At 64.4% G+C, this 56465-nt stretch carries 53 protein-coding genes and 1 pseudogene (1 of these 54 cut by a window edge); 30 read left to right on the forward strand and 24 right to left on the reverse strand.

From position 1 onward, the window contains the following. Positions 1 to 1018, reverse strand: partial view of a LysR family transcriptional regulator gene (locus AWB65_RS12010; RefSeq protein ID WP_087667377.1) — the 5' portion only. It extends 230 nt beyond the left edge of the window; 1018 of the gene's 1248 nt are visible here — the first part of the coding sequence; its start codon is at positions 1016 to 1018; the stop codon falls past the left edge of the window. A 471-nt stretch (positions 1019 to 1489) separates the two neighbouring features. Here AWB65_RS12010 and AWB65_RS12015 point away from each other — a divergent pair, with 471 nt between their 5' ends. Both AWB65_RS12015 and fae read left to right on the forward strand, forming a co-directional pair. Next, positions 1490 to 3400 carry an AAA family ATPase gene (locus tag AWB65_RS12015; protein ID WP_087667378.1) on the forward strand — a complete coding sequence of 637 codons (1911 nt, stop codon included), beginning with the start codon at positions 1490 to 1492 and terminating at the stop codon, positions 3398 to 3400. 60 nt (positions 3401 to 3460) lie between these two features. After that, positions 3461 to 3994 (forward strand): formaldehyde-activating enzyme, encoded by a 534-nt coding sequence (gene fae / locus AWB65_RS12020; RefSeq protein WP_087656447.1) that lies wholly within the window; start codon positions 3461 to 3463, stop codon positions 3992 to 3994. A gap of 359 nt (positions 3995 to 4353) precedes the next feature. On the opposite strand, the gene AWB65_RS12025 is transcribed toward fae, so the two are convergent. After that, entirely contained in the window at positions 4354 to 5220 is an 867-nt protein-coding gene (locus AWB65_RS12025) for a LysR family transcriptional regulator (protein ID WP_087667379.1), read from the reverse strand. A gap of 120 nt (positions 5221 to 5340) precedes the next feature. Here AWB65_RS12025 and AWB65_RS12030 point away from each other — a divergent pair, with 120 nt between their 5' ends. From AWB65_RS12030 to ggt, 6 genes are read left to right on the forward strand one after another with little or no spacing between them, the layout of a single operon-like run. Continuing rightward, positions 5341 to 6366, forward strand: coding sequence for an ABC transporter ATP-binding protein (locus AWB65_RS12030; protein ID WP_087667380.1), 1026 nt, complete (start codon positions 5341 to 5343; stop codon positions 6364 to 6366). Further along, positions 6363 to 7433, forward strand: a complete 1071-nt coding sequence (locus AWB65_RS12035; protein ID WP_087667381.1) for an ABC transporter ATP-binding protein — start codon at positions 6363 to 6365, stop codon at positions 7431 to 7433. Before AWB65_RS12030 ends, AWB65_RS12035 begins: the two co-directional genes overlap by 4 nt. 30 nt (positions 7434 to 7463) lie before the next feature. After that, on the forward strand, positions 7464 to 8969 hold the full coding sequence (locus tag AWB65_RS12040) for an ABC transporter substrate-binding protein (RefSeq protein ID WP_087667382.1): 1506 nt from the start codon (positions 7464 to 7466) through the stop codon (positions 8967 to 8969). Between the two features lie 5 nt (positions 8970 to 8974). Then, positions 8975 to 9919, forward strand: coding sequence for an ABC transporter permease (locus AWB65_RS12045; RefSeq protein WP_087656452.1), 945 nt, complete (start codon positions 8975 to 8977; stop codon positions 9917 to 9919). After that, complete coding sequence (locus AWB65_RS12050; RefSeq protein WP_087667383.1) at positions 9919 to 10797, forward strand: ABC transporter permease; 879 nt, start codon at positions 9919 to 9921, stop codon at positions 10795 to 10797. The genes AWB65_RS12045 and AWB65_RS12050 overlap by 1 nt, the downstream gene beginning before the upstream one ends. Before the next feature lie 7 nt (positions 10798 to 10804). Further along, entirely contained in the window at positions 10805 to 12442 is a 1638-nt protein-coding gene (ggt, locus tag AWB65_RS12055) for a gamma-glutamyltransferase (RefSeq protein WP_087667384.1), read from the forward strand. A gap of 27 nt (positions 12443 to 12469) precedes the next feature. Here ggt and AWB65_RS12060 read toward each other — a convergent pair whose 3' ends face one another. Continuing rightward, on the reverse strand, positions 12470 to 13549 hold the full coding sequence (locus tag AWB65_RS12060) for a glycosyl hydrolase (protein WP_235007601.1): 1080 nt from the start codon (positions 13547 to 13549) through the stop codon (positions 12470 to 12472). Between the two features lie 183 nt (positions 13550 to 13732). Here AWB65_RS12060 and AWB65_RS12065 point away from each other — a divergent pair, with 183 nt between their 5' ends. Together AWB65_RS12065 and AWB65_RS12070 are read left to right on the forward strand one after the other, a co-directional pair. After that, positions 13733 to 14263, forward strand: coding sequence for a hypothetical protein (locus AWB65_RS12065; protein WP_087667386.1), 531 nt, complete (start codon positions 13733 to 13735; stop codon positions 14261 to 14263). A gap of 59 nt (positions 14264 to 14322) precedes the next feature. Further along, a complete protein-coding gene (locus tag AWB65_RS12070) occupies positions 14323 to 14976 on the forward strand; it encodes an HAD-IA family hydrolase (RefSeq protein ID WP_087667387.1) in 654 nt (217 codons plus the stop codon). Between the two features lie 5 nt (positions 14977 to 14981). Here AWB65_RS12070 and AWB65_RS12075 read toward each other — a convergent pair whose 3' ends face one another. The 3 genes from AWB65_RS12075 to AWB65_RS12085 all read right to left on the reverse strand — a co-directional run bounded on the left by AWB65_RS12075 (position 14982) and on the right by AWB65_RS12085 (position 17683). Next, positions 14982 to 16277 (reverse strand): SUMF1/EgtB/PvdO family nonheme iron enzyme, encoded by a 1296-nt coding sequence (locus AWB65_RS12075; RefSeq protein ID WP_087667388.1) that lies wholly within the window; start codon positions 16275 to 16277, stop codon positions 14982 to 14984. Between the two features lie 127 nt (positions 16278 to 16404). Further along, positions 16405 to 17121 (reverse strand): helix-turn-helix domain-containing protein, encoded by a 717-nt coding sequence (locus AWB65_RS12080; RefSeq protein WP_087667389.1) that lies wholly within the window; start codon positions 17119 to 17121, stop codon positions 16405 to 16407. A gap of 88 nt (positions 17122 to 17209) precedes the next feature. Further along, positions 17210 to 17683 carry a universal stress protein gene (locus AWB65_RS12085; protein ID WP_087667390.1) on the reverse strand — a complete coding sequence of 158 codons (474 nt, stop codon included), beginning with the start codon at positions 17681 to 17683 and terminating at the stop codon, positions 17210 to 17212. 228 nt (positions 17684 to 17911) lie between these two features. Between AWB65_RS12085 and AWB65_RS12090 the strand changes: the two genes are divergently transcribed. From AWB65_RS12090 to AWB65_RS12105, 4 genes are all read left to right on the forward strand, one after another. Then, the gene (locus tag AWB65_RS12090) at positions 17912 to 19471 is read left to right on the forward strand and encodes an MFS transporter (RefSeq protein WP_087667391.1); all 1560 of its coding nucleotides are present in this window, start codon (positions 17912 to 17914) and stop codon (positions 19469 to 19471) included. Between the two features lie 177 nt (positions 19472 to 19648). Next, a complete protein-coding gene (locus tag AWB65_RS12095; protein ID WP_087667392.1) occupies positions 19649 to 20821 on the forward strand; it encodes a hypothetical protein in 1173 nt (390 codons plus the stop codon). Between the two features lie 238 nt (positions 20822 to 21059). Next, positions 21060 to 22637, forward strand: a complete 1578-nt coding sequence (locus tag AWB65_RS12100; RefSeq protein ID WP_087667393.1) for an aldehyde dehydrogenase (NADP(+)) — start codon at positions 21060 to 21062, stop codon at positions 22635 to 22637. Between the two features lie 39 nt (positions 22638 to 22676). Then, positions 22677 to 23606, forward strand: a complete 930-nt coding sequence (locus AWB65_RS12105; RefSeq protein WP_087667394.1) for an SMP-30/gluconolactonase/LRE family protein — start codon at positions 22677 to 22679, stop codon at positions 23604 to 23606. Positions 23607 to 23610: 4 nt separating this feature from the next. Here AWB65_RS12105 and AWB65_RS12110 read toward each other — a convergent pair whose 3' ends face one another. Further along, positions 23611 to 24633 (reverse strand): DUF2891 domain-containing protein, encoded by a 1023-nt coding sequence (locus AWB65_RS12110; RefSeq protein ID WP_087667395.1) that lies wholly within the window; start codon positions 24631 to 24633, stop codon positions 23611 to 23613. 264 nt (positions 24634 to 24897) lie between these two features. Here AWB65_RS12110 and AWB65_RS12115 point away from each other — a divergent pair, with 264 nt between their 5' ends. After that, complete coding sequence (locus tag AWB65_RS12115) at positions 24898 to 26193, forward strand: MFS family transporter (RefSeq protein WP_087667396.1); 1296 nt, start codon at positions 24898 to 24900, stop codon at positions 26191 to 26193. A gap of 265 nt (positions 26194 to 26458) precedes the next feature. Next, a complete protein-coding gene (locus AWB65_RS12125) occupies positions 26459 to 27118 on the forward strand; it encodes a hypothetical protein (RefSeq protein ID WP_087667398.1) in 660 nt (219 codons plus the stop codon). 4 nt (positions 27119 to 27122) lie between these two features. On the opposite strand, the gene AWB65_RS36655 is transcribed toward AWB65_RS12125, so the two are convergent. Together AWB65_RS36655 and AWB65_RS12130 are read right to left on the reverse strand one after the other, a co-directional pair. Then, on the reverse strand, positions 27123 to 27269 hold the full coding sequence (locus AWB65_RS36655) for a hypothetical protein (protein WP_200821709.1): 147 nt from the start codon (positions 27267 to 27269) through the stop codon (positions 27123 to 27125). Positions 27270 to 27321: 52 nt separating this feature from the next. Further along, positions 27322 to 28302 (reverse strand): AraC family transcriptional regulator, encoded by a 981-nt coding sequence (locus tag AWB65_RS12130; protein ID WP_235007602.1) that lies wholly within the window; start codon positions 28300 to 28302, stop codon positions 27322 to 27324. Positions 28303 to 28519: 217 nt separating this feature from the next. On the opposite strand from AWB65_RS12130, the gene AWB65_RS12135 reads away from it, so the two are divergent. The 5 genes from AWB65_RS12135 (at position 28520) to AWB65_RS12150 (ending at position 33467) form a co-directional block, all read left to right on the forward strand. Further along, the gene (locus AWB65_RS12135; protein WP_087667433.1) at positions 28520 to 29653 is read left to right on the forward strand and encodes an acyl-CoA dehydrogenase family protein; all 1134 of its coding nucleotides are present in this window, start codon (positions 28520 to 28522) and stop codon (positions 29651 to 29653) included. A gap of 28 nt (positions 29654 to 29681) precedes the next feature. Next, entirely contained in the window at positions 29682 to 31388 is a 1707-nt protein-coding gene (locus AWB65_RS12140; RefSeq protein WP_087667400.1) for an AMP-binding protein, read from the forward strand. A gap of 11 nt (positions 31389 to 31399) precedes the next feature. Next, entirely contained in the window at positions 31400 to 31561 is a 162-nt protein-coding gene (locus AWB65_RS36325) for a hypothetical protein (RefSeq protein ID WP_159907618.1), read from the forward strand. Next, entirely contained in the window at positions 31558 to 32670 is a 1113-nt protein-coding gene (locus AWB65_RS12145; protein WP_087667401.1) for an enoyl-CoA hydratase/isomerase family protein, read from the forward strand. Before AWB65_RS36325 ends, AWB65_RS12145 begins: the two co-directional genes overlap by 4 nt. A 95-nt stretch (positions 32671 to 32765) precedes the next feature. Further along, the gene (locus tag AWB65_RS12150; protein WP_087667402.1) at positions 32766 to 33467 is read left to right on the forward strand and encodes a hypothetical protein; all 702 of its coding nucleotides are present in this window, start codon (positions 32766 to 32768) and stop codon (positions 33465 to 33467) included. Between the two features lie 66 nt (positions 33468 to 33533). Here the strand turns inward: AWB65_RS12150 and AWB65_RS12155 are convergent, their stop codons facing one another. Together AWB65_RS12155 and ydiK are read right to left on the reverse strand one after the other, a co-directional pair. Beyond that, complete coding sequence (locus AWB65_RS12155) at positions 33534 to 34151, reverse strand: DUF6572 domain-containing protein (RefSeq protein ID WP_087667403.1); 618 nt, start codon at positions 34149 to 34151, stop codon at positions 33534 to 33536. Between the two features lie 182 nt (positions 34152 to 34333). Continuing rightward, complete coding sequence (gene ydiK, locus AWB65_RS12160) at positions 34334 to 35461, reverse strand: AI-2E family transporter YdiK (protein WP_235007603.1); 1128 nt, start codon at positions 35459 to 35461, stop codon at positions 34334 to 34336. Between the two features lie 322 nt (positions 35462 to 35783). On the opposite strand from ydiK, the gene AWB65_RS12165 reads away from it, so the two are divergent. From AWB65_RS12165 to AWB65_RS12175, 3 genes are read left to right on the forward strand one after another with little or no spacing between them, the layout of a single operon-like run. Beyond that, positions 35784 to 37460 carry a pyrroloquinoline quinone-dependent dehydrogenase gene (locus AWB65_RS12165; RefSeq protein WP_374729742.1) on the forward strand — a complete coding sequence of 559 codons (1677 nt, stop codon included), beginning with the start codon at positions 35784 to 35786 and terminating at the stop codon, positions 37458 to 37460. 20 nt (positions 37461 to 37480) lie between these two features. After that, positions 37481 to 38065 carry a c-type cytochrome gene (locus AWB65_RS12170; protein ID WP_087667406.1) on the forward strand — a complete coding sequence of 195 codons (585 nt, stop codon included), beginning with the start codon at positions 37481 to 37483 and terminating at the stop codon, positions 38063 to 38065. Positions 38066 to 38072: 7 nt separating this feature from the next. Beyond that, a complete protein-coding gene (locus AWB65_RS12175; protein WP_087667407.1) occupies positions 38073 to 38723 on the forward strand; it encodes an ankyrin repeat domain-containing protein in 651 nt (216 codons plus the stop codon). Positions 38724 to 38726: 3 nt separating this feature from the next. On the opposite strand, the gene AWB65_RS12180 is transcribed toward AWB65_RS12175, so the two are convergent. The 7 genes and pseudogenes from AWB65_RS12180 to AWB65_RS12210 form a co-directional block, all read right to left on the reverse strand. Next, the gene (locus AWB65_RS12180; protein ID WP_087667408.1) at positions 38727 to 39629 is read right to left on the reverse strand and encodes a DMT family transporter; all 903 of its coding nucleotides are present in this window, start codon (positions 39627 to 39629) and stop codon (positions 38727 to 38729) included. Then, positions 39626 to 40543, reverse strand: a complete 918-nt coding sequence (locus AWB65_RS12185; RefSeq protein WP_087667409.1) for a LysR family transcriptional regulator — start codon at positions 40541 to 40543, stop codon at positions 39626 to 39628. Before AWB65_RS12185 ends, AWB65_RS12180 begins: the two co-directional genes overlap by 4 nt. 86 nt (positions 40544 to 40629) lie before the next feature. Continuing rightward, positions 40630 to 41920: pseudogene (locus tag AWB65_RS12190) on the reverse strand (NAD(P)/FAD-dependent oxidoreductase). A gap of 8 nt (positions 41921 to 41928) precedes the next feature. Next, positions 41929 to 42780, reverse strand: coding sequence for a 3-hydroxybutyryl-CoA dehydrogenase (locus AWB65_RS12195; RefSeq protein ID WP_200821710.1), 852 nt, complete (start codon positions 42778 to 42780; stop codon positions 41929 to 41931). Positions 42781 to 42837: 57 nt separating this feature from the next. After that, positions 42838 to 44628 (reverse strand): acyl-CoA dehydrogenase, encoded by a 1791-nt coding sequence (locus tag AWB65_RS12200; protein WP_087667411.1) that lies wholly within the window; start codon positions 44626 to 44628, stop codon positions 42838 to 42840. Between the two features lie 143 nt (positions 44629 to 44771). After that, the gene (locus tag AWB65_RS12205) at positions 44772 to 45770 is read right to left on the reverse strand and encodes an AraC family transcriptional regulator (protein ID WP_087667412.1); all 999 of its coding nucleotides are present in this window, start codon (positions 45768 to 45770) and stop codon (positions 44772 to 44774) included. Positions 45771 to 45828: 58 nt separating this feature from the next. After that, positions 45829 to 46299 carry a 2,4'-dihydroxyacetophenone dioxygenase family protein gene (locus AWB65_RS12210; RefSeq protein WP_087667413.1) on the reverse strand — a complete coding sequence of 157 codons (471 nt, stop codon included), beginning with the start codon at positions 46297 to 46299 and terminating at the stop codon, positions 45829 to 45831. A gap of 104 nt (positions 46300 to 46403) precedes the next feature. Between AWB65_RS12210 and AWB65_RS12215 the strand changes: the two genes are divergently transcribed. The 4 genes from AWB65_RS12215 to AWB65_RS12230 are packed head-to-tail and all read left to right on the forward strand — an operon-like array spanning position 46404 to position 49256. Beyond that, the gene (locus AWB65_RS12215) at positions 46404 to 47330 is read left to right on the forward strand and encodes an ABC transporter ATP-binding protein (protein WP_087667414.1); all 927 of its coding nucleotides are present in this window, start codon (positions 46404 to 46406) and stop codon (positions 47328 to 47330) included. Next, on the forward strand, positions 47327 to 48088 hold the full coding sequence (locus tag AWB65_RS12220; RefSeq protein ID WP_087656484.1) for an ABC transporter permease: 762 nt from the start codon (positions 47327 to 47329) through the stop codon (positions 48086 to 48088). Before AWB65_RS12215 ends, AWB65_RS12220 begins: the two co-directional genes overlap by 4 nt. A 56-nt stretch (positions 48089 to 48144) precedes the next feature. Beyond that, complete coding sequence (gene msrB / locus AWB65_RS12225; protein ID WP_087667434.1) at positions 48145 to 48651, forward strand: peptide-methionine (R)-S-oxide reductase MsrB; 507 nt, start codon at positions 48145 to 48147, stop codon at positions 48649 to 48651. 23 nt (positions 48652 to 48674) lie between these two features. Beyond that, positions 48675 to 49256: a hydrolase gene (locus AWB65_RS12230; protein WP_087667415.1), complete on the forward strand. Its 582-nt coding sequence runs from the start codon at positions 48675 to 48677 to the stop codon at positions 49254 to 49256. Between the two features lies 1 nt (position 49257). Here AWB65_RS12230 and AWB65_RS12235 read toward each other — a convergent pair whose 3' ends face one another. The 4 genes from AWB65_RS12235 to AWB65_RS12250 all read right to left on the reverse strand — a co-directional run bounded on the left by AWB65_RS12235 (position 49258) and on the right by AWB65_RS12250 (position 53234). After that, positions 49258 to 50586 (reverse strand): MFS transporter, encoded by a 1329-nt coding sequence (locus tag AWB65_RS12235; protein WP_087667416.1) that lies wholly within the window; start codon positions 50584 to 50586, stop codon positions 49258 to 49260. 183 nt (positions 50587 to 50769) lie between these two features. Next, on the reverse strand, positions 50770 to 51702 hold the full coding sequence (gene kce / locus AWB65_RS12240; RefSeq protein WP_087667417.1) for a 3,5-dioxohexanoate:acetyl-CoA acetone transferase: 933 nt from the start codon (positions 51700 to 51702) through the stop codon (positions 50770 to 50772). Positions 51703 to 51725: 23 nt separating this feature from the next. Beyond that, entirely contained in the window at positions 51726 to 52517 is a 792-nt protein-coding gene (locus AWB65_RS12245; protein WP_087667435.1) for an SDR family oxidoreductase, read from the reverse strand. Between the two features lie 30 nt (positions 52518 to 52547). Continuing rightward, positions 52548 to 53234, reverse strand: a complete 687-nt coding sequence (locus tag AWB65_RS12250; RefSeq protein WP_235007607.1) for a GntR family transcriptional regulator — start codon at positions 53232 to 53234, stop codon at positions 52548 to 52550. Between the two features lie 379 nt (positions 53235 to 53613). Between AWB65_RS12250 and AWB65_RS12255 the strand changes: the two genes are divergently transcribed. Next, complete coding sequence (locus AWB65_RS12255; protein ID WP_087667418.1) at positions 53614 to 54087, forward strand: hypothetical protein; 474 nt, start codon at positions 53614 to 53616, stop codon at positions 54085 to 54087. 264 nt (positions 54088 to 54351) lie between these two features. On the opposite strand, the gene AWB65_RS12260 is transcribed toward AWB65_RS12255, so the two are convergent. Then, on the reverse strand, positions 54352 to 55515 hold the full coding sequence (locus tag AWB65_RS12260; protein ID WP_087667419.1) for a metallophosphoesterase: 1164 nt from the start codon (positions 55513 to 55515) through the stop codon (positions 54352 to 54354). 158 nt (positions 55516 to 55673) lie between these two features. On the opposite strand from AWB65_RS12260, the gene AWB65_RS12265 reads away from it, so the two are divergent. Then, a complete protein-coding gene (locus AWB65_RS12265; protein ID WP_087667420.1) occupies positions 55674 to 56252 on the forward strand; it encodes a copper-binding protein in 579 nt (192 codons plus the stop codon). Between the two features lie 45 nt (positions 56253 to 56297). On the opposite strand, the gene AWB65_RS12270 is transcribed toward AWB65_RS12265, so the two are convergent. Continuing rightward, on the reverse strand, positions 56298 to 56465 hold a 168-nt coding region (locus AWB65_RS12270), incomplete at its 5' end, for an aldehyde dehydrogenase family protein (RefSeq protein WP_125474121.1).

The following is a 56465-nucleotide window of genomic DNA, read 5'->3' on the forward strand; positions in this document are numbered from 1 at the left end:
CGCCACGGATGACAGCGAGATCGGCGGTCTCGACGGTCGGCATCGGCGGTTTCAGGCGTGCCCGCCTGAAGAGCGCTTCGAATATGCCGCGCGCGGGAGCGTGGTTGCGCGGCAGAATCCATTGAGCAGACAATAGCTGCTTCAGCGACAGCCCGCTCGTGCCCACGAGCGGATGATCGCGACGCGCCAGTACGACCAGGTCCTCCGACATCAGCCGTTCGTTGGCGAGGCCGCTTGCGGCATCGTTGGCGCGCAGGGCGCCGAGCACGAAATCGATATCGCCGGAACGCAGGCCCGCGACGAGCAGGTCGTATGCGCTTTCATCGGTCACGACGCGCACGCCCGGATACTTCGCCGCCACGCGCGCGATCGCTTCCGGCAGGATTCGCGTACGGCCGAGCGGCAGCGCGCCGACGGTCACGTAGCCCTGGATGCTGCCGTGCAACGCGGCGATGTCATCGGGGATATGGCGCAGTTCGTTCAATGCGCGGCGCACGTGCAGCACGACCGTTTCTCCTTCGCTCGTCAGCAGCAGCCCGCGCGGACTGCGATAGAAAAGCTGCATGCCTGCGCCGCTCTCCATGATCCGGATCGCGCTGCTCACCGCCGGCTGGCTGATGCCGAGCGTCTGCGCGGCGCTTGGCATGTGCCGGTGCCGTGCAAGCGTCGAGAACAATTGCAATCGGCGGGTGTTAAGCAAGTACGCGGGCAATGCGTTGTCCGTGACCGAACGCCGCCGCGATTGACGCGCGGCGCACCACTTGGCGAGTTCTTCCAGCTCCGCAAAGATCCGTTCGCAACGCTGCAGCACGGCGCGGCCAGCGGGCGTCGGCAACATGCCCGATGGACGGCGCTCGAAAAGTGGCTCACCGACCGCCGTCTCCAGTTCCTGCAGCGAACGCGTGACCGCGGATTGCGCCCTGAACAGTGCCGCCGCCGCGCGCGTTGCGCTGCCGGTTTGCCCGACCAGCCGAAAGGCGCGCAGGTACGCGAGGTTGAGCAGTTCAGGGTTGTCCATTGCGGGCCTTGATAACTGGAATTTGCGATCGAGTATAGCGGTGAGGATGGCCCTGCGACATGTCGCACGGAGCCATCTGTTTGATTTATCGCGTTGCTAGCGAAACCCGCGTGCAGCATGCGCGCGGGCAATCGCAGCGCCCTCGTTTTTAAAGCACGCCCGATTGGTTTTATGCGTTAGCGAATTGGATTAACTCAGGCATCGATCAAAAGCCCTGAATTAACCGTGAATAAGGGCCTTTTCCCCAATTTGTAAACAAAACACGCGCGGGCATAATGCGTTAAATTCAGTAATCGGTAAGTGGACTATAGCGTTCAGGTTGTTTTTACCGAATTGAAACGGGCATTACGGCTGAGTCTCGCGCGCACGACATTCACATTTCGATGCCGCGCTGCGATCGGTGCGTCCCCTCACTCGAACACGCTGATCCAGCGTCCGGGCCCATGATGTGGCCCGCTTAAGGTATCGAATATGAAACCGGCTAAAAATTCCTTGTGGTCCCGATCTGCGCGGTATATCAAACTCGGCCTGGCAACCGCTGCCATCGCCGGACTCGTGAGCGTTCTGCTTTTGCGTCACGAGCAGAAGACCGGACTGATGCCCGCGCTGAACGGCGTCGCGAGCCAGATGCGCGATGACGCCGCCGCGTGGACACGCGAAGAACGCGACGCCTCGGAGATGCTGCGCGATATTCGCGCGCATGACGTGACGGCGATCGGTGTAAGCCCGAGCGCGATTCTCGTGTCGACGAAGAATGGCGCGAAGTATTTCGTCACCGATCACAACTCGTCGTTTTCGAACGCGCTCCTCCTGAGCGAAATGAAGACTGACGCACAATCGCAGTATCAGCTCGTCTGGCTACCCGATGCGAACATCCGTTCAGATTCCGCCCGCCTGATGGATGCATTCGACAAAACTCGCGACGCCCTTAGCCTGTTGCTGCCGCTGCTGTTGATCGGAGGAATGGTCTGGTTCATGCGCCGAGAAATGACGGGCGGCGCGCAGTTGCTCGGCAAGGCGCCCGCACTCACGTTCGACGACGTGATCGGCGCAGGCGAAGCGAAGGCCGCGCTCTCGGACATTCAGGCATACCTCACCGACCCGAAGCAATTCAGCGGCATGGGCCTGCGCGCGCCGTGCGGCATTCTGATGGTGGGCGGCCCGGGCGTCGGCAAGACGCGTCTTGCGCAGGCGCTCGCGGGCGAGTGCGGCGCGAACTTCATCTCGATCACCGGTAGCTATTTCAGCGCGAAGTACTACGGCGTCGGCATCCAGAAGGTCAAGCATCTGTTCGAAATGGCGCGCAAGAATGCGCCGACCGTCATCTTCATCGATGAAGCCGACGGCCTCGCGAAGCGCACCGATACCGGCGGCGGCCCCGCGGAATCGGAGAGCAACCGAATCATCAATCAGTTGCTCGCGGAGATGGACGGCTTCGAATCGAACGAGGGCGTGATCATCGTCGCGGCGACGAATCATCCGGACAATCTCGACGAAGCGCTGCGCCGTCCGGGCCGTTTCGATCGCACCGTGCAGGTTCGCCTGCCAGACCTCGAAGACCGCGCGGAGATCTTCCGCTTCTACGCGGACAAGCTCACGACGAAATCCGACGACATCGACTTCCGTCAACTCGCGCGCCTCTCGACGGGACTTTCGCCGGCCACGCTCGCGATGGTCGTCAATCAGGCGGGGCTCGTCGCGCGCAAGGCGGGCGAGATCGTGGTCGAGTCGAAGCACTTCGTCGAAGCGATCAAGATCGCGCGCATCGGAGACGTGAGCGGCGCCGAGCGCGCGCTCAACGAAGAGGAACGAACGCGCATCGCGGTTCATGAAGCGGGCCACGGACTCGTCGCGGCATTGCTCAACACGGGCGTGCTGGAAGAAGTGACGATCCTGCCGCGCGGCGGCGCATTGGGTGTCGCGTTGATCACGAAGATGCAGGACAAGCACCTCTATCGCGAAACCGAAATGCGCAACGAGATTCAGGTACTGCTCGGCGGACGGAACGCGGAAATGCTGACGTTCTCGGAAGCATCGAGTGGCGCCGCGCAGGACTTGCAGGAAGCCTCGCGAATCGGCCTCGACATGGTGTCGAAGTTCGGTTTCAACGCGGACGGCAATCTCTTCAGCCTCGCCGCGTTGCCGCAGCAGTACGCGGGCTTGCAGATGAAGGCGTCGATCGAGCATGCGAACATTCTGCTCAAGGAACTGAACGAAGCCTGTTACACACTGTTGCGCGACAACGAGCCGGTGTTGCAGGCCATCGCCAGCGAACTGCTCGAATCGGAGACGGTGCCGGGCTCGACCGTGTATCGGCTGATCGAGGAACACCGGGCGCGCAAGGACGGTTTGCATCTTGCCGAGGAGCGAGAAGCTGCTTGATTGGCATCGTCCTTGCGTCCGTCCGTCTCTTCGGTGCAACTCTTCTAAGGAGCTTGATCCATGAGTATCGATCTGACGTTCCGCGCAGGCGAAGCAACCGTCATGGCCGCCGAAGGCCAGGCGACCGACGCGATGCCCGAGATCCTGATCGGGCGCGTCGACGGCCCGGTCGGTCATGCGTTCGCGAACATGATGGCGCAAAGCAAGGGCCACACGGCGATGTTCGCGATCCGCGCCTGCAACCAGATGGTGCGGCCCGCGACGATGATCGTCCCGAAGGTCACACTGAAGGACATGGCGACCATCGACCTGTTCGGCGGCGTCGTGCAGTCCGCGACGGCGGACGCGATCGTCGATTGCCTGATCGAAGGCATTTTGCCGAAAGATCAGGCGAACGATCTGTGCATCATCAGTCTTGTCTGGATCGATCCGCGTTGCGTGAGCGATCCGAACCTCGACAAGAAGGACATGTATCGCACGAACTACGAAGCGACGAAGCTCGCGATCCAGCGTGCAATGAACAACGAGCCGAGCGTTGAGACGCTGATCGCGAACCGCCACACCATCAAGCACGATATGGACGACTGGAGCTGAACGTCCTTATTTGCGATTCACCCAATAGCAAAGCCCCGCCCGGCGAAGCCGGAGCGGGGCAGTGCGTCTTGCACTTGCTGCTGACAAACATCGATGAACATGGCGTTACGGCTACAGCGGAATAACTGTGCTGCGTTACGTCGCTACTGACATCGGATACGGCGCGGTTCGAATCGCACGTCACTGCTTTACGGTACAGGGTTAGGGTAAGTCCGTTTGCTCAGTCGACCTGGAGGTTCGCCGCGCGCGGTGCGTTGTTCTGCACCACGGAAACCAGTTTATCTCCGCGCCTTCAATTTCAATTGGCCGATGAGCCACCGACTTCACCCACAATTCGCGCGATCGGCTGCCACGACGCTTCAATCTGAATGCAGCATGGCGACGATTGCATCGGTGATACCCGTTTGCGCATACGAGGCGCGCTGGATCATGCCGACCGTACGCGTGATCGGCGGATACACGATCGGAATCAGCCGCAGTGAAGGATCGGCTTCCCAGTCGCCGCGATGCAGCTTCGGCAGCACCGTCACGCCGACGTTCTTGCGCACGAGCGCGACGATCGTCTCGATGGAGTTCAGCTCCAGATATTCCTTCACCTGAAGACCGAGCGTCTGCAACGCCTGATCGACGACGAGCCCCGTGCGCACGCGCCGGTCGAAGCGCAGAAAGCCGTGCGCGAGCAGGATGCGTTGCGCATCGGTATCGGTGACTTCGCGGTTCACGACGAGCATCAGCGGCTCGGTATAAAGCGGCGTCCACGTGAGGCCCTCGGGCAGCGTATCGTCCGGGCGCGCGACGACTGCCGCGATGTCCACTTCTCCTTCTTCGACCATGACCGTCAGTTCGTCGGAGCGCGCCGAGAGCAGCCGCACGTCGAGCAGCGGATGCGCGGTCTTCAGTCCCGCAACGCACAGCGACAACGCGCCGATCACCGACACGACCGCGCCGATCGTCACCGGCCCCTGCATCGCCTTGGCGGGTTTCGCTTCGAGTTCGGCCATCAAGTCGAGGATCAATTCGACCTTCGGCGCGATCTCGCGGCCCTGCTGCGTGAGCGTGATCTGCCGGCCGCTGCGGTCGAACAGATCGCGCTTGAGCGCTTCTTCGAAGCCGCGCATCTGCAAGCTGACGGCGGCCTGCGTCAACGCGATCTTGTCCGCGGCGGCAGCGAACGAGCCGGTCCGCGCGACCAGGCGAAAAGTCTTCAGCATGCGGATCGTGAGCATCGACACTTAAAAATAACTTGAATGAGGTTAAGAAAGTTTAATATTTTCTGATGTGCCGTGTTGGACATAATTGGGTAACGATTTTTCCCCGGACATCGATGTGCGCTGGAGCAGCCAATCATGAACAAGCCTTTCGAGCGCCGGCCGGTGCTGGAAGTCACGGGCTTCTCCCTCAAGTTTTCCCGCGATCCGAAGGTGCCGAATCTCGTCGATGACGTCTCGCTCTCGGTGAACGCCGGAGAAACGCTGTGTGTGGTGGGCGAATCGGGCTGCGGCAAGAGCGTGACGTCGCTCGCGCTGATGGGGCTTCTGCCGAGCCCGCCCGCGAATGTCGTGTCGGGCACGGCGATGTTCGACGGCCGCGATCTCTTCGCGATGCCCGAGCGCGAACTCGCGGACGTGCGCGGCAACCGCATGTCGATGATCTTTCAGGAACCGATGACGTCGCTCAACCCGGCGTTCACCGTCGGGCACCAGATCGCGGAATGCGTCGAGCGGCATCGCGGATTGAAGCGGGCCGAGGCGCGTGCCGAAGCCCTCGCAATGCTGCGGCTCGTGCGCATTCCCGCGCCCGAAACGCGGCTCGACGCGTATCCGCACGAGCTTTCCGGCGGCATGCGCCAGCGCGTGATGATCGCGATGGCGCTTGCCAATCGCCCGCAGTTGCTGATCGCCGACGAACCCACCACCGCGCTCGACGTGACCATCCAGGCGCAGGTGCTCTCGCTCGTGCGCAATCTCCAGGCCGAAACCGGTACCGCGATGATCCTGATCACGCACGACCTTGGCGTGGTCGCCGAAGTGGCGGATCACGTCGCGGTGATGTATGCGGGGCGCATCGTCGAGTACGGGCCGGTGGCCGAAATCTTCGATGATCCGCAGCATCCGTACACGATCGGCCTGATGGGCGCGATTCCTTCCGTCGGCAAGCGCGAGGGGCAGCTCGCGACGATTCACGGCTCGGTGCCATCGCCCGAGCGCATGCCGAAAGGCTGCCGGTTCGCGCCGCGCTGTCCGTTCGTCGAAGCGCGCTGTATCGACGCGACGCCGCCCGAGAAGCGCGTGAACGATGCGCATCGCGTGGCGTGCTGGGTCGCGCCGGTGGAGACCGCGCACGCGATGCAAGCGCGCGAGGTGGCTGCATGAGCGCGATCCTTGAAGCTCGCGGTCTCACCAAACACTTCGGCGGCACGCGCCATCTCTTTTCGCGCGCGCCGACGGTGTACGCGGTGAACGGCGTGTCGTTCGCGGTGGAGCAGGGCGAGACGTTTGCGATCGTCGGCGAATCGGGCTGCGGCAAGTCCACGCTCGGGCGTCTGCTGCTGCGTCTCATCGATGCCACAGAAGGCCGCGTCATCTACCAGGGCAGGGATATCACGCATCTGGGCGCGGGCGCGCTGCGTCAGCTGCGCCGTGAATTGCAGATCATCTTTCAGGACCCGTTCGCATCGCTGAATCCGGGCATGACGGTGGGGCGCATCATCGGCGAGCCGATCGAATTGCACGGCCTCGCGCACGGCAAGGCGCGCGCGGAACGCGTCGCGCAACTGCTCCGCACGGTCGGCTTGCAGCCCGAATACGCGGACCGCTATCCGCACGAATTTTCCGGCGGCCAGCGCCAGCGCATCGGCATTGCGCGCGCGCTGGCGGGCGAGCCGCGTCTGATCGTCGGCGATGAGCCGGTCTCCGCGCTCGACGTCTCGGTGCAGGCGCAAGTGATCAACCTGCTCGAAAAGCTGAAGCAGGACCTCGGCCTCACGCTCGTCATGGTCGCGCACGATCTGGCGGTGATCCGCCACATGAGCGACCGCGTCGCGGTGATGTATCTCGGCGAGATCGTCGAACTGGCGGACGTCGATGCACTCTTCGACACGCCGCTGCATCCCTACACGCAGGCGCTCCTGCAGGCGATTCCCGCGAGCAGCCCGCGTCAGCGGCGCGAGCGCGTGGCACTCACGGGCGACCTGCCGAGCCCGACCGCGCCGCCGCCCGGCTGCCGCTTCCATCCGCGCTGCCCGCATGCGAAACCGCTGTGCCGCGAAGCGGCGCCACGTAGCGAGACGGTGGAGGGCGGCCGGCTCGTCGCGTGTCATTTCTGGCGCGAGATCCAGAACGCGGGCGGCGGCGCGCCGCTCCAGTCGAGCGTGAGCGCGAAGCTCGCCGAGCGCCTTGCCGTTTATCGCGAGCGTCAGGCCGCGACCGACCCCACGTAGATCATCATTCCAACTCGAAGGAAAGACCGCATGCGTAACATCCTTGTAGCCGGGGTACTTGCTGTCGGCGCCGTCGGTTCAGGCGGCGCGATGGCGCAATCGACGATCCGCATCGGCCTGCAGGACGACATCGGCACGCTCGATCCGGCGCGCAGCAGCCAGGTGGTCGATCGCATGGTGCTGAATTCGCTGTGCAGCTCGCTCGTCGATATTTCGCCGGACCTCAAGATCGTGCCGATGCTCGCGACCTCGTGGAGCACTAGCGCCGATGGCAAGACGCTGACGTTCAAGCTGCGCCAGGGCGTGAAGTTCCAGAACGACGAGCCGTTCAACGCGGCGGCGGTGAAGGCGAATATCGACCGCTCGCGCTCGCTGCCGGCGAGCAATCGCAAGAGCGAACTGGCGTCGGTGGATCATGTCGACGTGGTCGATGACAGCACCGTCAATCTCGTGCTGAAGGCGCCCGATTCGGCGCTGCTCGCGACGCTCACCGACCGCGCCGGCATGATGCTCGCGCCGAAGTCGCTCGCGGACGATGCGGGCGTCGCTACGCATCCGGTGTGCTCGGGGCCGTACAAGTTCGTGCAGCGCGTGCAGAACGACCGTGTGGTGCTGGAGAAATTCGCGGGCTACTGGGATGCCGACAAATACCCGATCCAGAAGGTGATCTATCAGCCGGTGCCCGACAGCACGGTGCGGCTCGCGAACGTGCGCTCGGGCTCGCTCGACATGCTCGAACGCCTCGCGCCATCGGACGTGAACGCGGTGAAGAACGACCGCAACCTCAACTTCATCTCGATCCCGGGCCTCGGCTTCTACGACCTCACGTTCAACATCTCGAACAGCGTGCGTGCCCCGAAGGCGCTCAAGGACAAGCGCGTGCGCGAGGCGTTCGAACTCGCGATCGACCGCGACGCGATCAACCAGGTGATCGGCGGCGGCATTTTCGCGCCGGCGAACCAGGCGCTGCCGGCATCGAGCCTGTACTACGTGAAGTCGATCACGACCACGAAGCGCGACGTCGCGAAGGCGAAGTCGCTGCTCAAGGCGGCGGGCTACGACAAGGTCGACGTGGAACTGACGTTCGGGAACAACACGGTCTCGAACCAGATGGCGCAGATGCTGCAGGCGATGCTTTCGGAAGCTGGCATCAACCTGAAGCTGCGTCCGACCGACTACGCCGCCGCACTCAACGCCGCGCACAAGGGCGATTTCGAACTGCTCTATCTCGGCTGGTCGGGCCGTATCGATCCGGATGGCAACCTGCATCAGTTCGTGAGCTGCAAGGGCAACCTGAACTACGGCCTCTATTGCAACCCCGAAGTGGATCGCCTGCTAGGCGACGCGCGCGCGAAATCGACCGTCGCGGAACGCAAGCCGCTCTACGATGCCGCCTCGAAGATCCTCGCCGACGAAGCCCCGATCGTCTATCTCTACGTGCAGCCGTGGCCGTACGTGCTTTCGAAGAAAGTGCAGGGCTTCACGCCTTACCCGGACGGCCTGATCCGCCTGCGGGGCGTCACCGTCAAGGGGTAACGGACATGTTGCGCATCATCGCCAACCGCGTGCTGGTCGCGATTCCGACACTGATCCTCGTGTCGATGATGATCTTCGGCTTGCAGAAGATGCTGCCCGGCGACCCGGTCCTCGCGATGGCGGGCGAGGACCAGAACCCGCAAGTGATCGCGATGCTGCGCGCGAAGTATCACCTCGACGAACCCGTTCCCGCGCAATACGCGCTGTGGATCAAGGACCTTTTGCGAGGCGACCTCGGCGCGTCGATCCGTACCGACGTCCCGGTCACGACGCTGATCGCGCAGAAGCTGCCCGTCACGCTGCAACTCGCGGTGATGGGCATGATTCTCGCGATCGGCATCGGGCTGCCGCTGGGCGTGCTGTCGGCGGCGAACAAGGGGCGTGCGCTCGACTACGGCGCGAATATTCTCGCGCTATCGGGCATGTCGATACCGAACTTCTGGCTCGGCATCATCCTGATCTTCGTCGTGTCGGTGCGCTGGCATTTGCTGCCGTCGTCGGGCTATGTATCGCCATCGGACGATTTCTGGATGAGCATCAAGACCATGCTGATGCCCGCGTTCGTGCTCGGCGCCGCGCTCGGCGCGCAATTGATGCGCCATACGCGCAGCGCGATGCTGAGTGTGCTGCGCACCGACTACATCCGTACGGCGCGCGCGAAGGGGCTGTTGCGCGGCACGGTCGTCGTCAAGCATGCGTTTCGCAACGCGCTGATTCCGATCGTCACCGTGCTCGCGCTCTTGTTCGGCGAACTGCTGGCGGGCGCCGTGCTGACCGAGCAGGTCTTCACGATTCCGGGCTTCGGCAAGCTGATCGTCGATGCCGTATTCAACCGCGATTACGCCGTCGTGCAGGGCGTGGTGCTCGTGACGGCGGTGAGCTTCATCGTCGTGAACCTGTTTGCCGACGTGCTCTATATCCTGCTCAACCCGAGGCTGAGAAGAAGCTGATGGCCACGCTCCCCGTTACCGATGCCGCTGTCGAAAAGCTGCCGCGCAGGCGCCGCCGCGGCCTCGCGAAGTTCATGAAGAATCGCGCCGCTGTCGCGGGCGCGCTGATCGTCGTGTTCGTCGTGGTAATCGCGCTCCTGGCGCCGTGGCTCGCGCCCTACGATCCGATCCAGGCGAGCTTCATGACCGTGCGCAAGGCGCCCGATGCCGCGCACTGGTTCGGCACCGACGAACTCGGCCGCGACGTGCTGAGCCGCATGATCTGGGGCGCGCGCGCCTCGCTGCTGGCGGGGGTGGTGTCGGTCGGCATCGCGGTGGTGGTCGGCGTGCCGCTCGGGCTCTTGGCGGGCTACTTCGGCAGGCTCGTCGACGGCGTCATCTCGCGTATCGCCGATGCCTTGCTGTCGATCCCGTTCCTTATCCTCGCGATCGCGCTCGCCGCGTTTCTCGGGCCGAGCCTGACCAACGCGATGATCGCGATCGGCGTCTCGGCGATGCCGCGCTTCGTGCGCCTTACGCGCGGCCAGGCGCTGAGCGTGAAGGCGGAGGACTATGTCGAAGGCGCGCGTGCGATCGGCCTCGACGACTTCCGGATCATCGTGCGCTATATCCTGCCGAACGTGCTGCCGCCGATCATCGTGCAGGCGAGCCTCACCGTCGCGATGGCGATCATCGCGGAGGCGAGCCTCTCGTTTCTTGGCCTGGGGCAACTGCCGCCGGCGCCTTCGTGGGGCTCGATGCTGAACACCGCGAAGGACTTCGTCGACCAGGCGCCCTGGATGTCGATTTTTCCCGGCATCGCCATCTTTCTGGCGGTGCTCGGCTTCAACCTGCTGGGCGACGGACTGCGCGACGCCCTCGATCCCCGCGAACTCTGAACGCCCAATGACTTCATTCAACTGGCAAAACCCTTATCCGACACCGCGCATGCCGGTGTTCGCCCGCAACATCGTGTCGACGTCGCATCCGCTCGCGGCGCAGGCCGGCTTGCGCATGTTGTGGCAAGGCGGCAATGCCGTCGATGCCGCGATCGCCGCCGCTGCCGCGCTCACGGTCGTGGAGCCAGTCTCGTGCGGCCTCGGTGGCGACGCGTTCGCGCTCGTGTGGGACGGCGCGAAACTGCACGGCCTGAACGCGTCGGGCGTGGCGCCGGCAGCCTGGAACGTCGATTACTTCAGGCGCAAGTATGGCGAGGACAACGGCGTCGCGATCCAGCCGAAGCGCGGCTGGGACACGGTGACGGTGCCGGGCGTGATCGCCGGATGGGAGGCGCTGCACGCGAAATTCGGCTCGCTGCCGTTCGGAGATTTGATGCAGCCCGCGATCGAGATCGCCGAGCGCGGGCATGCGGTCGCGAACATCGTCGCGCACAAGTGGGCGGCGGCGGTGCCGGAACTGAAGGACCTGCCCGGGTACGCCGATGTCTTCATGCCGCGCGGCCGGGCACCGCAAGTGAGCGAGCTGATGCGCTTCCCCGGTCATGCGAAGACGCTGCGCATGCTGGCGGAAGCGGGCCCTCGTGCGTACTACGAAGGCGAGACGGCCGAAAAGATCGCGGCGTTCGCGAAGCAGCACGGCGGCGCGATGACGGCCGCCGATTTACGCGGCTACCGCGCCGACTGGGTCGAGCCGATCGCGAAGGATTATCGCGGCTACACGGTGCACGAAATTCCGCCGAACGGGCAGGGGATCGCGGCGCTGATCGCGCTCGGCATCCTCGACAAGTTCGACGTCAAGTCGCTGACGGTGGACAACATCGAATCGCAGCATTTGCAGATCGAAGCGATGAAGCTCGCGTTCGCGGACCTCTACCAGTACGTCGCCGATCCGCGCTCGATGGAGGTCACGCCCGAGCAGATGCTCGACGACGCCTATCTCACCGAGCGCGCGAAGCTGATCGACCCGAAGCGCGCGCGGCATTTCGACTTCGGCATGCCGAAGGCGGGCGGGACGATCTACATGTCGGTTGCCGACGAACGCGGCATGATGGTGAGCTTCATCCAGTCGAACTACATGGGCTTCGGCTCGGGCGTGGTCGTGCCGGATACGGGCATCTCGTTGCAGAATCGTGGCTGCGGATTTTCGATGGACCCGAAGTCCGCGAATGTCGTCGAGGGCGGCAAGCGGCCGTTCCATACGATCATTCCCGCGTTTCTCACGCAGGAGGTGAACGGCGCGCGCGAGGCGGTGATGAGCTTCGGCGTGATGGGCGGCGACATGCAGCCGCAAGGACACGTGCAGTCGATCGTGCGGATGCTCGACTACGGCCAGCAGCCTCAGGCCGCTTGCGACGCGCCGCGCTGGAAGGTAAACCGCGACTTCACGATCGACATCGAATCGACGTTGAGCAGAACCACGGCGGCGGCGCTGGAATCGATGGGACACACGATCAAGTCGATCGACGATCCTTACATGGACTTCGGCTCAGGCCAGTACATCTGGAAGCTCGATCGCAATGAGCCTGAGCGCGGGTATGTTGCGGCGAGCGACAGCCGCCGTGATGGGCTGGCGGCGGGGTTTTAGTCTGCGAACGTCATGCGGCGAAAATCCTCACACCGGATTCGCCGCCACGAAATTCCTGAACGCAGCGTAGGCGGAATTTCGGGTCGCGCCGTCGGCCTGAATCAAGCCGTAGCTGGCATCGATCACGTCGTACATCATCACTGATTCGATGTTGTACTTGTCCTTGATCGAGCGATATTGCGTGAGCGCCTTCGTCACGTAATCGGCCGCCGACTGCTGCGTGTCCGCGCTGCCGGACCAGCCCCACTCGGTCAGCCAGATCGGCACGTTGAACGAGTCCTTCAGCACCTGCAGCACGTCCACGCACGCGCGGTTGCGTCCGCCGCACTGGATGTCGCCCGAGCTCTTGTACCAGTGGTAGCTCGTGAACTCCCAGCGCAACGTGGCGGCGCCCGCGACGCCTTGTGCGCTGCCATCGGGCGAGATGCCGTTCCACAGCATCTGCAGCGCGCGATACGCCATCGGAATGCCGACGTTCACGCCGCACTGGATCGTCGGATCGATCGCTTTGACGCCGTCGATCATGCCGCGCAGCACGCCGCGAAACGACGGCCAGCACGCCGGGTTCCAGTCGCTGGACAGACTTCCGTCGCCGCCGGTCTTGAGGGCCACGTCAAGCTCGTTGCCGCATTCGATGTACTTGACGAGCCCTTTCAGCGGTTTCGTGCAGTTCACGCCGAGATCGTAGCCGAGCGAGTACGCCGCCGATTCCGAACTATTGCAGTCCCATCCCGCCGAGATCGGGTTGAGCACCGGCAGGATCGATACGCCGCTGCCCGCGAACGGTCCGTTCAGCGCGTCGGCGAGCGTTTTCGACATGCCCTTGTCGGCGGTGTCGCAGCGGTAGCTGGTTACGCCGAGGTCTTTAAGGATCGCGAGTTGATCGGCGGCCGACATCGTCTTGTAGATGCCACTGCCCCACGCCATGTGACCGTTCATGCCGTAGAAGAGGCTGTCCGTGGACGCGGCGGCTTGTTGCGGCACTGCTACCGCTGGCTGCGGTACGGCGTTCGCCTTGCCGACGCTGTCGACCTGCGCCGAGCTGCTGCCGCCGCCACCGCCGCCGCAGGCCGCGAGCATCGCGCCGCCTGCTGAGGCCAGCATCATCGAAAGAAATTTTCTGCGTGAATCGGGTGTGCTGACGGGCATGTTCTTTAGGAGGTTGGGGCAGCAATAACCTCCGTTTACGGCTAAACAGGCCGCGTTCTTGAATCGCGTTTCGTTTCATGACCCTGCCGGGGCATGGGCCTTGCTGTGTAATGAGGCAAATCCACAAGAGAGGAGCATCCGATGGAAAAGCGCGGCTCGAAGCATTCAAGCAAAGAAGCGGTCGGCGTGATCGAGCAACAGCTAAAGGTGCTTGCGATGGCGCTCGATGCCGGAGCACAGTCGCCACCATCGAAGGGCGTCGAGTTGGAACGCAGACATGAGCCGCCGCTGGTCATCGCATCGGATGCCGAGCCTCTTTCACGCGCGACGATGCGACGCGTGCTCGTGTCGAACGCATTGCTCGCGATAGGCGATTTTCTGTCGGATCATCACATCGACCAGTCACGTGCGCCCGAGATCCAGTTCCTCGCCCGCGTGCGCGATGCGATCCGCAGCGGCAACGTGATCACCGTGCATTCCGATGAGCCGTTGCCGGAAGCCACCTTCGCCGGCCTGAAGATTGATGCGTCCGACAACGGCAAGCCGCTCTTTCGCGATGAAGACGCGAGCGAAGGCCTGCTGTGCATCGGCGATGCAGTCGCATTGATGCAGCGTGTCGCCGAGCATCTGCGCGGCATGCGCAATCTCTACAGCGCGGGCGATGCGGGCTGAGCGACGGCGCGGCGCGACCTGTAAGATCGGGTCTTCCTGACTAATCCAGAGGTCGAGCAGTGAATATCGAAGCCATCATTTTCGATAGCGACGGCACGCTCGTCGATAGCGAGACGCTGTCGGCGCGGGTCATCGCGGGCATTCTCGGCGACTCTGGCGCGCCGGTGTCGGACGAGCAGATCCTCGAACGGTTTCGCGGATGCCGCTTCGCCCAGTTCGCGCAGTCGCTTCTCGAAGACTTCCCGGTGATGGACATCGACCGTTTTACACTCGAATTCCGCACGCGCTCCATGGACGTCTTCGCGCGCGAACTCAAGCCGATGCGCGGCGCTCTGGAACTGGTGAGCGGGCTTGCGATGGAGAAATGCGTGGCGTCGAACGGGCCGCGCGACAAGATCGAAATGTGCCTCGGCGTCACGGGGCTTCTGCCGTACTTCGAGGACCGCATCGCGAGCGCTTACGAGGTCCAGTCCTGGAAGCCGGACCCTGGGCTGATCGTCCATGCGTCATCGTTGATGGGTGTTCCGGTGCAGCGTTGTCTGCTGATCGAAGACAGTCTGGCCGGGGTCGAGGCGGGACTTGCGGCGGGCGTGCAAGTGGTGGGATACCGGCTCAGTGACAGCGTGCAGGGCGCATTGAGCCGGCGTGTGCCCGTGATCAGCGAGTTCGAGGAGTTGGAGCGGATGATGGGCCGCGAACGCGGCTCAGCGTAATGTCCTCATTTGCCGACGCATCGAAACCCTGCATAAACATACTGATAATGCGCCTGGAACCAGTTTCTAAAGCTCGGCCGCAGCATGCAGGCGGCGGTTCTGGGCGATCCGCCTTTGATCACATAATGCTTCCCGTCGTAGAAATTGGCCGAATAGCCAAGGTAGAACGGAAACGGCTCGAATCCGGGCAGCGGGCCAAAGGTCGTCGACGTCCATTCCCAGCCGTTCCCGTATTGCCCTTGCACGCCGAACGCGCTCCGATTCTCCGGATTGGCACGCACTGACTCCGGCTCCCATCGACGGAAATCGAAATTTCCCTCGGCGCCGCGCGACACGCCATCGGCCGCGCGCTGCCATTGTGCTTCCGTCGGTAGCGCCTTGCCCGCCCAGCGCGCGTAAGCGCTCGCTTCCGCGTGGCTCACGTACACCGGCCAGTCGAGCGGCAGCGCGACTTCCTCGAACATCGTGCGCAGCTTCCAGGCGCCACGTTCGCCATCTTCGCGCCGCCAGAACGCCGGGTGTGCAATGCCTTCGCTTTCTTTCCAGGCCCAATCGGCATCGTTCCAGTACGCACGATTCGCATAGCCGCCCGCATCGACGAAAGCGAGGTAATCGGCGTTCGTCACCATGTACCGGTCGATGTCGAACGCGGGCACTTCCAGCTTCTCCTGGCCGAACTCGTTGTCCCAGCCGAAGACGCCCGAGCCGCGCTCCAGTCCAAGCGTCACCTTGCCCGCCGGGACGCGCACCATGTCGCGCGCGAGATCGCTGGCAGCGTCCGCCTCCGCGGGAAGCGTCGGCCCCGACTTCTGATGCAGCGGCAACTGATGCAGCATGTACGCGAGCGTTTCGGCGTGCATCAGCCGGTGTTCGATCGCGACTTCGAGCAGCGTCGCGGGATCGGCCTCCCCGGTCGATACGGGGTTCTTCGTGATATCCAGCGGATCGAAGCGCGCGTCGATATCGTCGCGAATGCGCTGCGTGTAGGCACGCACCGCGTCGAGCGATGGCCATTCGTGCGGCTGGTCGGTCGGCAGGCCGCCGTCCACCGGATCGATGCCGAACGCGAAAAGCTGGTCGTATTCGGGATTCGCGCTCGGCAGGTCGAACAGGCGCTGGTCGAAGAGATTGTGGTCGAAGGCTTCGAGATGCCCGATATAAAACACGATCCGATGTCGCTCGGCGATCGGTCGCTCATACAGATATTCAGGCTTGACGATGTCGAACAGGGCATCGGTGGTGCGGCGCGCGTCGGTGAGGCGTGCCAGCAGCGGATGACGCGGGGCAGGGTCGCGATTCATGTCGCCAGGTCTCCGTAGCAGGACGAGCAGAAAGACTAACGGGTAGCAGACCGCATGCCACCCGCGAACGATCTGCAATCATCCCACGACCGGCGAAATTCGTCAGATCACGCGCAGGCGAAATTCTTCAGATCGCGCGGAGGCCCTCGAAATCGCGGATGCGGATCAGCTTGCCGTGCGCGTCGATCAGGCCGCGCGCCTGGAAGCGCGACAGCGTGCGGCTCACCGTTTCGAGCGTGATGCCGAGATAGCTGCCGATGTCGTCGCGCGTCATGCGCAGCGTGAATTCCGCCGCCGCGTAGCCGCGTCTGGTGAAGCGCGCGGAGAGGTCGAGCAGGAGACGCGCCACGCGCTCGTCGGCGCGCAGCGAGCCGAGCGTCGTCAGTTGATGCGTCTCGCGGACGATTTCGCGGCTCATCATCTGGTGCAGCCGCCGCTGGATCGGGCCGGATTCGCGGCACATGCTCTCGAAACTTGCGTAGGGCACGATGCACACGGAACTATCTTCCAGTGCGATCGCGGTGCACATGTGCCGGTTTTCGCCGATGCCGTCGAGCCCCAGCGCATCGCCGCCGAGGTGCAGGCCGGTGACCTGCTCGCGGCCGCCTTCGCGCGACACGATCGTCTTGATCGAGCCCGAGCGGATCGCGTAGAGCGACTCGAACGCGTCGCCGGCGCGGAAGAGGGCGTCGCCGCGGCGCACGGCGCGCGTCGCGGAGATGACGTCTTCGAGCTTGCCGGTTTCCTCGGCGGTGAGGCCCTCGGGCACGCAGAGATGGCGCATCGCGCACTCCGAACAATGCGCGACGTGACGGCGGGCTTGCAGGGCGTGGACGTGGGACATGGCGCGCTCGGACTTTGATCAATGACAAACCATTTTCCCACCGACGCCTCCCGCGCCCGGGCGACATAATGACGCGCGCCGCGATTTTTTAGGATTGTTCCGCTGGAGTCTCACTTCCCGCCGCCGACGGAATCAGCAGCACGGGCAAAGTCGCCTGCCGCAGACATCGTTCGGCGACGCTGCCGAGAATCAGCCGCTGAAAACCCTTGCGGCCGTGCGTGCCCATCACGAGCAGATCGGCGTTGAAGTCGCGCGCGGCCTTGAGCACGAGCGCCGACACATCGTCTAGCGACGTTGCCTCGCCGATCGCGACGTCGCCTTCGATGCCGCGCGCCCTCATCGCCTCGATCGATTCGGAGCCGAGCGTCTTGCCCTGCTCGACGAGTTGCGTACGCAGTGCGGACGGATCGTAGCCGGGCACGTCGAAGTAGAGTGGCGTGTTCTCCACGACATAAAACGGTTGCAGAACGGCACCGTGGATCTGCGCGAGATCGAGCGCGGCTTCGAACGCGCGGCGGGAAGTCTGACTGCCGTCGATCGCGACGACGATGCGTTTGAACATGCGAAACCTCCGATATTTGCCTGGAACGTTGAGAACGCTGTGGAAGATCTTGCACCACTCTGACCCGGCAAAAATTGACGAGTGCCACGGTCCGATCATTTTGATCGTGGCGGCCCAGAACAAAAGTTGCCTTACAATTCAGGGGTAAGTTAAACCAGCAGCCGCTTAAAAAATCGCCTCGTGACCCAGTCCAATCCCGCCCTGCCGTTCAGAAACGCACTTTTCGCGATGCTCGGCATCGGCCTCGTCAACATGCTGGTCGCGCTCGACCAGACGGTCGTCAGCACGGCGCTGCCGTCGATCGTCGCCGAATTGCACGGCTTCGAGTACTACGCGTGGATCGCGAGCGCGTACTTGCTGGCCTCGGTGGTGACGGTGCCGGTCTTCGGGCGTCTCGGCGATTATTTCGGCCGCAAGCGCTTCGTGATCGCGGCGGTCGTCACGTTCACGGTGGCGTCCGTCCTGTGCGGGCTCGCGAACGACATGCTTTTCCTCGTGTTCGCGCGCGGCTTGCAGGGCATCGGCGGCGGGATGATGGTGGGCACCGCGTTCGCCGCGATCCCCGATCTCTTCCCCGATCCGCGTGCCCGCGTGCGCTGGCAGGTCGTGATGGCGGCGGCGTATGGAATCGGCACGGCGGCGGGGCCGTCGCTCGGTGGCTGGATGAGCCAGCACTGGGGCTGGCGCTCGACATTCCTGATCAACCTGCCGGTCGGCGTGGCCGCGTTCTATTTCATCTGGGCGCATTTGCCGAATTTCCAGCGCCCGCGCGCGGGCGACGTGAAGATCGACTGGCTCGGCGCGGGGCTCGTCGCGGCGACGCTCGGCTGTTTGCAGGCGCTGATCGAAGCGGTCCCGAAGGACGGCATGACGACGGGCAATTTCGCGCTCGCCACGTGCGTGATCGCGGGCGCGGCGGCGCTTTTGATCTGCGAAAAGCGCGCGACGCACCCGATCATTCCGCTCGACATCTTCCGCGACCCGCAACTCGTCACGCTGTTCACGCTGTCATTTTTGGCGGGATTCGTGATGTTTTCGCTGATTTTCTTCGCGCCACTGCTGCTGCAGGGCGGTTTCGGCCTGACGCCGCAGCAGGCGGGCCTGCTCGCGACGCCGATCGCCGCCTGTATCGCGCTCGGCAGCGTGATCAACACGCGCATCGTGATTCATCTGCCGAAGCCGACGCTGATCCTCACGATCGGCTTCGGGCTTCTCCTGTGCGCGTCGATTGCGCTGGCGTTCGCGAAGGCGTCGACACCGCACGTCTGGATCGAACTGCCGATGGCGGGCATCGGCATCGGGCTCGGCTTCATCCTGAACAACCTGAACGTGTTCGGGCAAGAGATCGCCGGGCGCGAACGCTTCGGCATCACGACCGCGCTCCTGCAATCGACGCGCATGGTCGGCGGCATGCTCGGCACGAGCATCGTTGCAACGATCGTCGCGCATCACTACCGCAACGTCGTCGAACGGACGATGCGGGTGATCGGCGAGCCAGCGGCCACTACGTGGCTCCCGCGTTTCGCCGATCCGCGCATCCTCATCGACGAGGGCCTGCGGCAGACGCTCTTCGCCGACCTGCGTCCGACCGGCCTCGACGCCCAGGCGCTCGTTGATGCCGCCCGCGAGGCGCTCGTGCAGTCGATCCACATCGGCGTCATGCTGACGGCGATCGCCGCGCTTGCGGCGGCGCTTTTGGTGCGGCGCATTTCGCACATCACGTTCCGCCGCGCGGGGACGGTGGCGGCGCCCGCGACAGCGCCCGCGCCGGCCAAACAGCAAGGGTGACCGCTGGGCCGCACCCGGCTACTATCGTCAAAAAGAATCGCAATCGTTGACGCGACGCGGCGTCTTCCGTAGAAGTGCGTTCCTTTTCGCAACAATCGGTGTGGTTGTTTGCTGTACCGGCACGAAGCCGCGGCAATCACGCGATGCGAAGCCGGAAACACGCAACGGAAAACGACGATGAATCCCGATCTCCCCAGTTTCTCCCTCATCCGCGACGATTTCGCGATCCGCCTGCAACGCCGCATCGGCCTGATTCCTCGGGAGGGCCTCGGCGTCGCGCGCCGTGCGATTCTGCTCGCGCTCTTCACCTGGCTGCCGATCGCTGTCTGGGGCTTCATTCTGCGCAGGACGTCGGAGGGCGCGGTTGGCGAATCGCTGCTGTCCCACTTCGACATCCACGCGCGCTGTCTCATCGCGATACCGTGCTTCGTGATCGCGGAGGGCGTCGGCGCGGCGCTCGTGCCGCGGCTTCTCGCGCTCTTCAAAATGGGCGGCATCGTCACGCCCGCCGACGAGCCGCGCTTCAACCAGATCCTCGCCGACACCGCGCGCCTGCGCGACCGCACGCTCGCGTGGGTGCTGATCGGCGTGGCGATCGTGGCGGGCGTCGCGTTCGGCCCGTGGGCCTACGGCGACGAGCCGTTGCGCTGGGCCGCCGAGGTCACGGCGAACGGCGATCGAATCGGCTTTGGCGGCTGGTGGTATCTGCTCGTCGTGCGGCCGCTGTTCATGGCGCTGTGCTTCGCGTGGCTGTGGCGCCTCGTCCTGATGTGCGTGCTGTTTTACCGGATCGCGCAACTCCCGCTCTCGTTCGTGCCGACGCATCCGGATCGCGCGGGCGGCATCGGTTTCATCGAGCGGTCGCTGACGATGTTCAGTCCGGTCGTGTTCGGGCTTTCGGCGGTCGCGGCTTCTTCTTTTGCGCACGAAATTCTGTTCCACGGCGGCACCGTCACCGCGCTGCGCCTGCCGATGACAGCCGTGGCGGTCGTGCTGTCGATCATTTTCCTGCTGCCAATGCTGTGCTTCATGAAGGCGCTCGGGGCCGCCAAGCGCCGCGCTGAAGCGGAATACGGCGCGCTCGTCGCAAATCATGGGCGCGCGGTTCGCCGGCGCTGGATCGAGGGCGATCACACCGCGCCGCCCGCGATGCTCGACGCGCCCGAACTCGGCGCCACCGCTGATGTGATGGTGCTCTACACGTCGGCGAAAAGCATGCGGCCCGTGCCGCTCTCGAAGCGCGGCATCGCGACGATCGTCGCGCCCGCCGCTTTGCCGATGCTGGTCGCAGCCGCGACACAGGTGCCGATCAAGAGCATTCTGCTGAAGGTGCTCGGTTCGCTGGTGTAAGGTTGTCAGGGAAGCCGTGTTGCTTGTTTGACAACTTAGTTTGCTTGGTCAGTCGCGTTAGAGCGAGCATCGCGATTGCTTGCCTTCCACGCTGCGCGGAACGCTTGACGCCGGCGCGAGTCACTTCAAGACACGTCCCGCCCGCTGGCCGCTTTTTATGCGACGACGGCCACGGTCATTCCAATCATCGCAGTCGGCGGGCGCCTGGCGCCACGCGGCTCATCAAGGAGTTCAGGACATGAAGATCACCGGAGAAATGCTGATCGGCGCGACGGCGGTGCGAGGTTCCGACGCCACGCTCCGGGCGTTCGACCCGGCCCGCAACGCCGACCTCGAACCGGTCTTCGGCGGCGGCGGGGCGGCGGAAGTTGCGCGTGCCTGCGAACTGGCGGAAGCCGCGTTCGAGTCCTACCGCCGCGCACCGCTCGAAACGCGCGCGCAATTCCTGGAAGCCATCGCGGACAACATCGTCGGACTGGGCGATGCGCTGATCGAGCGTGCGCACGCTGAATCCGCGCTGCCGAAAGCGCGCCTCGAAGGGGAGCGCGCCCGTACGATCGGTCAGTTGCGGCTTTTTGCGTCGCTCGTGCGCGAAGGGCGCTGGCTCGACGCGACGCTCGATTCCGCGCAGCCCGATCGCAAGCCGCTGCCGCGTCCTGATTTGCGTCTGCAAAAGATTCCGGTCGGACCGGTCGCCGTGTTCGGCGCGAGCAATTTCCCGCTCGCGTTCTCGGTGGCGGGCGGCGACACGGTGTCGGCGTTCGCGGCGGGGTGTCCGGTCGTCGTGAAATCGCATCCGGCGCATCTCGGTACGTCTGAGCTCGTCGGACGCGCGATTCAGAAGGCGGTTGCCGACAGCGGCTTGCCCGAAGGCGTGTTTTCGCTCGTCGTCGGCGCGGGGAACGCGATCGGCGAGGCGCTGGTCGCACATCCGGCGATCCGCTCGGTCGGCTTCACCGGCTCGCGGCGCGGCGGGTTGGCGCTGCTCGACATCGCGTCGAAGCGCTCCGAGCCGATTCCCGTCTTCGCCGAAATGAGCAGCGTGAATCCGCTGTTCGCGCTGCCGGGCGCGCTCGCCGTGCGCGGCGACGCGCTCGCGACCGCTTTCGTCGATTCCGTGACGCTCGGTGTCGGCCAGTTCTGCACGAGTCCGGGACTCGTGATCGCGGTGGAAGGGCCGCACCTGCAGGAATTCATCGATGCCGCCTCGGCCGCGCTCGACAAGAAGGGCGCTCAGACCATGCTGACGGCGGGGATCGCGGCGGCCTATGCCGACGGCATCGAACAGCGCGAAGCCACGGGCGTAGCGCGTCTGGCGACCGGCGCCTCCACCGAGGCCGCGTGCAGCGCGCTGCCGGCCTTGTATCAGGCGAACGCGGAGCAATTCCTCGCGACGCCGCAATTGCAGGACGAGATCTTCGGGCCGACGTCGCTGATCGTCGTATGCGCGGACGAAGACGAGATGATCGAGATCGCGCGCCGGCTGGAAGGCCAGTTGACGGCCACACTTCATCTCGAAAGCGACGATTTTCCGCTCGCGAAGCGCCTGATTCCGGTGCTCGAACGCAAGGCCGGGCGCATTCTCGCGAACGGTTTCCCGACGGGCGTCGAGGTGTCGTACGCGATGGTCCACGGCGGGCCGTACCCGGCGACTTCCGACAGCCGATCGACTTCAGTCGGCGCGCTGGCGATCGAGCGCTTCCTGCGCCCGGTGTGCTACCAGGATTTGCCGGCGGCGTTGCTGCCGCAGTCGCTCGCCGACGACAATCCGCTGAACCTCTGGCGCCTGCGGGACGGCGAACTCGGCCCCAATTAATTACGATAGCGGCTTACTGCGAATATAAGGAGACAAGAAATGGAACGCCGCTACCCCGATCCTGCCGTGCGTGTGCTCGATCCGCGGTTCAATGCGCTGCGGATTGCTTCGGCATCGGTGGAATGTCTTTATGAGGGCGCGCGCTGGTCGGAAGGCCCGGTCTGGTTCGGCGACGGCCGCTATCTGCTGTGGAGCGACATTCCGAACAACCGCATCCTCCGCTGGGACGAAGCGACGGGCGAAGTCGGCACGTTCCGCCAGCCGTCGAACAATGCGAACGGCCACACGCGCGACCGCGAAGGGCGGCTCGTGTCGTGCGAGCACCTGACGCGGCGCGTCACGCGCACCGAATACGACGGTTCGATCACCGTTCTCGCGGACCGGTTCGAGGGCAAGCCGCTGAATTCGCCGAACGACGTCGTCGTGAAATCGGATGGATCGATCTGGTTCAGCGACCCGACGTTCGGCATCGACGGGTTCTACGAAGGCGAGCAGAAGGCGCCGCAACTGAAGCCCGCCGTGTACCGCATCGACGGGCAGAGCGGCGAAGTGACCCTGATGACCGACGATTTCATCGGCCCGAACGGTTTGGCGTTCTCACCGGACGAATCGGTGCTGTACGTCGTCGAATCGCGGGCGACGCCGCGCAAGATCTACGCGTTCGATGTCGCAGACGGCGGGCGGGCGCTTGAAAACTGCCGCGAACTGATCGACGCGGGCGCGGGCACGCCGGACGGGTTTCGCGTCGATGTGCACGGGAATTTGTGGTGCGGTTGGGGCATGGGCACCGACGAACTCGACGGTGTGCGCATCTTCACGCCGCAAGGCGAGGCGATCGGGCATATCGCGCTGCCCGAGCGCTGCGCGAATGTGTGCTTCGGCGGGCGGCATCGCAACCGGCTGTTCATGACCGCGAGCCACGGGCTGTATGCGGTTTACGTCAATACGCAGGGCGTCAAGGGCGGCTGAAAAGTCACGCCTCAAGCGCCAATAAAGCAAACGTCGCGAGCCAATGCTCCCCCATGTAATCCCCCGCGACGTGCGCGATCCCCGAAGCCAGATGCTCGTCCGCAGCGGCTTCGAGCAACGCGACGCGCGCATCTCCCGCCGGCAGCGCCCGCGCGATCGACCGCTGACACCACGCGCGACTCAAATTCAATCCGTCGAGATGGGCGAGTTTGCCGTCGCTGCGATCAGTGACGGTCGCGGGCACGAAGAGCGTCGCCGGTTCGCGCGCGGCGAGCTTTGGCAAAAAGCGGTCGAACCAGCCGATGAACTCGCTCTCAGGCAGCACGCGCCGCATCAATTCCGCCTCCATCAGCGACGGCGACAGAAACTCGTCGCCCGCCGGCTCCCACGCCTGGCAGGCCTCGTCGTGCAGATACCAGCGCTTAGCCGTCTCGATAATCAGCCCTTCGAACGCCGTATCGCGCGTCTGGCGCGCGTAGCCGATCGAAAGCGACAACGCGAACGCCATATTGAAATGCGTCCCGACGCGCAGCGGATACGTCGACTTCGGCAGGAATTCGACGAAACGCGCGACGAACGCATCGGCGAGCGGTTGCAGCGTGTTGGCCCAGCGGTGGCCTTCGTCGGAATCCATCGAATGAAACTGGCCTGCGAGCGCCAGCAGCCACGCCCAGCCGTACGGACGCTCGAAGCCGCGCGCGGCGGGGCGCTCCAGGTACGCGACCTCCGCCGCAACGTTCGCCTCCGTCACATGCGCGTCGATCAGCGTGCGAATCTGCTCCGCTTCCGGTAGTTGTGGAAATTGATCGAACAGCCGCGCGATCAGCCAGTACCCGTGCACGCAGGAATGCCAGTCGTAGCTGCCGTAAAAGATCGGATGTAGCGCGCGCGGGCCTTGCACGTCGTCGGCGCTCGCCATGACGTGATCCAGTTTGTTCGGATATTCGCGTGTCAGGTGTCCAAGCGCGACGCGCGCGAACTTCGATGCAAGCGTGCCGTCCAGGGCGATGGGGGTTTGGTTGGTCATGAGCGCCTCGTCGTTTTCAAACAGGGAAATGTAAGATGCCGCGAATCTCGACGCGACACTTTATCGATAAAAAATCGATAAAGTTTGTCCTAGGGGTAACTACGTAGCCACGTTGCGGCGGTTAAGCTTTTCCGCCGATCGTCGTATAAACTTCCGCGCGAACGCCAGCAGAGCGGCCCGAGCGGTCGAATCAGTCCCGCGACCGGCACCGATAACGGCCTGCCCGCCGCCATTCAAACAAGCAACAACAGGAAACAGACCTACATGGCCGACCTTACACTTTCACAGGCAGCAGACACCCGGCGGCGCGTCATGGCGATCGTCGGCGCCTCGTCGGGGAATCTCGTCGAGTGGTTCGACTTCTATATTTACTCGTTCCTCGCGCTCTATTTCTCGGCCGCGTTCTTCCCGAGCGGCAACTCCACCACGCAGTTGCTCAACACGGCCGGCGTTTTCGCGGCGGGCTTCCTGATGCGTCCGATCGGCGGCTGGCTGTTCGGCCGCATCGCCGACAAGCACGGCCGCCGCAACGCGATGATGATCTCCGTGCTGATGATGTGCGGCGGCTCGCTCGTGATCTGCTTCCTGCCGACCTACGCAAGCATCGGTGCATGGGCGCCGTTCTTCCTCTTGCTGGCGCGGCTGTTCCAGGGCTTGTCGGTGGGCGGCGAATACGGCACGAGCGCCACCTATATGAGCGAAGTGGCGCTGAAAGGGCGGCGCGGCTTCTTCGCGTCGTTCCAGTACGTGACGCTGATCGGCGGGCAGCTTGCGGCGCTGCTCGTGCTGGTCGTGCTGCAACTGTTTCTCTCGGTCGATGAACTGAAGGCCTGGGGCTGGCGCATTCCGTTCTTCATCGGCGCGTGCGCGGCGCTGGTCTCGCTCTATCTGCGGAAATCGCTCGATGAAACGACGACCGCCGAGTCGCGCCAGCGCAAGGAAGCCGGCACGCTGCGCGGCCTGATGCTGCACAAGCGCGCGTTCATGACGGTGGTCGGCTTCACGGCCGGCGGCTCGCTGATCTTCTACACGTTCACGACTTACATGCAGAAGTACCTCGTCAACACGGCGCACATGGAAGCGAAGACCGCCAGCAACGTAATGACGGCGGCGCTTTTCGTCTACATGATCTTGCAGCCGGTGTTCGGCGCGCTATCGGACCGCGTCGGCCGCCGCCAGTCGATGCTTTGCTTCGGCGCGCTCGCCACGCTCTGCACGGTGCCGCTGCTGCACGCGCTCAAGGACGTGACGAGCCCCGTGATGGCGTTCGTGTTCGTGATCATCGCGCTCGCGATCGTCAGCTTCTATACGTCGATCAGCGGCCTCATCAAGGCGGAGATGTTCCCGCCGGAAGTGCGCGCGCTCGGCGTCGGGCTGTCGTACGCGGTTGCGAACGCGGTGTTCGGCGGCTCGGCGGAATACGTCGCGCTGTACATGAAGTCGATCGGCAGCGAATCGACGTTCTACTGGTACGTCACGGTGATGTGCGCGATCTCGCTGATCGTTTCGATGCGCATGCGCGATCCGAGCAAGGAAGGCTACCTGCGCAACGAGCCGTGAACCGGGTTCGATCGACGCATGTGATGCACTGAAAAACGCACGGCCTTCGCGCCGTGCGTTTTGTTTTGCAGCCGACGTTGTTGTTGCCGCGCGAAAAGCGGAACATGTGAATCGATTGATTTCGAGATGACGTTAAGATTGCGGTGAAACGAAGAGCCCGCACGCGGCGCGCGGGCCTGAACTGGACACGGCTCTCGCGCGGTCACGGCCAGCGAACGAAGCGAATAGCGCACTTGAGCGCGTCCGTCTGCTTGGAGACTAGCCCATGGAAGATTTCGACGAAGCGCTGTATCACGTATGGCAGGCGAATCTGAACGTGCTGACGGGTTCGCCCGGCGGCGCGTCGCGGCTTGCGCGGATGATGACGTTCTCGCCGTCGCACATGAAGCTGATCGTGGCGGGCCGGCGCGATTTCAGCGAGGAATTCGTGCGGGGCGTGGAGACGGTCACGGGTCTCCCGCCGCACTGGATGGACGAACGGCGCGGGCGCGCCGATATCCCGGCCGAGGCGCAGCGCGCGCTCGATGAGGAATCGCCCGTCGCTGTATTTCGCGGCACGGCGCACCCGGCGCCGAAGCGCCCGGTGCTGCGCGGACCGGAGCCGCTTTTATCGCAGACGGAAGCCACCCGCCGCATCGCCGACCAGGCGTTGCAGCAGGCGGAGTCGCATCGGCGGGATCTGGTGTTCAGGCGCAACCGGGACTTGCTGTTGCAGGACTTGCGGCGGCTGGAGCGGCAACTGGCGCTGCTTCAGCTCGACGGGATGTCGCCGAAAGCGGAGGAACTGCTCGCCTCGGACAAACTGGGCGATGCCGCCAAGGCCGACCTCTCCGGGCGGCTCGAGCAGATCGACAAGCACAAGAAACTGCTGCTGCAGCACGTTGAGAAACTGGCGGCGCTCCTCGCCAGCACCGACGAGGGCTGATTCCTCAATTCTTCGCTGGCTTTTCTTCAGGCTCGGGATGGACCGCGATCGGATCGCTCGCGGGGAAGCTCTCTTCCAGCGCTTCGTCGAGGCGTTCTTCTTCGCTGAGCGGCGCGTCTTCTGCCGGGGCTTCCGTTTTGGGCTTCGTCATGGTGCGCTCCTTGGAACCGGGGGAGATTCACTATAGCAGCGGCTTCGGGCTCTTAGGCCGATTCCGAGCGCCGGTAATCGGCCGGCCGCACACCTGTCCACTTGCGAAACGCGCGCCGGAACGCGCTCGGCTCGGCGAAACCGAGCGCATCGGCGATTTCGGCGATTGTCTGGTTCGTGTCGGCGAGACGCGAGATTGCGAGGTCGCGCCGCAAGCCGTCCTTGATCGCCTGATACGTCACGCCTTCCTGCTTCAGATGGCGGCGCAGCGTCGCCTCGGCCATGTTCAGCGCGGCGGCGACGTGGTCGCTGTCGGGCCAGTCGGCGGGCGGAAGCTGGCGCAGGCGCCGCCGCACGCGGGCCGCGAGCGAATCGGGATTGCGGTACTTGACGAGGAAATTCGCCGGCGCGCCGCGCAAGAACGATTTCAGCGATGACACCGTCTGCACGACCGGCAGCGCCGCGCATTCCGGCGAAAGATCGACATACGACGCGGCCTGGTCGAAGTACAGGTCGTCGCAGAACATCAGGCGGTATTCGTCGCTCGCGGGCGGCTCCGGACAGCGCAAATGCGCGGTGAGCACCGGAATCCGCCGTCCGACCAGCCAGCACAGCACGCCGTAAATCAGGATGAACGCCGTCGCGTACGCGAACATGCTTTTCGGCTCGCGACGGTCGCGCAAGCGGATGCGCACGCGCGTCGTATCGATATCGGGTTCGAAGCTCAAATCGTCGAGCACGAGGCGCAGGAAGTTCGCGATGCGCTTCGCCGCCTGCGCGCCGTCGCGTGAACTCAGCGCCGCGTGACAGAGCAGCACGAAGCTGCCGCGCCGCATCGGATGGCGGTCCTGGCCGAAAAATTCGTCGTCGAGGGCGTCGGCGGTGGCGTTCCAGAGCTTGCCGTACTGCGCCGGCGACACCCGCGCGCGCGGCGAGTCGAGCATGGCGGGCGCGATGTCGGCGGCGGCGAGGAGCGTCTCGCGCGCGATGCCGCCAGCTTCCGCGCAGCGCAGCGCCTCTTCGACGAGGCTCACCGAGATCGATCCGCGTTCGCGCGCGGGTTTGTGCGTTGGGGTTGTCACTAGGTGGCGAAAGCGCTCAGATAGCGTGATCGTTTTGGGGCTGGGCTAATGTGCCGCGATTGCCTAGACTCGGTCGCAATGCCTTGATTCCGCGCGGCCGCCGAGCCTCGGGCCGAAAGTGTAACCCAGCTCCGAAGCACATCCTGCCCCATTCCCAGAGCCCACCATGATCGACAGTTTCCTCACCGAAGAGCAGCGCATGATCCGCGACGCCGCTCGCGAATTCGCGGGCGAAGTGCTCGCGCCGAACGCCGCGCAGTGGGACCGCGAAGCCAGAATCCCCGACGCCGTGATCCGCCAGCTCGGCGAACTCGGCCTGCTCGGCATGATCGTGCCGGCGGAACTCGGCGGCACCTACAGCGACTACACGGCTTATGCGCTCGCGATGGAGGAAATCGCGGCAGGCTGCGCCTCGTGCGCGACGCTGATGAGCGTGCACAACTCGGTCGGCTGCGGACCGATCCTGAAATTCGGCACCGACGCGCAAAAAGCTGACTTTCTGCCGAAACTGGCGAGCGGCGAGGTGATCGGCGCGTTCTGTCTGACCGAGCCGCAGGCGGGCTCCGAAGCAAACAACCTGCGCACGCGCGCCGTCGAGCGTGACGGTCAGTGGGTGCTCTCCGGCAGCAAGCAGTTCGTGACGAACGGCGCGCGCGCAGGTCTTGCGATCGTGTTCGCCGTCACCGATCCGGACCTTGGCAAGAAGGGCATCTCGGCATTCATCGTCCCGACCGACACGCCCGGCTTCAACGTCGGCCCGCCGGAGCACAAGCTGGGCATCCGTGCGTCCGACACGTGCCCGATCACCTTCGACGACTGCGCGATCCCCGCCGCGAACCTGCTCGGCGCGCGCGGCGAGGGGCTGAAGATCGCGCTGTCGAACCTGGAGGGCGGGCGCATCGGCATCGCGGCGCAGGCGCTCGGCATCGCGCGCGCGGCCTTCGACGCGGCGCGCGCCTATTCGCACGAGCGCGTGCAGTTCGGCCGGCCGATTCACGAGCATCAGGCGGTCGCGAACATGCTCGCTGACATGCAGACGCAGATCAACGCCGCCCGCCTGCTCATCTTGCATGCGGCGCGCATGCGGACCGAAGGCATTCCCTGCCTGTCGGAGGCGTCGCAGGCGAAGCTGTATGCGTCCGAAATGGCCGAGCGTGTCTGCTCCGACGCCATCCAGATTCACGGTGGCTATGGCTATCTGCAGGACTATCCGGTTGAGCGGCACTATCGCGATGCACGCATCACGCAGATTTACGAGGGCACGAGCGAAGTGCAGCGGATGGTGATCGCTCGGCAACTGTAGTCATCCCAAAAAAACGACTGGAGACACGATGAACCCGGCCGACGCTTTTATCGACGCGAGAGATTTCCTGCTGCGCCACCGCACCGACTACGACACCGCGTACCGCGATTTCCGCTGGCCGGTGCTCGATCGCTTCAACTGGGCGCTCGATTACTTCGATCCGATGGCGCGCGGCAACGACGCGCCCGCGCTCGCGATCGTCGACGAAAGCGGCACCGAAACGCGCTACTCGTTCGCGCAGATGAGCGAGCGCTCGGCGCGCGTGGCGAATCATTTGAAGCGCCTGGGCGTCGCGCGCGGCGACCGCATCCTGCTGATGCTGCCGAACCGCGTCGAACTGTGGGACACGATGCTTGGCGCGATGAAGCTCGGCGCGGTCGTGCTGCCCGCGACGACGCAACTCGCGAGCGCCGATCTGCGTGACCGTATCGCGCACGGGCGTGTGCAGCATGTGATCGTCGATGGAAACGAATTGCAGAAGTTCGACGACGTCGCGGTGCCGTCGCTCTGCATCGCGGTGGGCGGCGAGCGCGCAGGCTGGCTTCCGTTCGGTGCGGCTTACGAAGCGTCGCCCGATTTTGTTGCGGAAGCCGAAACGAACGCCGCTGATCCGTACCTGCTGTACTTCACCTCCGGCACGACATCGAAGCCGAAACTCGTCTCGCATACGCACCAGAGTTATCCGGTCGGCCATTTGTCGACGATGTACTGGATCGGCCTGCAACCCGGCGACGTCCACTGGAACATCAGTTCGCCCGGCTGGGCGAAACACGCGTGGAGCTGTTTTTTCGCGCCGTGGAACGCGCTCGCCTGCGTGTTCATCTACAACTTCAGCCGTTTCGACGCCGCACGCACGCTGGAGATTCTCGTGCGCCACGAAGTCACGACGCTCTGCGCGCCGCCGACCGTCTGGCGCATGCTCGTGCAGGAGCCGCTGAAATCGTACGCGGTGAAGCTGCGCGAGATCGTCGGCGCGGGCGAGCCGCTCAATCCCGAGGTCGTCGAGCGCGTGCAGGCCGCGTGGGGCGTGCCGATCCGCGACGGCTACGGCCAGACCGAGACCACCGCGCAAATCGCGAATTCACCGGGCCAGCGTCTCGTGCCGGGATCGATGGGGCGGCCTTTGCCCGGCTACCGCGTGACGCTGCTCGATCCCGACGGCCATCCCGCCGACGAAGGCGAAATCGCGCTGCCCGTCGACGAACCGCCGCTCGGCCTGATGACCGGTTACGCCGACAACCCCGCCGCGACCGCGACCGCGATGCGCGACGGCCATTACCGCACCTCCGACGTGGCCGCACGCACGCCGGACGGCTATTTCACCTACATCGGCCGCGCCGACGACGTGTTCAAGTCGTCCGATTATCGGCTGAGCCCGTTCGAGCTGGAAAGCGTGCTGATCGAGCACGAGGCGATCGCCGAGGCGGCTGTCGTGCCGAGCCCCGACGCGCTGCGGCTTTGCGTGCCGAAGGCGTTTGTCACGCTGCGGCACGGTTTTACGATCGGGCCGGAACTCGCGCGCAGCGTGTTTGCGTTTTCGCGCGAACGGCTCGCGCCGTACAAGCGCATCCGGCGCATCGAATTCGCAGAATTGCCTAAGACGATTTCGGGAAAAATCCGACGGGTTGATTTGCGGCGTCAGGAAGCGGCGCGGGCGGAAGGCGCGGCGCGCGGTGAATTCGAGTTCTGGGAAGAGGATTTTCCGGAGTTGCGCCAGAGCGCGAAAGCCGACTGAGGATGGACCCCATGATCGAAAGCAAAGGCGAGGCGAATGCGTTCACGTCCGACCGCCTGCTGAATTTGCAACAGACGATTAAAAATTTGAAGGTCCCCGCGAATTTGATCACCGGCCGCGGCCCGAAATTCTTCATCGCGAGCACCGATTTCGCCCGGTGGAGCACGCGATGAGCACGCAAAGCGTGGTTCAGGACGAACCGGTCATCGGCTTCGAGATTGTCAACCGGGTGGCGATCGTGACGCTCAACCGGCCGCGCGCGTTGAATGCGCTGTCGCATGAAATGATCGTGCTGCTCGCCGACGCCTTCGAGCGCTGCCGCAACGACGACGCCATCGCCGCGGTCGTGCTGCGCGGCGCGGGCGAGAAGGCGTTCTGCGCGGGCGGCGACATCCGCGCGCTCTACGATGCCGCACGCAACGACACGCCGTGGCTGCCGTTTTTCATCGACGAATACCGGCTCGATTACGCGATTCATCACTTTCCGAAACCGGTCGTCGCGCTGATGGATGGCATCGTGCTCGGCGGCGGAATGGGGCTCGCGCAGGGCGCGGCGCTGCGCGTCGTCACCGAGCGCACGAAGATGGCGATGCCGGAAACGCGCATCGGCATGCTGCCCGACGTCGGCGCGACGTATTTCATGCGCCGGATGCCGCTCGACGTCGAGCTTTACGCCGGTCTCACGGGCGCGATGCTCGGCGGTGCGGATGCGCTCGCGTACGGACTCGCGGACGTCTGCGTGCCGTCGGCCTGGCTGCGCGATTTCATGCAGCGGATCGAAGCGCTCTCCTGGGATAAGCCGCTCGACGCGCTGCGGCGCGTGTTCGTGCCGCCCGCCAACATCGAACGCGACGCGCCGCTCGACGCGCATCGCGCCCAGATCCGGCGCCATTTCGGCGGCGCGCCGGGCGGCGGGGTAGAGCGCGTCGTGTCGAGCCTCGCGGGCGACACATCGACGGAATTCGGCGCCGCGACGCTCGCCGCGCTCAAGGCACACTCCCCGACGATGCTCGAAGTCACGCACCGCGCGCTCCTGCGTGGTCGCCACATGTCGCTCGCGGACTGTTTCCGGATGGAAATGGGGATCGTGTACCGCGCGATCAGCGATGGCGATTTCCTGGAAGGCGTGCGCGCGCTGATCGTCGACAAGGACCAGCGGCCGCGCTGGGCGCCCGCCACGCTCGCCGAAGTCCGCGCCGAGCGCGTGCAGCACTTTCTGGCGTCGCCCTGGCGGCGAGAGATGCATCCGCTCGCGGACCTTGGCTGCAATGAACTGAAGTAATTCGCAAGCAAATGTAAACGGGACGAACCGCTGAAATGACTGCTGGTCAAAAGGGCTCGATCGATCATCGGACAAATCAAAGGGAGATTCCGAACATGGCGAAACGCGCATCCTGGATCGCAATGCTGGCCGCGGCGGCGCTCATCGCGCCCGCTGCATCGTACGCGCAGCTCAATCTGCAGCGATTCGGCTTCGGCAGCGGTAAAGCGGAGACCGCTGCGAACGGCGCGGCGGAGCCTTCGGCGCTGAACTCGCTCGTGCAGAACTACCTCGGCGCAAATCAGCAGGTGCTGAGCGGACAGTCGACGCTCGCATCGTCGATGGGGATGACGGGTGTCGCGAGTCAGGCGCAATCGGCGGCGGGGTTGCTGGCGGGCGGCTCCGGCGGTGCCAGCGGTCTGCCGAGCGCGAGCGTGTTGTCGCAGATGGGCGGGACGCAGCAGAGCGTGTCGCAGTCGCTGATGCAGGCGTTCGCGAACCGCGCGTCGGCGCCCGCGCCGACGGGTGCGAGCAAGCAGGCTTTCAGCGAGGGGCTGGCGTCGCTCGGCAAGGGCGTGAGCCAGTACGCGGGGCTGCAGTCGGATCTCGGCGCGGTGAGCAACACGATGAGCATGTCGTCGCTGCTGCAGGCGGGATCGAACCCCGCGACGGCGCAGGCGGCGACCTATATCGCGCAGGCGGCGCCGGGGCAGTTGCAATCGCTCGTGTCGACGCTGTCGCAGGCAGTGCAGTACGCGAAGACCAACGGGATTTCGGTGCCGGCGGTGGCTACGTCGGCGCTCGGCAGCGTGAGGTAACGACGCGCGTAAAAAATCGGCCGAGCCCGGAGGGCTGGCCGCTTGTCTTTTTCGCACGACGCCGATTTATGCTTTGAACGTCTCGGCCTGCTTCGGCGGCACGCGCAACTCGGCTCGCTCGAAGAAATTATCGCCCAGTTCGGGGATGTCGCTCGTGTCGAACCCTTCGTAAGGCATGTTCGAGAGTCGCTTCCAATCCCGCAAATCCTCCCTCATATCGATGCAACATGCCGCAGCGAAAAGCATCGCGGAGGTGTCGTCTTCATCGTCGGGCAGGGCGAGCAACAGTGGCGCCGCATCGACTTTGTCATCCGCCGGCGCCGATAAACCCTCCGGCTCGAGCAATCCCAGCGCCGGCCGAACGTCCATCGTCCGGCTGCGCACCTCGAACCCCGACATCCGGATGATCTGTTCGCGGGTCTTCCAGAAACGCGCCGCCGACTGCGTCATCGGCCGCGTGGCGACGTACTCGAAAACGATGTCGAAACCGCGCACGTTGGGATAGCCGGCCAGCAACTGGCCGGAACGAATGTACTGTGTATACCGATCGATTTTCTTCGTCAGCAACGCGAAATGCGTGGCTTCGTCGTTCCAGTCGAGATCGTCGAAAATACCGACGTGGACGATTTTGTGGAGGATGTTGACGCCGATGTAATCGATGGAGTCCACGTCGAGCAAAGACATGGCAATTCCCCCGCGCCCGCGAACGGGCAAATATTCAAGGCGCGTATTGTAATGGAGTACGCCATCCTAAATATTCTATGCAGGCGTGAATGCAACACGTCGCGATCTGCGGCAATCGTCGCGCATTTGCGTCCATACGATACGTCTTAAATCGACGCGATCGTTAGCGAAAAACTACGCCGTCAAGCATCCCTCGGATGGTGGGCTTGCGTCACGGCCTCGCGGGTGGGCGCGGTCGTATCGACGACCTGCGGCAGGGGTGGTTGCTCGTTGATCCACGCGTTGAGCAGCGTCGAGGTCACGGCTAGGATCACCGGCCCGATGAACAGCCCGACGATGCCGAACGCGAACATGCCGCCCAGCACGCCGGACAGGATCAGCAGCATCGAAAGGTTCACGCCGCGCTTGATCAGAAGCGGCCGCAGCACGTTGTCGAGCATCGCGATCATGACGGACCACACGAGCAGGAGGCTTGCGGCGATCGTTGCGTCGTGCCAGAAGAGCCACGCGACGCTGCCGAGCAAAGGCAGCAGCGGCCCGATCTGCGCGAGGCAGAACATCAGCATCACCGCGGTCAGAATCCCCGCCGCCGGCACGCCCGCGATCCACAAGCCGATACCGCCCAACGCCGACTGCGTCACCGCCGTCACGACGATGCCGAGCGCCACCGCGCGGATCGAGAGCCCCGCCAGCTTGATCGCTTCCGCGCCGCGCAGGCCCGCGATGCGCGTGGCGAAGCGCGTGACGAACGCCGCCGCCTGTTCGCCCTGCATGTACAGGATGCCCGCGATGATCACCGTGATGAACATGTGGATCACGAACACGCCGACGACCGCCGCGTGCCCGAGCATCCAGCGCGCGGCGATCGTCACGTACGGTTCGATCTTCGCGAGCAGGCCGCCGGGGCCGGCGTCGGAAAGCGTCTGCCATTCGCGTGCGATGCGCGCGCCGGCCACCGGGACGTCGTGGATCCACGACGGCGGCGGAGGCAGCGCGTAGGACGGCAGGCCCTTGATCGCCGCCATGATCTCGCCGCCGTGCAGGGCGAGCGTGGAAATCGCCTGGTAGAGCGGCAGCACGATCACGATCAGCAGGATCAGGATCATGATCGTCGTGGCGAGCCAGCGGCGATTGCCGCAGCGCCGCTGGATCGCTTTCATCATCGGCCAGGTGGCGACGACGATCGTCGTTGCCCAGATCAGGCCCGGCAGGAACGGTCGCAGGACATAAAGGCTGCCGATCGTCAGCGCGGAAAGGATCGCGATGATCAGCAGAATGCGGGCGATGTCGACCGGCTGGCGTGGATTCAATTTGGATTCCCTTGTAGTGGAGTAGCGCATTGTGCACTACGGGACGCATGCTCCCGGCGGAAGCGGGATGCTCACACCATCAATCCATACTACTCAAAATCACGGGAATTGCACTGCGGCCGACAGAAGCCTTTCACCGTTCGGGTTTTAAGTCGGAGCATTAGTAATTTTGGCAAAGCCGTTTCAAATTGCCTATTCTCTAGCCGAGCGGATCGCGGGAAGCATCTTGCTCAATCAACCGCCTTACAACAATAAATATCGGGAGACTGTCATGGCCGGGTCCCGTACCAATCTCGTCCCACTGTTGATCTGCGGCACGCTGATGTGGAGCGCCGCCGTTCCCGCCGCCGATGAAATACAGAACGCGGTGACCACGCAAGGTTCCCCGGTGCCCGACGTGCTGCGTCCCGTCACGCAGCCGCAGCTCGACAGCGCCGCGAACGATCCCGCGTCCTGGCTGCATTCGAACGGCTCGTATGCGGAAACGCGCTACGCGCCGAGCACGCAGATCAATACGTCGAACGTGTCGAAGCTGCGGCCCGCTTTCATCTTCCAGACGGCCGTCATGGAATCGATGGAAACGGCGCCGATCGTCTCGAACGGCGTGATGTTCCTGACGACGTCCTACAACCACGTCTACGCGATCGATGCCGTCACCGGCAAGGAATTCTGGCATTACAAACACCGCATGGGGCCGGTCACGACGTTCTGCTGCGGCCCGAACAACCGCGGCGTGGCGATTGCCGGCGACCGCCTTTTCATGGGCACGCTCGATTCGAAACTCGTCGCGCTCGATGCGAAGACCGGGCGCCTGCTGTGGCAAACGCAGATCGCCGATCCCGAACTCGGCTATTCGGAGACGATGGCGCCGGTTGTCGTGGACGGCAAGGTGCTGATCGGCACCAACGGCGGCGAATACGGGATTCGCGGCTTCGTGAAGGCCTTCAACGCGAACACGGGCGATCTGCTCTGGACCTTCTACACGATCCCCGAAACCGGCCAGGAAGGCGTCTGGGCTGAAAACGACGCGGTCGGCCGCAACATGAAGCGTGATATCGCGGCGGAGAAGCAGCAACTCGCGTCGAAGGGCGGCGATTTCTATCGCACGCTCGGCGGCGGCGTGTGGATGGCGCCCGCCGTCGACCGGCAGACGCACACGGTGTTTTTTGTCGTGGGCAATCCGTCGCCGGACCTGTATGGCGCGATTCGCCCCGGCGACAATCTCTACACGGATTCGCTCGTCGCGATCGATCTCGACACCGGCAAGTACAAGTGGCATTACCAGTACATCGCGCACGACGTCTGGGACCTCGACGCCGCGAGCCCGCCGATCCTGGTCGATGTCCGCGACAAGAACGGTCAGACGATCCCCGGCGTGATCCACGGCGGCAAGAGCGGCTACGTCTATGTGCACGACAGGCGCGACGGCCGGCTGATCCGCATATCTGAAGCGATGATCCCGCAGGAGGGCGTCTGGACGCTGCCCACGCCGGACGGCGCGCGCATGCTGCCGGGCGCGAACGGCGGCGTCGAATGGTCGCCGATGGCCTACAGCCCGAAAACGCACATGGCCTACGCGGCGAACCTGCATCAGCCGATGACGTATCAGGTCGAGGATGTCGCCTATCCCGGCGGCAAATTGTGGCTCGGCGGCGCGTTCAAGGTGATCGCGTCCGAGCAGCAATGGGGGCGGCTGGTCGCGGTAAACGTCGATACCGGAAAGATCGCGTGGGGCTTCAAGACCGAGCAGCCGCTGATCGGCGGCGTGCTCGCCACTGCGGGTGGCCTCGTCTTCAACGGCGAAGGCAATGGTCTCTTCCGCGCATTCGATGCCGCGACCGGCAAAAAACTCTGGGAATACCAGTGCGGCGCCGGGGTGAACGCGCCGGCGGTGTCGTATACCGTGCACGGCAAGCAGTACGTCGCGGTGGCGGCGGGCGGCAACACGCAACTCGATTTCAAGCGCGGCAACGCCGTGCTCGTGTTCGCGCTGCCTTGAGCCGCCGGGACGCTCGCCGGATGCGGGGAATCAATCTTTTGCTCGCGGCGGCGCTTGCTTCGCTCGCCGCGCTGCCGCTCGCCGCGCGCGCCGACGCCGAAGCGGGCAAGACAAAAGCCGTCGTCTGCACGGCGTGCCACGGCGCAATGGGCAATTCGACGAATCCCGACTATCCGGTCCTCGCCGGGCAGACCGCGCGCTATCTCTATCTCGAATTGCGCGATTTCAAGGCGGGCCGCCGCACCGATCCGCAGATGAGTCCGATGGCGGCGAACCTTTCGCCCGACGACATGCACGATCTCGCCGATTATTTCGCCGCGCAAAAACCCGCGCCGATCGCGTTCAACGCCGATCCGGTGAAAGTCGACGCGGGCCGCAAGAAATCCGAGGAAGTGCTGTGCACGATGTGCCACCTCGGCGGCTTCACCGGACAAAACGAGATTCCGCGCGTGGCGGGGCAGCAATATCAGTACATCGTCAAGCAGCTCGGGGATTTCCGCGCCCGCCGCCGCACGAACGACGCGGGCAGCATGACGAGCGTCACCAAGACGCTGTCCGACGCCGATATCGAAAATCTGGCGAATTACGTCGCCAATCTGCAATGACCACGACATGACGATCAGGCGTATCGGATGTGCGGCGGCGTTCGCGCTGCTGGCCGCGAGCGGGGCATCGGCGGCGCAGGATGCCTTCGGCGTGAACGCGCAACTGCTCGACGCCGTGCGTGCGAGCGATCAGGCGGGCGTCACGCGGGCGCTGGAACAGGGCGCGGCGATCGATTCACGCAACCGCATCGGCGACACGGCGCTCATCAGCGCGTGCAAGAAGGGCATGACGCCGATGGCGCGCATGCTGATCGAGCGCGGCGCGAACGTCAGCCAGGCCGACGTGCAGGGCGTCACGCCGCTGATGGCCGCCGCGTTCGACGGCAACGAGGAAATCGTCGCGCTCCTCATCGCGCATCACGCCGACGCGAACGCCGCCGACCGCATCGGCAAGACGGCGATCGAATATGCAGCGGGGAAAGGGCATACGGCCGTGGTGCGGCAACTGCTCGACGCGGGCATCGACGTGAACGCGGCCTACCGCAATCACCTCACGGCGCTGATGTGGGCCGCCGGCTACGACCAGACGCAGACCGTTTCGCTGCTGCTCGAACGCGGCGCGAACCGCGACCTGCGCGACGATCGCGGGCTGACGGCGAAGGACATCGCCGAGCAGACCGGCTCGACGCACGCCGCGTTATTGCTCTCCGGCCACTGAAATCTACCGGCGCGCGCCCGAACCGCTGCGCATCACCAGCAGGATGCCGATCGCCGCGAGCGCCATGCCGGCCCAGGCGAGCGGCGGAATCGGCTCGCCGAGCAGGAGGAACGCGATCACCGCCGTCGACGGCGGCACGAGAAAGAACAGCGCCGACACGCGCGATGCCTCGCCGTAGCGGATCATGGCGAGATAGAGCGAGATCGCGACGATCGAATTCGCCAGCACGAGATAAGCGAGCGAGGCGAAGAGGCCGCCGCTCCAGACGATGTGCATCGGTTCGAGCAGGACGGCGAGCGGCGCCGAGACCGCGAGACCGACTGCGTACTGCACGAGATTGGCCGTCACCGGATGCGCTGCTTCGCCGAAGCGCTTCTCGTAGAGCGTGCCTGCGGTCATCGAAAGGAGCGCGAGCACCGCGAACAGGATGCCGATTGGCGCGCCCGGATGCACCGTCGAGCGGGCGAGGATGACGATCCCCGCGCCCGCCACGCCGAGCGCGAGCCCCGCCCAGCGCACCGCATCGACGCGCTCTCCCGCGATCGCCGGCGCGAGCAGGCCGATCAGAATCGGCTGCTGCGACGTGATCAGCGCGACTTCCGCAGGCGTGCTGCCCGCCTTCAGACTCAGGTAAGTGAACGCGAAATACCCCGCCTGAATCAGCAGGCCGACCATCGCGATATGGAGCCAGCCGGCGCGGCTCGCGGGCAGCGGCGGACGCATCGCGACGAACGGCACGGCGAGAATCGCGACCACGCACGCGTAGCGCAGCGCGAGGAACGTCAGTGGATCGGCGTAGGCGAGGCCGAGCTTCAGGAAGACAAATCCGCTCGACCACAGCAGCAGGAAGAGAGCTGGCGCGATTTTCAGCCAGGGCGGGGCGGCGTCGGTCGGCTTCTCACTCATGGCGCGACGGCAAGCCCTTCGACGAGCAGCCTGGCGAGCCGCGGCTCCCGGAACTGTTCGAGCCACCATTGCAGCGCGCGGCCTTCATGGTCGCCGCGCCACGCGACATACAGCGTGTTCGGTTCGCGCGGATCGGCGGTCGGCTTTTCGATCAATTCGCCGCTTTTCATGAGCGATGCAACCCGATGCCGCGGCAGCCAGCCGATCCCGAGCCCTTGCCGCTGCGCGAGTATCTTGGCGCGCATGTTGGGCACGGCGAGCGCGGCCTGTCCGCCGAGCAGCCCGTACGCGCGTCCCGCCGACATCCGCGACGAATCCGCCACCACGACCGCCCGGTGCGCGAGGATCTGCTCGCGCCTGAGCGGACCGTCGACGGATACGAGCGGATGGCGCGGCGACACCGCGAACACCCATTCCATCACGCCGAGTTCGAACCAGCGCAGGCCGGGGATCGCAGGCGGCTCGTTGGTCGCGCCGACGATCAGGTCCGCGCGGCCGTCGCGCAAGGCTTCCCAGGTGCCGCTCAGCACCTCGTGCGTGAAGCGCAACGTGACGCCGGAATCGAGCGCATCGAAGGCGCGGATGACGGGCAGGAGCGTATCGAATTCGAGGATTTCATCGGAGACGATCCACAGCCGGTCTTCCCAGCCGCTTGCGATCTGGCGCACGCGCTGCGTCATCCGCGAGACGTCGAGCATCAGGCGCGCCGCTTCCTCCGCGAGCAGATGCCCGGCGGGCGTCAGTTGCAGCCGATAGCGGCGGCGGTCGAACAAAAGAGCGTCGAAGCGGGTTTCGAGCTGGCGGGCGGCGTGCGAGACCGTCGACGGCGCTTTGCCCAGGCGTGCGGCGGCGCGCGAGAGACTGCCGGTTTCGCGGATCGCATCGAGCAGCGCCAGTTCTTCCTCGGACAACATGTTCGACTCCATCGAACGGGTTTACCGGGAGAATGCTACGGCGAAAGGCCAGGGTGCGTCCACCACCGCGAGCAGCGCCGCGTCGTCTAGAAAATTCCTTCGATGAATTCGTTGTAGCGGTCTTTCAGTTGCGCCCGCGAATAGCTCAACTGCGCCGCGAGCAGTCCCGCCGGTTTGTACGCAGAGGCCAGACCAAAGCGGCTGAACTGCTTCCAGCCGTCGCCGCCTTCCGCGATGGCCGACGCGAGGGTCTCGCCGGCGAGCGTCGTCGGTGCGACGCCGTGGCCGCCGAAGCCCTGCGCGAACCACAGGTTCGGCTCGCTTTGACCGATCTGCGGCATCTGATGGCGCGCGTAGCTCATGAGTCCCGACCACGCGTAGTCGACACGAACGCCCGCCAGCGACGGGAACACCTTCTGCAGATCCTTGGTCAGGAGCGCCTTCACCTGCGCGGGCGAGCGGTCGAGCACTGAAATTCGCCCGCCCCAGAGGATGCGTGTATCGGTGAGCGGCCGGTAATAGTCGAAGGCGAAGCGCGTGTCGTAGATCGCGGCGCGCGTGCCGAAGCAATCGGCGAGACGCGCGCCGAGCGGCTCCGTCACGAGGATGTAGGTGGCGATAGGCAGGATGCTCGCGTCGATCTCGCGTCGCAGGCCAGCGAGATAGCCGCCGCACGACAGCACGACATGTTCGGCGTGCACGCTGCCGGTGGCGGTCGTGACGATCCATCCTGCGCCGTCGCGCGTGAGCGATGTCACTGGCGACGCCTCGTAGAGCCGCACGCCGCGCGCCTCAGCGACGCGCGCGATACCGCAGATAGTCGAGCGGATGGAAATGCAGCGCGTTGGGCTCGAACAGCCCGGAGTAATAGCGCTCACTGTGGATGCGCTCGCGCATCCGCGCGCGGTCGAGGTATTCCCACTCGATGCCGAACGCGTCCTTCAGGATGCGCTGACGGCGCAGCATCGCGGCGTCGTTGCGGAACCAGTTCGCGAGGATGACGCCGCTGTCCTCCATGCTGCATTCGATCGCGTGACGCGCGATCCGCTCGCGGATCAGTTCCACCGAGGCGACCGTCCCCACGTACAACGCACGCGCCTTGTCGGCGCCAAGTTCGGCGAGCAACGTCTCCTCGCCGAGCGAGAAGCCGCCGAACACGAAGCCGCCGTTCCTGCCCGACGCCCCGCGTCCGATGTAATGCGACTCCAGCAGCACGACGTCCCGCACGCCGCGTTCCGCGAGCCCGAGCGCCGTGTTGGCGCCCGCAAATCCGCCGCCGACGATGCACACCTTCGTATCGACACGGCCCGCGAGTGGGTTATAGATGGCCTTGTCGCGGACGGTGGCGTGGTAGTAGTTGTGATCTTCGGCGATCATGCGGCCGTTCAGTCGTACCGGTACACGCCGCGCTTGGTCTTGCGCCCGAGATGCCCCGCCGCGACGAGTTCGCGCAACAGCGGACACGCGCGATATTTCGAATCGCCGAAGTCCTTCAGGAACACGTCCATCACCGAGAGGCACACGTCCAGCCCGACCAGATCGGCCAACGCGAGCGGCCCGATCGGATGATTCGCGCCGAGCTTCATGCCCTCATCGATTTCCTCGGCCGTCGCGACGCCTTCCTGCAGCACGAAGAACGCCTCGTTGATCATCGGCACGAGGATGCGGTTGACGACGAAGCCCGGCGAATTCTTCACGCCAATCGGCGATTTGCCGAGCTTTTCGGTCAGTTCGCGCACGCTTGCGGCGGTGTCGTCGCTCGTCTGCACGCCGCGAATCACTTCGACGAGCGGCAACAGCGGCACCGGGTTGAAGAAGTGCATGCCGATGAAGCGCTCGGACTTGTCGAGCGTGGCGCCGAGCGCAGTGATCGAAATCGACGACGTATTCGACGCGATGATCGCCTCGGCCCGCACGACGGCTTCGATCTGCTTCAGGATGCGGATCTTGAGATCGGCGTTCTCGGTGGCCGCTTCGATCACGATGTCGGCGGCGGCCAGGCGCTGGTAATCCGTCGACGTTTCGATGCGCGCGAGCGCGGCGTCGCGCGTGGCGGCATCGAGCTTGTCCTTCGAGACGAGGCGCGCAAGGCTGCCGGTGAGCGTCGCGACGCCCTTCGCGAGCGCGGCATCGGTGACGTCGATCATGATGGTCTTGAGGCCCGCGACCGCCGCGATCTGCGCGATGCCGTTGCCCATCGTTCCTGCGCCGACGATGCCGACGGTTTCGATCTTCATTTGCATTGCTCCTGTCTGCCCGGTTGAATTTGGTCGGTCATTGTAACCAGCGCAAATTCAGAACTGGTCGACGTCCAGCGCAAGGACGCTCCGGTTGCCCTTCGCGCTGACGATCGACGCCTCCAGTGCGACGGCCTGGGGCAGGATGTGATCGGCGAAGAAATGCGCGGTGGTGATCTTCGCGTCGTAAAACGACGGGTCGGCGGCGTGCTTTTGCGTCGCGGCGATCATCGCGCGCGCCATTTGCCAGCCCGACAGCACGATGCCCGCGAGCTTCAGGTACGCGACGCTGCCCGTGAACACGGCGTTCGGATCGCTCTTCGTGTTCTGCAGCACGAAATCGACGACATTCGCGAGCGCGGCCCGTCCCGCTTGCAGGCGGCTGTGCATTGCGTCGAAGGCGGCGCCGTCGTGCTGCTTCAGCGCGGCGAGCGTCGCGTCGATTTGCGCAAGGACCGCGCGGGCCGCCGCGCCGCCGTCGCGCACCGTCTTGCGGCCGATCAGGTCGTTGGCCTGGATCGCGGTCGTGCCTTCGTAGATCGTCAGGATGCGCGCATCGCGATAGTGCTGCGCGGCGCCCGTCTCCTCGATGAAGCCCATGCCGCCATGCACCTGCACGCCGAGGCTCGCGACATCGATCGACATCTCCGTGCTCCAGCCTTTCACGACCGGCACGAGGTATTCGTAGATCGCCGCGTGGTCGGCGCGCGTGGCGGCATCGTCGGAATGGTGCGCGATGTCCGAATGCGCGGCCGCGACGTAGGCGAGGGCGCGCGCGCCTTCGGTCAGCGCACGCATCGTCATGAGCATGCGGCGCACATCCGGATGGTGGATGATCGCGACCGACTGCTTGGCGGAGCCGTCGACGGGACGGCTCTGCACGCGCTCTTTCGCGTAGGCGGCGGCGAGTTGATACGCACGCTCCGACACCGCGATGCCCTGCACGCCGACCGCGAAACGTGCCGCGTTCATCATGATGAACATGTATTCGAGGCCGCGATTCTCCTCGCCGATCAGGTAACCGGTCGCGCCGCCGTGATCGCCGAATTGCAGGACGGCGGTCGGGCTCGCCTTGATGCCGAGCTTGTGTTCGATCGAGACGCAATGCACGTCGTTGCGCGCGCCGGGCGAACCGTCTTCGTTCACCATGAACTTCGGCACGAGAAAGAGCGAGATGCCCTTGACGCCTTCGGGTGCATCCGGCGTGCGCGCCAGCACGAGATGGACGATGTTCTCCGCCATGTCGTGCTCGCCGTACGTGATGAAGATCTTCGTGCCGAACACCTTGTACGTGCCGTCGCCTTGCGGCTCGGCGCGCGTGCGCACGAGCGCGAGATCGGAACCGGCTTGCGGCTCGGTGAGGTTCATCGTGCCGGTCCATTTGCCTTCGATGAGCTTCGGCAGATAGCGCGCTTTCAGGTTGTCGGAACCGGCGGTCAGGAGCGCTTCGATCGCGCCGTCCGTCAAAAGCGGACACAAAGCGAAGGACAGGTTCGCGCTGTTCAGCATTTCGATGCACGGCGTGGCGATGAGCTTCGGCAGCGCCTGTCCGCCGAATTCGGACGGATGCATCACGCCTTGCCAGCCGCCTTCGCCGAACTGGCGGAACGCGTCCTTGAAGCCGGCGGTCGTCGTGACAACGCCGTCGTGCCATGTGCTCGGATGCTTGTCGCCTTCGATGTTCAGTGGCGCCAGAACCTCGCCGTTGAACTTCGCGGCTTCGTCGAGCACGGCTTGGGCGGTTTCGAGCGTGGCGTCCTCGAAGCCCGGCAACGTGGCGACGTTGGCGATGTTGGCGAGTTCGTCGATCACGAACAACATGTCTTTCAGCGGCGCGGCGTAGGTCATCTTTGTCTGTCTCCGTATGGGGTCCGCGCAACGCTTTCGCGCGGTGCAAAATGCGAATGACCCATCGTAGCGCCTTACCTCGCTATCGCAGGTATCCGAATCTGCCCTTTGATTGACAAATCACGCCGCTTCCGTGCAAACCCTCAGGTGGTCTTCCGGTACGCATTCGGCGTGCTTCCCGTCCAGTGCCGGAACGCCCGGTGAAACGCGGTAGGGTTATCGAACCCTACGTCGTACGCGATCTCCGCAATCGCGTCGCCCGAGCGCGTGAGCCGCTGAATCGCGATATCGCGCCGCACTTCGTCCTTGATCGCCTGAAACGTCGTGCCCTCGGCCGCTAGCCGACGGCACAGCGTGCGCACGGAGTGGTGCAGATCCTGCGCGACGGCATCGACGGTCGGCGTCCCCGGCAGCCGCTCGGCCATGTATTGCCGCACGCGGTGAGAAGTCATCTGCTCGGCGAACGAGACGAAGATCCAGTCTTCCGGCGCGCGCGCAAGAAACTTCTTCAGGTCGGGCTTGCGCTGGCGGATCGGCATGTCGAGATACGCGGCATCGAAACGAATACGCGTCGTCTCGCAGCCGAAACGCACGGGGCCGGGAAAGAGATCGGCGTGATCGCCCGCTTGCGGTGGACGCGCGAAATCGAAATCGACTTCCGCGAGCGGAATCTTCTGTCCGACGAGCCACGACGCCACGCCGTGCACGAGCTTGAGCATCAGGACGCGCCCCAGCTTGCTGACCTTCGGTCCATCCGGAATCGCGATCATTTCGACATAGCCGAGCGCGCCGTCGCGTTGCGATTGCAGGCGAAAGTCGTCGAGGATCAGGTGAAAGAACTGCCCGAAACGATGCAGCGCGATTTCGAGTTTCGATGCGTCCAGCAGGCTCAGGCACAGGTATTTCAGCGTGCCGTTGCGCAGCGGCCGGCTGAAGATGCCGGGCATTTCATCATCGAGTTCCATCGCGAGCAGGCGATAGAGCGTCGAGAACTGTTCCTGCGTCACGCGCGCGGCCGGTTCGCGCAGCAGTTCGTGCGGGATGCCCGAGCGCTCGGCGAGTCGCGCGATGGCGCGACGGTCGGCGCCCGACAGAAAGCCGTTGACGACCGAGATGGGAACGGTGGCGGAAAGCGGGTTCAAAAGGGTTTTAGCGAGCCGGGAGCGTGGCCTATTTTGTCATACACCCGCGTCGAAAGGCTCAACGAAACGCCGTCAGATCGCGCGGCTCGATGCCGTTAGTCGCGCAATACGCCGCGTAGCGATCCCAGCCGCTGCGCCAGTTCTCGATTGCGATCACCTCGTTGCGCTCGTTCATGAAGAGCAGTTCGCCCTGGATGATGTTGAGCGTGACGATATCCTCGTCGCCGGGAAGCGCTTGCGGCGTGTGGCTCGATCCCGCCACCTCATACACGATGCTGCCCTTGTCCGCGATCCAGTCGTGCTCGCGATATTTCCACCGCCCCTGCACCGTGTAGACGATCACCGTGCCGGTGTGATGATGGATCGGCATCTCGCCGGTGGCGGGCGCTTTCAGCAGCGCGATGACTTCGCCGCGAATCGGGTCGAGCTTGAAATACTTGACGAACACCTCGTCGCTGTACGGCGTGAACGGCACCCACGGCACGTCCGCATCGTTGATGCAGGCGGTTTCGATCTGTTCGAACAGCATGGCTCTCGGCTCCTGTTGGCTGCATCGGCTGTTGCACCGCGTCATTGTGACAGGCGGCCCGGCCGGTCGAGCCGATTTCGACGGTATCTGATATTGTCCACGCCATGCAAACAATCATCACCGTATCGAAGCTCGGCAAGACGTACGCGTCCGGCTTTCAGGCGCTGAAAGGCATCGACCTCGAGATCAGGCGCGGCGAAATCTTCGCGCTGCTCGGCCCGAACGGCGCGGGCAAGACGACGCTCATCAGCACGATTTGCGGGATCGTCAACCCGAGCGAGGGAAGCGTCGTCGTTGACGGCCACGACATCCTGACGGACTACCGCGCTGCCCGCGCGATGATCGGCCTCGTGCCGCAGGAACTCACCACCGACGCCTTCGAAACCGTCTGGGCGACCGTCTCGTTCAGCCGCGGCCTCTTCGGCAAGCCGCCGAACCCGGCGCACATCGAGAAGGTGCTCAAGTCGCTTTCGCTGTGGGGCAAGAAGGACAACAAGATCATCACGCTCTCGGGCGGCATGAAGCGGCGCGTGCTGATCGCGAAGGCGCTCTCGCACGAACCCGACATCCTCTTTCTCGACGAACCCACCGCTGGCGTCGACGTCGAATTGCGGCGCGACATGTGGCAGCTCGTGCGCTCGCTGCAGGCAAGCGGCGTGACGATCATCCTGACGACGCACTACATCGAGGAAGCAGAGGAGATGGCTGATCGCATCGGCGTGATCAACGGCGGCGAGATCATCCTGGTCGAAGAGAAAGCGGAACTGATGCGCAAGCTCGGCCAGAAGAAGCTCACGCTGCAACTCGATCACGCGCTCGACCATGTGCCCGCCGCGCTCGAACAGTACGGCATGGAACTCTCAGCCGACAAGACCGAGCTGATCTACACCTACGACGCCCACGACGAACCGGGCCGCATCATCGCGCTGTTGCGCCATATCGATGAAGCCGGCGTCAAGTTCAAGGATCTTCAGACGACGCAAAGCTCGCTCGAAGACATTTTCGTGAGTCTGGTCAGGGAGACCGCATGAACCTCCACGCAGTGCGCGCGATCTACCGCTTCGAAATGGCACGCACGGCGCGCACGCTGATGCAGAGCATCGTGTCGCCGGTGATTTCGACGTCGCTTTATTTTGTCGTGTTCGGTGCCGCGATCGGCTCGCGCATTCCGGAAGTCGAAGGCATCAGCTACGGCGCGTTCATCGTGCCGGGGCTCGTGATGCTGTCGCTCCTGACGCAGAGCATCTCGAACGCATCGTTCGGCATCTACTTTCCGAAGTTCACCGGGACCATCTATGAGCTGCTTTCCGCGCCGATCTCTCATCTGGAGATCGTCGTGAGCTACGTGGGCGCGGCGGCGACGAAATCGGTCGTGCTCGGCCTCATCATCCTCGTGACCGCGCGCCTTTTCGTGCCGCTTCGCATCGATCATCCGGTCTGGATGATCGTGTTCCTGCTGCTCACGTCGGTGACGTTCAGCCTGCTCGGGTTCATCATTGGCATCTGGGCCGACGGCTTCGAGAAGCTGCAGGTGATCCCGCTTCTGATCGTCACGCCGCTGACATTCCTCGGCGGCAGCTTCTACTCGATCAACATCCTGCCGCCGTTCTGGAAGGCGGTCGCGCTGTTCAACCCGGTTGTGTATCTGATCAGCGGCTTCCGCTGGAGCTTCTACGGACTCGCGGACGTGAGCGTCGGCGTGAGTCTCGCGATGACGCTCGTGTTTCTCGGCGTGTTCACGGGCATCGCCGCGTGGATCTTTCGGACGGGTTATCGGCTCAAAGCATAGTAACCAGGCATCCTGGCGCGTCTAATATGGATTGGCGAATCTTTCGGGTGACCATCATGAAAGGCACCAAACGCAGTTTCCTCGGAGCGCTCGCGGCGACCGTGGCGGGCGGCACGGCGTCGTGGCGCGGGGTGGGATCGGCGTCCGCGCAGACGTCCGCCGCCACGTCATACGAAATCACGCGCAGCGAGTCCGAGTGGCGCAAGCTGCTGACGCCCGCGCAATACAAGGTGCTGCGCCAGGAAAACACGGAGCGGCCGTTCACGAGCCCACTCAACGACGAACATCGCGCGGGCCTCTTCGCGTGCGCGGGGTGCGGGCTGGACCTCTTTTCGTCCAGGACGAAGTTCGAGAGCGGCACTGGCTGGCCGAGCTTCTGGCAGCCGCTCGACGGCGCCGTCGCCACGCGCACGGACGCGTCGTTCGGCATGGAGCGCAACGAAGTGCACTGCCGGCGCTGCGGCGGCCACCTTGGCCACGTCTTCGACGACGGCCCGAAACCCACCGGTCTGCGCTACTGCATGAACGGCGTCGCGATGACGTTTGTGCCGACGGCGGTTTGATTCACGGTCACGGAACGATTCAAATGACTATCGACGATTTCAGGCTCGAAAGCCGTTCTACCGCGCTCGTGCTGATCGACTTGCAGGCGGGCATCGCCGCATTGCCAGTGCAGCCGAACAGCGCCGCCGACGTCCTCGCCAACGCGCGCACGCTCGCCGACCGTTTCCGCGCGCTCGATGCGCTCGTCGTGCTGGTGAAAGTAGCGTTCCCCGGCGCGCCCGGTGGTTTGCGGCCGATCACCGACACCGGCCAGACTCAGCCCGCCGCCGAACCTGCCGGCTGGACCGACCTGTGCCCGGAGATCGGCGCGCAGGCGTCGGATGTCCTGATCACGAAGCGCCAGTGGGGCGCGTTCTTCGGCACCGAACTCGATCTGCAACTGCGCCGGCGCGGCATCGAGACGATCGTGCTCGGCGGCATCGCGACACATGTCGGTGTCGAATCGACGGCGCGCGCGGCCTTCGAGCACGGCTATCAACAGATTTTTGTCGAGGACGCGATGAGCGACCTGCACGCCGATACGCACGAATCCACGTTCCGCTATGTGTTTCCGCGCATCGGGCGCATTCGCTCGACGGAGCAGGTGATCGCGGCGCTGGTTTGAATCAGACCGCTTCGCGCGCCGCCGCCGTTCCCACCGTCGTCTGACGTTCTTCCGCGCCGTGCCGCAGGCGCAGGCTGCACACCGCGGCGATGACCAACGCGACAGCCAGCGCGACGAGTCCGTTCATCGCGCGTCCGGTCGATTGCTCGATCAGGCCCATGACCGTCGGTCCGACGAATCCGCCGAGCAGACCGCACGAATTGACCAGCCCGAGGCCGCCCGCGAGCGCGCTGCCGGACAAGCGCGACGAGGGAAACGTGAAGATGATCGACTGCACGACGAAGAACATCGACGCCGACAGGCTCACGCCGAGCAGGCCGATCGCGGGCGTCGAATAAGCGGCGATCAGGAGGCCCGAGGCCATCACCACCAATCCGCCGACGAGAATCCGGCGGCTCTTCACGGAGTCGCTTGCGAAGCGCGGCAGCGTCGCGGCGCCGACTGCGGCTGCGAGCCAGGGCGTGGCGCTCAAAAGCCCGATCGCGAACGGCGAAAAATGCCCCGACTTCCCGATGATTCCTGGCAAAAAGAAGATCGTGGTGTAGATCGTCAGCTGGTGACAGAAATACACGAAGATCGCGAGCCAGACCTGACGGTCACGCAGACACGTACGGAACGAATGCGCGGAACGGCCGCCGCTGCGGCTGTCCTGCTCGGCGGCGAGACGCTTTTCCAGCGCTTCGGCTTCGGCGCGCGGCAGCCATGACGCTTTCGTCGGACGATCCGGCAACACCTTCCAGACCACATAGGCGAGCAGCACCGCCGGCAGCCCTTCGATCACGAAGAGCCACTGCCAACCGTGAAAGCCGAGGGCCCCGTCGAGTTCGAGCAGCGCGCCGCCGAGCGGCCCGCCGACGATATTCGCGATACATACGCCGAGCAGGAAATAACCCGTCGCCCGGGCGCGCTCCTCGCGGCCGAACCAGTAGGTCAGATACAGCATCACGCCCGGAAACAGGCCCGCTTCCGCTGCGCCGAGCAAGAGCCGCATCACGTAGAACGACGTTTCGCCGCGCACGAAGGCCATGCCGATCGAGAGCAGGCCCCACGTGATCATGATCCGCGTGATCCAGAAGCGCGCACCGACCTTGTGCATCACGAGGTTGCTCGGAATCTCGAACAGCGCGTAGGTCAGGAAGAAGAGGCCGGCGCCGAGCCCGTAGGCAGCCGACGACATGCCGAGGTCGATACCCATCGATGCCTTCGCGAGCGCGATATTCGTGCGGTCGAGAAAACTGATCACGTAGACGATCACGAGAAGCGGCATCAGCTTCCTGATCAATAGCTTGTTCAGCGACGATTGCTGCGTTGGCGCGTTGTGCGTTGACATGGTTACTCCAGAAGGTGCGCGGCGGCGGGGCGGCCGCGCGGAGCCGAAACGGTTAGGTGAGGGCGGGCCGCAGCCCGTTTGCGCGTTTCATCGGCGCGAATGGCCGGTGCGCTTTGTGTTCGTTGCCTGCATGTCGTTTGTCTCCGGATTTTTTAATGATTTGAGATAGATGCGGTGGCGGAATCAGAACGCGACGTTGTCGCCGCCTTTCAACGCGAGCATCGCGCGGGCTTCCTGCGGCGTCGCCACTTCCAGCGACAGCCCTTCGATCACCTGGCGGATCTTGCGAACCTGCGCCGCGCTCGATTCGGCGAGCTTGCCCGGCGCGATCCACAGCGAATCTTCTAGCCCCACGCGCACATTCGACCCTTGCGCGACGCCGAGCGTCGCGAGCGGAATCTGGTTGCGCCCGGCGCCGAGGATCGACCAGACGAAGTCGTCGCCGAACAGGCGATCGGCGGTGCGTTTCATGTGCGCGAGGTCTTCCGGATGCCCGCCGATGCCGCCGAGCAGCCCGAACACGCTCTGCACGAAGAACGGCGCCTTCGCGAGCCCGCGGTCGACGAAATGCGCGAGGTTATAGAGATGCGAGATGTCGTAGCACTCGAACTCGAAGCGCGTGCCGTTCGCGCCGCACGACGTCAGGATGTATTCGATGTCGGCGAACGTGTTCTTGAAGACGAGGTCGCGGCTGTTCGCGAGATGCTTGCGTTCCCAGTCGTGCTTGAACTCCTTGAAGCGGTCGAGCATCGGATAGAGGCCGAAGTTCATCGACCCCATGTTCAGCGACGCCACTTCCGGCTGGAAATAATGCGCGGGCTTCAGCCGCTCGGCGACCGTCATGTGCGGGCTGCCGCCCGTCGTCAAGTTGATGACGGCGTCGGTTCCGGCCTTCACGCGCGGCAGAAAGCGCTCGAAAACGGCCGGATCTTGCGTCGGACGGCCGTTTTCGGGATCGCGCGCGTGCAGGTGCAGGATCGCGGCGCCTTCCTTGGCGGCTGCGAGCGCGGCGTCTGCGATCTGATCGGGCGTGACCGGCAGATGCGGTGACATCGACGGCGTGTGGATCGCGCCCGTCGGGGCGCAGGTGATGATGACTTTGCGAGTGGTTGCCATGAGTTGTGTCCGTGACCTGTCTATCAGAGGGTTTCGACGTTGCCGCAGACCGACAGCGCCTGTCCCGAAATCGCGCTGCCGGCGGGCGAGGCGAGGAACAGCACGCTCGCCGCCACTTCTTCTTGCGTGACCATGCGGCGCAGCGAAATCTTTTCGAGATAACGCGCTTCCATGTCTTCGTAGCTGATGCCGAGTTGCTTCGCGCGCGCGGCGATCACACCTTCCATGCGCGGTCCCTTTACGATGCCCGGCTGCACGGCGTTCACGCGGATGTTGTCCGGACCGAGCTCGATCGCGAGGCTCTTGGCCAGCCCGACGACCGCCCATTTGGTCGCCGAATAGGGCGTGCGAAAGCCGTATCCGAGCCGCCCGGCCACCGAGGAAATGAACACGATCACGCCGCCGTCCGCCGCTTGACGCAGCTTCGGCACGGCGCGCCGCGTGAACTGGAAATGGCTATTCAGGTTGATGTCGACGGTTTTTTCCCAGTCAGACGCCTCGATTTCGTCGATGCCACCCGTCGGACCGGCGATGCCCGCGTTGTTGATCAGCACGTCGAGGCCGCCGAGTTCGCGATCGACATCGTCGAAGACGCGCGCGACGTCGGCTTGGTCGGCGACGTTGGCCCGCGTGCCGGTGATGCCGGGCGTCGCGGTGGAGAGGGTGTCGATCGCCTTGCCGTCGATGTCGCAGACATGCACGCGCGCGCCCGTCGACAAGAACGCCTTCGCGATCGCGAGGCCGATGCCCGACGCGCCGCCGGTGATCAAAACGCGCAAGCCAGCGCGTGGCGCGAGAAGTTCGAGTGCTTTCATATCCATCCGATGTTTCTCCAGTGATTGTTTTTAAGATGCTGCAGCGACTTTCTCGACGGGCGCACGAAGGCGCTCGCTCAAATCCTCCGCCGCGTCGCCGATGTCCTGCGCGATGCCGGCGCGCGCTTGCCCGCCGTCGCGGCGCCAGAGCGCATCGACGATGCGCCGGTGCGCGGCCATCGAGCGCCGCATGTGCGGGATGTCAGGCGCGACCATGTTCAGGAACGGCCCGATTCGCATCCACATGTTCTGGATCGTGGCGAGCGTGATGTCGCTCGCGCCGTGCGTGTAGATGCTCGTATGGAACGCGAAATTGGCGCGCAGGTAGGCGGCGGAATCTCCTGCTTCGACGTAAGCGCTCATCGAGTCGTAGATTCGCTGGACGGCGGCGAGGCGCGCATCGGTCATCCGCGAGGCCGCGCGCTCGGCAACGCAGCCTTCCAGTGCGATGCGCACGTCGCGCAGTTCCTCGATCAAATCGAAGGTCATCGGCGGCACCATCAGCGCGCGGCCCGGCCCGTCGACGAGCGCGCCTTCCGCCTGCAAACGCGTGAGCGCGCCGCGTACCGGCATCGTCGACGAGCCGACGGCTTCCGCGACCCCGCGCAGGCTGAGTGCCTGGCCGGGCGCGAAGCGGCCGCTCATGATCGCTTCACGCAATTGCTGGTATACCTTGCCCGCCATCGTCTCGTGCGCGACGACTTCGAGCGCGGGCATGGCGTGCTGGACCGAACGAATTCCCACCGACAACTCCTTGCTATGCGATGTGTGACCTGTGATCACAGTTGCATGCAGTGTCGTGTCCGCGGGTGCCAATGTCAACGTCGAAGGCGTAGGGGAAAACACGGAGCACGGTGAACCGGACGTGCAGCAATTCAATACGGATTAATCGCTTTTAGATTGAGCTGATAATGCCCCGCGTCAAATCGCTGAATATCAGCGATTAATGCGGTTGTCTCGAAAATAAGGAATCGCGGAAAGAAACCGAATTGGTTGACAAGGGTTATCTCGAAAAACAGACTCGTTTCTTTCGCGATTTTTACCCCGATCTAAATGATCGCTGCGAGAAATTCCTCAAGTCAGCCGGAGCAATATCATGAACATCAAATCCCTTTCGCATCTTTCGTCCGCCGCTATTCTCGCTGCCGCATCGTTCGCCGCTAATGCCGCACCTGGTGCCGCCACGCTCGACGGCCAAGCGTCGATGCAGGTCTCGGGCACGGTGAAATCGGTCGACGCGGCCAAGCGCATCGTCACGATCGAGGACGCACAGGGCGGCACCGCCACGCTCGAAGTCGGCGCGAACGTCCCGAATCTCGACAAGCTGCAAAGCGGCCAGCGCGTGTTCGGCACGACGACGCGCCGCATCCACCTGACGGTGCTGGGTGACGGCGAACAAGCCGCGCGCATCGCGCAAATTGTCAGCGCGGACGATAAAACCGGCGTCGTGACGCTCAAGGATGCTCAGGGCGCGGAAATGTCCGTGCAGGCCAGCGATGCAGCGAAGGCATCGGCGATGAAGGCCGGTTCGCGCGTTTCCGTCGATCTCGGCGCGCAAGCCGGCGCGTAATCTTCCGACGCGCCGTTCGGATTTGTCGGAGTTTTCGTGTATCGCCGGGGTCTGCGCTTCGGTAACGTCTCGCTTCCATTGATTGGCAGTTCCCCCATCTGCCAGCCGACGGATGTCCGGTGGGCAGCAAGGGCCCTTTGAGGTCCGCCGGACGACGCGCTTTCCCCGAGCGCGGAACGCGGGATAGAGTTGTACCTCAGCGAATTCCCGTCGTTCTCCCCAGGCCATCCGGCGCAATCCGGATGGCCGCCTCGCTTTTTCCTCCTATCCGCCCGAACCCGCCACCAGACGCAGGCGCGTTATCTCCGATGGCGCTCCAAGCCGCTTTGGCGGGCCCCAATAGCCGGTTCCGCGACTCGTGTAGACCCAGAGTCCGCCGAGCTTGTCGAGGCCAGAGACGAACGGCTGTTGCAGACGCACGAAGAAGTTCCACGGAAAGAACTGCCCGCCGTGCGTGTGCCCGGAGAGTTGCAGCGTGAAACCGGCGTCCGCCGCCGCCGGCGCGCTGCGCGGCTGGTGCGCAAGCAGGACGCGCACGGTGGCATCGGCGGGAGCTCCGCGGAGCGCCGCCGCCGGATCGCTCTGGTGCGATGGGTCGAAGCTGCCCGCGTTGTAATCGGTCACGCCCGCGATGATCGCGCGCGCGCCGTCGTGTTCGAGCACGACGTGCTGGTTCATCAGCACCGTCAGGCCGAGCCGACGGAACTCCGCGATCCACTTTTCGGCGCCCGAGTAGTACTCGTGGTTGCCCGTCACGAGAAACGCGCCGTGCCGCGCGCTCAGTTCGCCGAGCGGCCGCGTGTGATCGGCGAGATGCGGCACGGCGCCATCGACTACATCGCCCGTTACCGCGATCAAATCGGGCTGGAGCCCGTTGACCGCCGCGACGATCCGCTCCACGTAGTGACGCTTGATGGTCGGCCCGACGTGGATATCGCTGATCTGTACGATCGTGAAGCCGTTCAGCGCGGCGGGCAGGTTGTCGATCGGCACATCGACGGTGACGACGGGCGCCCGCCGCCGCGCGTTGTAAAACCCGACCGACGACGACAGCATCGCCAGTCCCGGCACGGCCAGCGCGCTCCAGGCGGTGAACGCGGGCGAGCCGACCGCCGCGCCGCGCGCCCAGTCGACGAGGTGGATCACGAGCAGCGCCACGTCGCGCGCGAAAGTCAGCACGAGCAGCGATGAGAAAAATCCCATCGCGAGCAGGCCGATCCAGGCGAGGCGATCGGAGAGCGGCTGCTGTTCGATCGTGCGCGCGGACATGCCGAGCGGAATCAGCAGGATCGATGCGACGAGCACAAGGGCCGCGAGCCAGCGAAGCGGGGCGCCGACTGGCATCGCCGGAATCAGCCGCATGCCGACGTAAAGGTGAAACAGAATGCCGATACCGATGACGCGAAGAAAAAACGCGGAGCGTCGCATAGAGCGCCTGAAGGAGGAAAAGGCGGGCGGCGTGACGCCGCGCCGGAGACGTAGCCGATTCTACCGGTTCGCTTAAGACTGCGCGCCGGCGGGGTGGACAGCAGGTAAATGCGCGCGGTATAAATTGCTTCCGCGCGTCAATTCTCTGGAGATATCGAATGAAAGCAAGATGGAGTGCGGCGCTGATTATCGCGGCATCGGCTATTCCGATTTTCGCTTACGCTCAGAACGATTCGCTTGCAAAATCGGCGCAGAAAATCGCTGGCGCCGCGCAGCCGGTTCATTTGCAGGCGCAAATCATCGGTATCGATGCCGCCACGCGCACATTGACATTACGCGGCGCGAAAGGCGTCGTGACGACGGCAGTAGTCAGCAATGAGGTCAACAATTTCGATCAGTTGAAGGTCGGCGATCAGGTCGATGTGCTTTACCAGAACGCGCTGCTCGTGACCGCAGAGAAAGCATCCGGCGCCGACAAGGGAATTCGCAAGCGCGTCGATACGTCGGTTTATGCGCCGGCTTCGGGAGCGTCGGGATTCGAATCGGCGCGGCAAGTCGAGATTCTCGCGACCGTTCAGAGCATCAACCGCAAGAACGGCACGATTACGCTGCGCGGCCCGTGGCGTACCGATACGTTCGATATTCCACACGACGTCGATACCAAAGGGATTAAACCCGGCGATACCATCCACGCGGTATTCGTTTCAGCGGCTGCGGTTGAAGTGAAGCCAAAATAGAAAAACGGCCTGGCGATTTATCGCCAGGCCGTTTTTATTGGCGAATCAGACCGCCATACACAAATACTTGATGACGACATAATCATCGATGCCGTAATGCGAGCCTTCGCGGCCTAAACCCGATTGCTTCACACCACCAAACGGCGCGACTTCGTTCGAAATCAAACCGGTATTGATGCCGACCATGCCGTATTCCAGCGCTTCCGCCACGCG

The organism is Caballeronia humi (assembly GCF_001544475.1).
In the GTDB taxonomy this organism is placed as follows: Bacteria; Pseudomonadota; Gammaproteobacteria; order Burkholderiales; family Burkholderiaceae; genus Caballeronia; species Caballeronia humi.

Excerpts from the sequence above, each read along its gene's own strand:
- AWB65_RS12110 (WP_087667395.1), bottom strand. The coding sequence starts at position 24,633 with ATGACCAACCAAACCCCCATCGCCCTGGACGGCACGCTTGCATCGAAG.
- AWB65_RS12165 (WP_374729742.1), top strand. The coding sequence starts at position 35,784 with ATGTGGAGCGCCGCCGTTCCCGCCGCCGATGAAATACAGAACGCGGTG.
- AWB65_RS12115 (WP_087667396.1), top strand. The coding sequence starts at position 24,898 with ATGGCCGACCTTACACTTTCACAGGCAGCAGACACCCGGCGGCGCGTC.
- AWB65_RS12050 (WP_087667383.1), top strand. The coding sequence starts at position 9,919 with ATGGCCACGCTCCCCGTTACCGATGCCGCTGTCGAAAAGCTGCCGCGC.
- AWB65_RS36325 (WP_159907618.1), top strand. The coding sequence starts at position 31,400 with ATGATCGAAAGCAAAGGCGAGGCGAATGCGTTCACGTCCGACCGCCTG.
- AWB65_RS12260 (WP_087667419.1), bottom strand. The coding sequence starts at position 55,515 with ATGCGACGCTCCGCGTTTTTTCTTCGCGTCATCGGTATCGGCATTCTG.
- AWB65_RS12185 (WP_087667409.1), bottom strand. The coding sequence starts at position 40,543 with ATGTTGTCCGAGGAAGAACTGGCGCTGCTCGATGCGATCCGCGAAACC.
- ggt (WP_087667384.1), top strand. The coding sequence starts at position 10,805 with ATGACTTCATTCAACTGGCAAAACCCTTATCCGACACCGCGCATGCCG.
- AWB65_RS12025 (WP_087667379.1), bottom strand. The coding sequence starts at position 5,220 with ATGCTCACGATCCGCATGCTGAAGACTTTTCGCCTGGTCGCGCGGACC.
- AWB65_RS12180 (WP_087667408.1), bottom strand. The coding sequence starts at position 39,629 with ATGAGTGAGAAGCCGACCGACGCCGCCCCGCCCTGGCTGAAAATCGCG.
- AWB65_RS36655 (WP_200821709.1), bottom strand. The coding sequence starts at position 27,269 with ATGACGAAGCCCAAAACGGAAGCCCCGGCAGAAGACGCGCCGCTCAGC.
- AWB65_RS12170 (WP_087667406.1), top strand. The coding sequence starts at position 37,481 with ATGCGGGGAATCAATCTTTTGCTCGCGGCGGCGCTTGCTTCGCTCGCC.
- AWB65_RS12035 (WP_087667381.1), top strand. The coding sequence starts at position 6,363 with ATGAGCGCGATCCTTGAAGCTCGCGGTCTCACCAAACACTTCGGCGGC.
- AWB65_RS12065 (WP_087667386.1), top strand. The coding sequence starts at position 13,733 with ATGGAAAAGCGCGGCTCGAAGCATTCAAGCAAAGAAGCGGTCGGCGTG.
- msrB (WP_087667434.1), top strand. The coding sequence starts at position 48,145 with ATGAAAGGCACCAAACGCAGTTTCCTCGGAGCGCTCGCGGCGACCGTG.
- AWB65_RS12215 (WP_087667414.1), top strand. The coding sequence starts at position 46,404 with ATGCAAACAATCATCACCGTATCGAAGCTCGGCAAGACGTACGCGTCC.
- AWB65_RS12200 (WP_087667411.1), bottom strand. The coding sequence starts at position 44,628 with ATGACCTACGCCGCGCCGCTGAAAGACATGTTGTTCGTGATCGACGAA.
- AWB65_RS12085 (WP_087667390.1), bottom strand. The coding sequence starts at position 17,683 with ATGTTCAAACGCATCGTCGTCGCGATCGACGGCAGTCAGACTTCCCGC.
- AWB65_RS12255 (WP_087667418.1), top strand. The coding sequence starts at position 53,614 with ATGAACATCAAATCCCTTTCGCATCTTTCGTCCGCCGCTATTCTCGCT.
- AWB65_RS12060 (WP_235007601.1), bottom strand. The coding sequence starts at position 13,549 with ATGATGCTGGCCTCAGCAGGCGGCGCGATGCTCGCGGCCTGCGGCGGC.
- AWB65_RS12210 (WP_087667413.1), bottom strand. The coding sequence starts at position 46,299 with ATGCTGTTCGAACAGATCGAAACCGCCTGCATCAACGATGCGGACGTG.
- AWB65_RS12095 (WP_087667392.1), top strand. The coding sequence starts at position 19,649 with ATGAATCCCGATCTCCCCAGTTTCTCCCTCATCCGCGACGATTTCGCG.
- AWB65_RS12265 (WP_087667420.1), top strand. The coding sequence starts at position 55,674 with ATGAAAGCAAGATGGAGTGCGGCGCTGATTATCGCGGCATCGGCTATT.
- AWB65_RS12175 (WP_087667407.1), top strand. The coding sequence starts at position 38,073 with ATGACGATCAGGCGTATCGGATGTGCGGCGGCGTTCGCGCTGCTGGCC.
- AWB65_RS12080 (WP_087667389.1), bottom strand. The coding sequence starts at position 17,121 with ATGTCCCACGTCCACGCCCTGCAAGCCCGCCGTCACGTCGCGCATTGT.
- AWB65_RS12250 (WP_235007607.1), bottom strand. The coding sequence starts at position 53,234 with ATGCCCGCGCTCGAAGTCGTCGCGCACGAGACGATGGCGGGCAAGGTA.
- AWB65_RS12145 (WP_087667401.1), top strand. The coding sequence starts at position 31,558 with ATGAGCACGCAAAGCGTGGTTCAGGACGAACCGGTCATCGGCTTCGAG.
- AWB65_RS12245 (WP_087667435.1), bottom strand. The coding sequence starts at position 52,517 with ATGAAAGCACTCGAACTTCTCGCGCCACGCGCTGGCTTGCGCGTTTTG.
- AWB65_RS12125 (WP_087667398.1), top strand. The coding sequence starts at position 26,459 with ATGGAAGATTTCGACGAAGCGCTGTATCACGTATGGCAGGCGAATCTG.
- AWB65_RS12100 (WP_087667393.1), top strand. The coding sequence starts at position 21,060 with ATGAAGATCACCGGAGAAATGCTGATCGGCGCGACGGCGGTGCGAGGT.
- AWB65_RS12220 (WP_087656484.1), top strand. The coding sequence starts at position 47,327 with ATGAACCTCCACGCAGTGCGCGCGATCTACCGCTTCGAAATGGCACGC.
- AWB65_RS12195 (WP_200821710.1), bottom strand. The coding sequence starts at position 42,780 with ATGAAGATCGAAACCGTCGGCATCGTCGGCGCAGGAACGATGGGCAAC.
- kce (WP_087667417.1), bottom strand. The coding sequence starts at position 51,702 with ATGGCAACCACTCGCAAAGTCATCATCACCTGCGCCCCGACGGGCGCG.
- AWB65_RS12150 (WP_087667402.1), top strand. The coding sequence starts at position 32,766 with ATGGCGAAACGCGCATCCTGGATCGCAATGCTGGCCGCGGCGGCGCTC.
- AWB65_RS12030 (WP_087667380.1), top strand. The coding sequence starts at position 5,341 with ATGAACAAGCCTTTCGAGCGCCGGCCGGTGCTGGAAGTCACGGGCTTC.
- AWB65_RS12040 (WP_087667382.1), top strand. The coding sequence starts at position 7,464 with ATGCGTAACATCCTTGTAGCCGGGGTACTTGCTGTCGGCGCCGTCGGT.
- AWB65_RS12235 (WP_087667416.1), bottom strand. The coding sequence starts at position 50,586 with ATGTCAACGCACAACGCGCCAACGCAGCAATCGTCGCTGAACAAGCTA.
- AWB65_RS12140 (WP_087667400.1), top strand. The coding sequence starts at position 29,682 with ATGAACCCGGCCGACGCTTTTATCGACGCGAGAGATTTCCTGCTGCGC.
- AWB65_RS12090 (WP_087667391.1), top strand. The coding sequence starts at position 17,912 with ATGCTCGGCATCGGCCTCGTCAACATGCTGGTCGCGCTCGACCAGACG.
- AWB65_RS12075 (WP_087667388.1), bottom strand. The coding sequence starts at position 16,277 with ATGAATCGCGACCCTGCCCCGCGTCATCCGCTGCTGGCACGCCTCACC.
- AWB65_RS12105 (WP_087667394.1), top strand. The coding sequence starts at position 22,677 with ATGGAACGCCGCTACCCCGATCCTGCCGTGCGTGTGCTCGATCCGCGG.
- fae (WP_087656447.1), top strand. The coding sequence starts at position 3,461 with ATGAGTATCGATCTGACGTTCCGCGCAGGCGAAGCAACCGTCATGGCC.
- AWB65_RS12045 (WP_087656452.1), top strand. The coding sequence starts at position 8,975 with ATGTTGCGCATCATCGCCAACCGCGTGCTGGTCGCGATTCCGACACTG.
- AWB65_RS12230 (WP_087667415.1), top strand. The coding sequence starts at position 48,675 with ATGACTATCGACGATTTCAGGCTCGAAAGCCGTTCTACCGCGCTCGTG.
- AWB65_RS12155 (WP_087667403.1), bottom strand. The coding sequence starts at position 34,151 with ATGTCTTTGCTCGACGTGGACTCCATCGATTACATCGGCGTCAACATC.
- AWB65_RS12015 (WP_087667378.1), top strand. The coding sequence starts at position 1,490 with ATGAAACCGGCTAAAAATTCCTTGTGGTCCCGATCTGCGCGGTATATC.